The organism is Shewanella sp. T24-MNA-CIBAN-0130 (assembly GCF_040310185.1).
GTDB lineage: Bacteria > Pseudomonadota > Gammaproteobacteria > Enterobacterales > Shewanellaceae > Shewanella > Shewanella psychromarinicola.
Genome location: NZ_JBEOPP010000008.1, coordinates 1 through 57,671, shown reverse-complemented (window position 1 = coordinate 57,671; position 57,671 = coordinate 1). Strand labels below are relative to the sequence as shown.

Genomic DNA, 57,671 nt, shown 5'->3' with positions numbered 1-57,671 from the left:
ACGATCGGACATGATAACGGTGATCTGGTACTAAAATTTGTGGCCCAGCGTTTATTGAGTGTTATCCCCGAGAATGTTCTCATTGCACGTATTGCGGCCGATGAATTTGCCTTAGTTTTGCCAGGTAAAATGTCTACAGAGTCATTGATTAGCTTGTTTAATAATCTAACTGATGAACTGAAAAAACATTTTATTGTTGGTAGTCAAGATATGATGCTATCAATGAGTACTGGTCTCGCTCGATTTCCTTATGATGCAGATAATGTTGAACAAATATTAAATTGCGCTACTCAAGCCATGTATAATGCTAAAGCCCAAGGGCGTAATTGCCTGCAGTTTTTTAATCAGCAAATACAAAAAGATGCAGAACGAAATGCTGAACTTCACTTATACCTCAAAACGGCACTAAGCCAAGATGAATTCGAGCTATATTATCAACCGATTGTGAATCCATTTAGTGGTCAAATCATTAAAGCGGAAGTATTATTGCGTTGGGTACATGATGGTCAATTTATTTCGCCAGATGAATTTATTCCTATTGCTGAAGAGTCCGGCCTCATTGTTCAAATCGGTGAATGGGTTAGAATGCAAGCGCTTACCACTGTCGTGGCATTGCAAAAACGTCATCTTGCCATTCCACTATCCATTAATGTTTCTACCATAGAATTTTGGACCCCGGATTTACAGCAGCGGTTTTTAGCCTATTTTGATGTGATACAACAAAAGCTTGGTTTGGATGAGTTTCCTTACTCATTGATTACCCTTGAAATAACTGAATCATTAATGATGAAGCAGCAAGAGACTATTAATCAATTACTGACTGAGCTTAGACATCGGGGTATGCAAATTTCAGTCGACGACTTTGGTACGGGGTATTCCTCATTATCTTATTTGGCCAATTTCCCAGTGGATCAAATAAAAATTGATAAATCATTTATTCAAAAAATATCATCGGGTCCGCGTCATAAAGCACTCATTGAAGCGATTGTTAGCATGAGCCGGGCGTTAGACCTGGCGATTGTCGTCGAAGGGGTCGAAACCCAAGTTGAGCTTGATTATATTAAGCAACAAGATATTGAAGCGGTACAAGGTTATTACTTTTATAAACCTATGCCACAAGAAGCCTTTTTTGATTTGTTAGCCAAGTAATCTGAATTGATTCCAGCATCATAATCATCGGATAAAACCTCAACCGCCTTGAACAGAAGGGGGTGAAGTTATAGATTAAATCCATATTGATAAGGTTAGTCTTGGAGATAAAAAATGCCGCATTGGTTAATGCGGCATTTTTATTGAATTAAGTAAACTTAGTTAAGCATACTTTTTGGTTCAGTGAACTGAAGGTTTAATGCTTCAGCCACTTCTTTACAAACCAATTTACCGTGGATAACATTTAAGCCGTTTAATAAATGTTTGTCATTTAATAATGCTTGTTTGTAACCTTGGTTGGCTAACTTAATAATGTAAGGAAGGGTTGCGTTGTTCAATGCAAACGTAGAAGTACGTGCAACCGCGCCAGGCATGTTAGCCACGCAATAATGGACAACATCATCAACAATGTAAGTTGGATCTTGGTGAGTGGTTGCGTGTGATGTTTCTACACAGCCACCTTGGTCAATAGCGACGTCAACAATTGCACTACCAGGTTTCATACGCTTGACCATGTCTTTAGTGATTAATTTTGGCGCCGCAGCACCCGGTACTAATACACCACCAATTACAAGATCAGCTTCTAAAACATGACGTTCTATCGCATCAGCTGTTGAGTAAACCGCTTTAACCGCAGAACCAAACTGAATATTTAAACGACGTAAAGCATCGATGCTGCGATCTAATACCACCACATCAGCACCCATACCAACGGCCATTTGCGCAGCGTTAGTACCGACCATACCGCCGCCGATAATGACCACTTTTGCTGGTTCAACACCAGGCACACCGCCTAACAGCATGCCTCGGCCACCCAATGATTTCTCAAGCGCGCGAGCTCCAGCTTGAATTGACATACGACCAGCCACTTCTGACATTGGTGCGAGTAAAGGTAAGCCGCCACGATCATCGGTTACGGTTTCGTAAGCAATACAAACAGCACCGCTGGTCATTAGCTCTTCTGTTTGTGGTAAATCAGGTGCAAGGTGAAGGTAAGTAAACAAAATCTGGTCGTGACGTAGCATTGCACGTTCAACTGTTTGTGGCTCTTTTACTTTTACAATCATGTCTGATTTAGCAAACACTTCAGCTGCAGTAGCTAAAATCGAGGCGCCTGCATCAGTATAGTCTTGATCGGTAAATCCAATACCAACGCCCGCATCTGATTGAACAAAAACATCGTGACCTTTTATTGTTAATTCGCGTACGCTTGAAGGTACCATGCCTACACGGTATTCGTGGTTTTTGATTTCTGTTGGAACACCAATAATCATCTTTGAGCCTCGATTGACATAAAACCCACGTTAAGTGGGTTTAGTTGTTATTAATTGTGACCTGAACGTGCTTATTCCAGGGGACTCTAGTATAGTGCTGCTTAAGCAGATTATGCTGCTGAAGTTGCTCCTTTAATAGATATAAATATTGTTTTAAGGACAAAACAAGGTTAAATATATGGTAAATAGTAAAAGCTTTTCAGTGAATGATTTAGACCGTATTGATCGCAATATATTAAATGAACTTCAACTGGATGGTCGCATTTCAAATGTTGAGCTATCAAAACGAGTAGGGTTAAGTCCTACACCCTGTTTGGAAAGAGTTAAAAGGCTTGAAAAACAGGGGTTTATAAATGGGTATACCGCATTGGTGAATCCGCATTTTCTCGGTGCGTCTTTATTAGTGTTTGTTGAGATCACCCTTAATCGTGATACTCCAGATATTTTTGACCGTTTTAATCGTGCAGTACAATTACTTGATGATATTCAAGAGTGCCATTTAGTCTCTGGTGATTTTGACTACTTATTAAAGACTCGTGTGTCAGATATGTCTGCATATAGACGATTATTAGGTGAAACCTTATTGAAACTGCCATCAATATCAGATACTCGTACTTATGTCGTCATGGAAGAAGTGAAGCAAACCAATAAAGTTGCACTGTACAACTTAGGTTAAATAGTAGCGTTTCATTTGCAGCCAAATCTTTAGCGTCTCAGTGATAAATCTGTCGTCACTTATGGGGGGTGAACGTCACCCTTGATATTCAACCTACACATTTTCGAATATAAAATCATCAACTTGAGACTAAACCCCATCGCTTTTCAGTTTCAGGATTAATTCGGCATTACAATCGATTGAGCTTGATTCAATCAAGGTGCATAATCACTGCAAATACAGTGATATTCTGTTATCTTAACCCTTATTTTTCACTTTTTATGGAAGCTTTCGTTTGACTCAGGAAAATAGTCTAAAAACACTCAGCGGTCTTCAACGATTGCTCGAAGGTGGCCTTATTTTATGTTGCATGGTTGCAACATATATTCTATTGGCGTTATCCAGTTTCAATCCAAGTGACCCAGGCTGGAGCCAGTCGCATTTTCAAGGTGAAATTCATAACTGGACCGGCGCTGTCGGAGCTTGGACTGCGGACGTGTTGTTTTATTTTTTTGGGTTCATCGCCTTTTTAATTCCTATTATGATTGCCACCACAGGTTGGTTTATTTTTAATCGTGCCCATCGATTGTTCGAAATAGATTATTTTTCAGTTGGACTAAGAATTATCGGGTTTATTTTGATGCTGCTGGCTTTGGCTGCACTGGTCAGTATGAATGCCGACGATATGTTTGTGTTTTCCGCTGGTGGCGTTGCTGGTGATGTGATTGGTCAAGCCATGCTGCCGTACTTTAATAAGCTAGGTACCACATTGCTATTGATGTGTTTTATTGGTGCCGGTTTCACCTTAGCAACGGGGATTAGTTGGTTGACTATTATTGAGTTAACCGGATTAGGTTCTATTTGGTGCGCAAAGAAATTATGGACACTGCCTCGATTATTAAAACGTGAACGTGAGACCGAAGATACTAAAGGTTTTATGTCATTAGTTGATAAGTTTACCCAACGTCGCAATGAAATTGATCAACAAAATGATCCATCACAGGATCAACCAAAGAAGTCTATCCCAGCACCTATTCACGTTAAGCCAGCAGCAGTGAGTCCACCTGTTGTTGAAAAGAAACGCAGCTTTTTTAGTCGTAAGGCTAAACCCACTGAAGATATTACCGTGTCAGACATTGATGATGAAGATCTTGATATTGATGTTCGACAAGAACCGTCGATGCAAGTCGATAATGACGATACTCATTTTGCTCCTTGGGTAGCGACTAAAGATGATATTGACTTCAACATTGATGATGAAGTCAATAACCTGAATATGGAGGATGAGCCATCTAAGGAAGTCGCTAATAAGCCTCATTCGGCAGCGGCATTAGTCGCACAACAAAAACCGAAAAAAGAAGCTAAAATTGTTGATGGCGTCGTGATGATTGATGGTCAAGGGCCTCAGCAAACTCGTCAAAAAATGGATCCTTTACCGAGTATTACCTTACTCGACGTCCCTGATCGTAAGAAAAATCCAATCAGTGAAGCAGAATTACAACAAGTAGCACGATTGGTTGAAATAAAACTGGCCGATTTTAACATCATCGCTAATGTAGTGGGGGTTTATCCAGGCCCTGTGATCACTCGCTTTGAACTTGAATTAGCTCCAGGGGTTAAAGCGTCTAAAATTACCAATCTATCAAAAGATTTAGCCCGTTCACTATTATCGGAAAACGTGCGTGTTGTGGAAGTTATTCCAGGCAAAGCTTACGTAGGTTTAGAGTTACCTAATAAATTCCGTGAAACCGTATTTATGCGTGATGTACTTGATTCTGAGGTCTTTAAAAATAGCAAATCGACATTGTCTATGGTGTTAGGTCAAGACATTGCTGGCGAGCCGGTTGTGGTTGATTTAGGCAAGATGCCTCATCTATTGGTTGCAGGAACCACAGGTTCTGGTAAGTCAGTAGGTGTGAATGCGATGATCACCAGTTTATTGTATAAATCGGGCCCAGATGATGTCCGCTTTATTATGATTGATCCTAAAATGCTCGAATTGTCAGTATATGAAGGTATTCCGCATTTACTCTGTGAAGTGGTTACCGACATGAAGGAAGCGGCTAATGCATTGCGTTGGTGTGTGGGTGAAATGGAACGTCGTTACAAGTTAATGTCAGCATTAGGTGTGCGTAACCTTAAAGGTTACAACATCAAAATTAAAGATGCGGCGGCAAAAGGGGAGTACATTCCCGATCCATTATGGAAGTCATCTGGAAGTATGCAGGACGAGGCGCCACCGTTAGAAAAGCTGCCCTCTATTGTGGTGGTGGTCGATGAATTTGCTGACATGATCATGATTGTCGGTAAAAAAGTAGAAGAACTGATAGCGCGTATTGCGCAAAAGGCTCGTGCTGCAGGGATCCATTTAATTTTAGCGACACAGCGTCCATCAGTTGATGTGATCACCGGCTTGATTAAAGCTAACATTCCGACCCGTATAGCCTTCCAAGTATCATCACGTATTGACTCTCGTACCATTCTTGATCAACAGGGTGCAGAAACCCTCTTAGGCATGGGTGATATGTTATATTTACCGCCAGGAACGGGGTTGCCAAATCGGGTTCACGGTGCATTTATTGATGACCATGAAGTACATAAAGTGGTTGCCGACTGGTGTGCTCGTGGTAAGCCGCAATATATTGAAGAAATTCTTAATGGCGCCACTGATGGTGAGCAAGTATTGTTACCCGGTGAAACCTCAGATAGTGAAGAAGAGCTCGATGCATTATATGATGATGCGGTGGCATTTGTGACCGAAACACGCCGAGGTTCTATTTCGAGCGTACAACGTAAATTTAAAATTGGTTACAACCGCGCCGCCCGGATTATTGAAATGATGGAAGGACAAGGTATTGTGACGGCTCAAGGCCACAACGGTAATCGTGAAGTGTTGGCTCCGCCGCCACCAAGAACATAATAGGAATGATGATGAATAAACGTTTTATAGTATTAAGCCTATTATTGACAACGAGCTTAAGTTGCTTTGCCGCGATGGCAGATGACGCAACCCAATTACGCGAAAAGCTATCTAATATTGATAGCTTGCATGCGACATTTTCCCAGCAAGTGACCGACATTAACAATAAACCAATCCAAAGTGGAAGCGGCGTGTTTGCGCTTGCGTACCCTAATCAATTTTACTGGCATTTAACTGAGCCTGATGATTCACTGATTGTGGCCGATGGTGTTAACTTGTGGATTTATAATCCCTTTGCTGAAGAAGTCACAGTAATGGATGTTGCTCAAGCGGTTGATGCATCACCTATGGCCTTGTTGGTTCATCGAGATGAAGCCACATGGGCTAAATATTCAGTCACCAAGCGTGCCGTTAACGCTAAAGCAAGTTGTTTTGATATCCAACCTAAAAAACTCAACAGTAATGTTGTCGCCGTAAGTGTGTGTTTTGAAGCGAGTCAATTAGTTAAATTTAACTTAACTGACGAGCAAGGTAATCTAAGCCAATTTGCATTGACTCAGCAACGCACGGTGAAACCTGATGAAGCCAATATATTTGAGTTTGCCGTGCCCGATAACGTTGATATAGACGATCAACGTTTAAAGCAAACTAACTAAGTTATTTGATGGCTAATTTAGGTTTTGATTTTTCCCCAGACTTTCGCCCCTTGGCAGCTCGTATGCGTCCAAGGGAAATTAGCGAATATATTGGTCAGGCACATTTATTAGGTGAAGGTCAGCCTCTGCGTAGGGCGTTAGAGGCTAACCGAGCTCATTCGATGCTACTGTGGGGGCCGCCTGGTACAGGCAAAACCACCTTAGCAGAGTTAATTGCCCATTATGCCAACGCCCATGTTGAACGTATTTCTGCGGTGACATCGGGCGTAAAGGATATCCGGGCCGCCATAGAGCAAGCCAAGGCTATCGCCCAAAGCCGCGGTCAACGTACCTTATTGTTTGTCGATGAAGTCCACCGGTTTAATAAAAGCCAGCAAGATGCATTTTTACCTTTTATTGAAGACGGTACGGTCATTTTTATTGGCGCCACCACCGAAAACCCCTCATTTGAAATCAATAATGCCTTATTATCCCGGGCGCGGGTTTACCTGATTAATCGTCTCACACCAGACGAAATAAGTTTGATTGTTACCCAAGCATTAACCGATGAAGAACGGGGTTTGGGCAAACGCCAGTTAACATTACCTGCAGATGTGGCCAAGCAATTAGCCGACATTAGTGATGGCGATGCACGAAAAGCCCTTAATTTACTTGAGCTAATGAGTGATTTAGTCAGTGATGGTGGCGCATTTACCACCGACATGCTCACTCAAGTCGCGGGGCATCAAGCTGCGGGTTACGATAAAAATGGCGATCAATTTTACGATTTAATTTCTGCAGTGCATAAGTCGGTGCGAGGATCATCTCCCGATGCCGCTTTGTATTGGTATTGCCGCATTTTAGAAGGTGGCGGCGATGCCTTGTATGTTGCACGACGTTTATTAGCCATTGCCTCTGAAGACATTGGTAACGCCGATCCTGTCGCCATGACCGTTGCACTTAATGCATGGGATTGTTACCACCGTATTGGGCCCGCTGAAGGTGAGCGCGCCATTGCTCAGGCGGTGTTGTATTTAGCTAGTGCGCCTAAAAGTAATGCTGTTTATAGCGCATTTAACGCTGCGCGTGAGTTAGCTAAGCAAACTGGACACGAGCCTGTGCCGAACCACCTTCGCAATGCCCCGACCAAATTGATGAAAGAAATCGGCTTTGGCAAAGAATACCGTTATGCTCATAATGAACCGGGTGCTTATGCTGCTGGGGAGAATTACTTTCCTGAATCATTGCAACATAGCCAATTTTATCAGCCTACTAATAGAGGTTTTGAAAAACGCATTCAAGATAAATTAGCGCAGTTAAACCAACTTGATCAACAAAGCGAGGACAAACGCTATGACTAATGTGTTCTTGGTGGCACTAGGTGGGTCAATTGGTGCAGTTTTACGCTATCTTCTGTCAATTTTTATGATCCAGCTATTTGGAAGCAGTTTTCCTTTTGGTACACTGTTAGTCAATCTATTGGGATCGTTTTTAATGGGCGCCGTTTATGCGATGGGGCAATTAAGTCATATTAGCCCTGAAATTAAAGCGCTTATTGGCATTGGCCTATTGGGCGCGTTAACGACGTTTTCGACTTTCTCGAATGAAACCTTACTGCTGCTGCAAGAAGGCTTATGGCATAAAGCTATTTTAAATGTGTTGTTGAATGTCTCCTTATGTCTATTTATGGTGTATTTAGGTCAACAACTTATATTTTCTCGCGTTTAACTAAAAAGAACTGACAACATGCTAGATCCAAAATTTTTGCGTAATGAACTGGACATCACCGCCGAGCGTTTAGCCACTCGTGGCTTTATTCTTGAAGTCGATAATTTGACCAAGCTTGAAGAAAAGCGTAAATCGCTTCAAGTGGCTACCGAAGACTTACAAGCCTCGCGTAATGCGATATCGAAGTCGATTGGTCAAGCTAAAGCGCGCGGCGAAGACACCAGTTCCATTATGGCGCAAGTGGGTGATTTAGGTGCGCAGTTAGATGCAAAGAAGGCTGAGCTTGCTGAGTTGTTGCAACAGATCAATAGCATCGCCATGAGCATGCCAAATTTGCCAGACGAATCGGCTCCCGTGGGTGCTGATGAAAATGACAATGTAGAAGTACGCCGGTGGGGTACCCCAAAAGTATTCGATTTCGAAGTCAAAGATCATCTTGATTTAGGTGAAGCGTTAGGTGGATTAGATTTTAAAAGTGCGGTAAAAATTACCGGTTCACGTTTTATTATTATGCGTGGCCAAATTGCCCGTTTAAATCGTGCTTTAGGTCAGTTTATGCTAGACCTACACACCACTGAACACGGCTATACCGAAACATATGTACCGCTATTGGTTAATGAAGACAGTTTATTAGGTACAGGTCAGTTACCTAAATTTGGTGAAGATTTATTCCACACTAAACCGGCCACAGAAGAAGGCCAAGGTTTATCTCTTATCCCCACTGCAGAAGTGCCATTAACCAACTATGTGCGCGACATGATTGTGGATGAAAGTGAACTGCCGATGAAAATGACCGCATTAACCTCATGTTTCAGAAGTGAAGCTGGCTCTTACGGCCGTGATACCCGCGGATTAATCCGTCAGCATCAATTCGACAAAGTAGAATTAGTGCAAATTGTTCATCCAGATAATTCAATGCAAGCGCTTGACGAAATCACCGCAAATGCTGAAAAAGTATTACAGTTACTAGCATTACCGTACCGCACCATGGTGTTATGTACTGGTGATATGGGCTTTGGTTCAAGCAAAACCTTTGATATTGAAGTCTGGTTACCGGCGCAAAATACTTACCGTGAAATTTCATCTTGCTCGAACATGAAAGATTTCCAAGCCCGTAGAATGCAAGCCAGGTACCGTAGCAAAGTCGATAACAAACCGGCTTTATTGCACACCTTAAATGGCTCAGGTTTGGCGGTTGGTCGTACGTTAGTGGCCGTGCTTGAAAACTATCAAAATCAAGATGGCACCATCACAATACCTGAAGTATTACGTCCATACATGGGTGGCTTAAGCGTGATTGGTTAATATCACTTTTCCCTAGCCGTACTCAATCTTAGGCGCGGCTAGGATTTTAATCATTAGTCTTGTACAAGATAGAGCTTAGACATTCATCTTCTAAAAAGACCTGTATGTTTTTGCGCGTTGAGTGACCCCGCAATCCGTAAACCGAGTTAACGGCGTTACTGTATCGCAGCACATATTTTACTCCTACATTGTATTGGAAATTGTGTCACTCAGTTTGAGTTGGTCACATATTTATAAGGGTTGGTACAACCAGCAATGGGTTCAAGTCGGCGTGATAATCGTAGGCTTATCTATTTATCAGTTATCTTCTTTTTTATTTTGTTGGTAATTGTTGAACTAGCTCAAGCAGTATTTATAGTGATAGAAAATATATTTCCAAAATAACCTCAGTTAAGGTTAGCCATTTAAAAAGCCCGCTTAAGATGACTTAAGCGGGCTTTTTTGTAAGCCTTTTCTGCTATAAACATTTTGCCGGTTTTGGCAAACCGGCAATTTTTGTTGCTTGTTTTGCGGGACCAATCGGGAACAAGGTATACAAATATTTAGAGTTACCTTTATCCGCGCCTAAACGTTGGCCAATAGCTTTAACTAATACTCGAATGGCTGGACTGGTTTTGTACTCAAGATAAAAATCACGTACAAAACGGATCACTTCCCAGTGTTGTTCGGTCAACTCAATATTCTCAGTGGCAGCAATAACAACAGCCATGGATTCTTGCCAGTCATTGATGTTGTTTAAATAGCCTTGATGATCGGTTTCAATTTGCTGACCATTAAATTCAAAAAAATTTACCACGTGATGACCTTATCGTGTAACAAAGATTGTTCAACAAATTGTGAATAATCAATAATATCAAAAGAGCTTGCAGTCTTATTCGCTAACATCATCAAGCGTTCAAATAAGCCTCTTGCTACAAGATCATCTTGCAGCACAAACAGCTTAATGTTTGCTAAACGTTGTTGCCACTGGGTTTGTAACAAACAATTCACCGCATCGCTAGACAATAAAATACTGTCAGTAGGGTGAATATACCGCAAGCAAGTATTTAAGGCATCGTCACTCATTGTTGATGTTTGGATATGATGTAATATCAAAATACTAACACCTCATCAGCCGCTTGCAGGGTTTTGGTGATCACCTCTGGAGTTGCCACTGTGGCCGCAATACTAAAGTCATTGGGGTGTACTCCTAATGTGGTCATTGATTCAGCACAAACCAATACGGTATCAATATCGTAAAGAGAAAGCGCTTTAAACGCCGACACATAATCTTTAGAGCCTGCTTGTTCGGGGGTTTGGCCTGCCAGTAAATGTAATACCGCTTCATTGGTAAATACCAGACTCACTTGTTGCTCAAAGCTTGCGCTGAGCATGGCAAAATCTAACCCTTCACGGGTACTTGTGGTGCCAAAAGGGGCATGCCTAAAAATAATCACCAGTGATTTCATTGTCTATTCCACTAATACCTTAAAAACTAATTAATCTATCTGCTTGCTCAATACCCACCACTAATTCACCTAAACCGCCCATGGTAAATGCGTCGCTGCTATTCCATTGTGGTTTACCATTTTCCGTCGCATCTTGTTGCGATAATACGCCACGCCGCAGAGCTGCAGAGACACAATTGGTCAGCGGTATCGTATGTTTTAATGACAATGATTGCCAATTGGAATGCATATCAATTTCGTCAGAAGCAGGACAGGTGAGGGCATTACTGTTAGTTACGCCATCTTGATAGAAAAAGACATTAATGATTTGATGGCCATTGGCTAATGCGCTTTGGCAAAATGCTAATGCACGAAAGCTGGCCGTAGAGCCATAAACGCTTCCATTTACTTGAATGATGAATTTGCTCATGATAAAAAAAAATGACCCTAATGTAGGGTCATTTTAACGTAATTTGCTAGTGAACTCTATCGACGATTAGTCGTCGCTGCCAATACCCATTAAATGTAGTAGGCTTATGAACAAGTTCAAAAAATCTAAGTACAATGAAATAGTCGCCCGAACGTAGTTTGTTTCGCCGCCATTCACGATACGACTGGTGTCATAAAGAATGAAACCGGTCATTAGCAACGCAATACCTGCGTTCATTGCCATAAATAATATTGAGCTACCGACGAATATATTAATGACCATCGCACCGATCATCACTAATAAACCCGCAAATAAGAAGCCGCGCATAAATGAAAAGTCTTTCTTCGTGGTTAACGCATATGCCGAAAGCGACACGAAAATGATAGAGGTTAAGCCTAGTGCCTGCATAATTAAGCCAGGACCATTTGCCATTCCGGCATAATGATTAAGAATGTAACCTAGTGAAGCACCTTGCATACCCGTAAAAGCAAACACCCAAAAAATACCTGCAGAACTGTCAGCTTTTTTGAGTGTTACAAATAACAATACCAAGCTACCAAGCGATAAGCCTATTGACATCATTGGGCCAAGGTTTATCGCCATGGCAAAACCAGCAGTGACAGCAGAGAATGCTAATGTCATCGCCAGAAGCATGTAGGTGTTTTTTAACAGTTTATTGACATCAGTAGTCGATAGACTGGGTGATATAACTGATTGTTGATTCATTATCGTCTCCAGGTGTTAACTCAATGATTCGCTCTACGAGAAAAAATATTTCTCACTCTGAAGCTAAATCTATTTGTATAGCGTAAGCAATGTATATTAAACCAAAATTAATTCATAACTAACATCATCTTAATAGTTGCTAATTTAACATATACGGTTTGATAAGTAATGCTATTACAAAAAACATATTTGGCGTAACAGGATTAACTAAGCCATTCTTTTTTTAGTTTTTCGGTATCACCTAGGTGATCTAATACCCACTGCATTGCTGGGCTCATGTTGGCATTATTCCAGGCTAAACAGCAGGCTGTGTCTTGCTTTGGTGTGGCGAGTTGTTTTTCTATGAGCGCGCCGGCTTTAATAAAGATATCGGCCAAATGGTATGGCATATATCCCACGCCTAAGCCTTCTCTAAAACAATTAATCGCTCTGATCCAATCAGGTACCACAATTCTGCGCTGATTATTCAGCAACCAATTAGGTCGATGGGCAATATTATGGGCGGTATCTTGCAGGCAAATTGACGGATATTGCAATAACTCTTCATCGGTTAATGCATGCTCTGCGATAGCTAAAGGGTGGTTTTTACCGACTAAAAAAGACCACTCAATCATCCCCATATGGCGGGACTTAAATGTACCACCAACAGGAATGCTTGACGTTGCACCAATGGCGATATCGCTTTTGCCGCTGGACAAAGCCTCCCACACTCCATTATAGACTTCTAAGCGGATAATCAATTCTATGTCGGTAAAGTGGCGATAAAAATCAGCAATTAAGCCACTGATTTTGTCAGCACGCACCATATTGTCAATCGCAATAGATAACGAAGGGCGCCAGCCATTAGCCACTTTTTGTGTATCACGTTTAATATTATTAAGCTTGGTCATAATGTCACGCGACTGGGCCACAAAATGTTCACCAGCGGGCGTCAAACTGACACTGCGATGGTGACGCTCAAACAATATTACCCCTAAGTCATCTTCAATTTGTTTAATTGCATAACTCACCGCAGACGGCACTTTATTCAATTTATTGGCTGCGGCGGTAAAACTACCCACACGGGCCACGATATCTATCATCTCGAATGCTTGTTCTGAAAGCATCTCGCTATCCTTGGCATTGGCAAAATTACTAGCAGTAAAGGTAAACATTAACCCTAATCAAATCAAGCAAAGTTGCCGTTATCGGCTGTTTAATCATGTTTTCGCTTAGCCCATTGTTATATTCGCAGCTTAATAGCCGATAGCGCAGTCGCGTGCTTTTGGTGTTGAGTGAGTCAATACCATTGAGTAATATTAGCTGCGCAATACATTTTGAATCACCGAACAGCAGATGATAAGTTAATTTGTGTGTTTAATAGACACTTAACGGGTTATTTGCAATTTACCCTTTACACCAAAGGGTCATTATCATATTATTCGCCCGCTCGGAGGGATGGCAGAGTGGTCGAATGCACCGGTCTTGAAAACCGGCAACGGTTTATCCCGTTCTAGGGTTCAAATCCCTATCCCTCCGCCACATTCAAATAAAAAGGCTCGCTATTTATAGCGGGCCTTTTTATTGGGCGAAAGATAGGACTTTGAACCCACGGGTTCCTCTTTATTACAAGCAAGCTATCCCTCCACAAAATCCAAGACAAAAGTAAAATCGACAAAGATAAGGCGCTGCAAAATGCCAGCATTGGCTGTGCGCTTAAGCATTAATTCCTCAAAAACCACAATTCTCCTTATCCTTGATTGATATCGTGATTTTCTGCTGTGCTGAATTGCGTAGATGACTGATAAATCGATCATATAACGCTAATGTTTTAGCCATGTTGATTGAGAATTAACATAGCCATCCACTTCAACTGGCCAAATAGCAAACACTTAACTACGCTTTATTTACCCTTTGAAAATGGTAATTAAAGATGGCCAGACCAAGGCAGACAATCATTAGCCTAGAAGATACGCCTTACTATCACTGCTGTTCACGAGTGGTGCGTAAGGCATTTTTATGTGGGGTTGATAACTCAACGGGTGAGAATTTCGAGCATCGACGTGAGTGGGTCGATTCACGTATCCTTGAGTTAGCGACCATCTTTGCCATTGATATCTGTGCTTATGCCGTGATGAGTAATCATTTACATGTGGTGTTAAAGGTTGATGCAGACAAAGCGAAATGCTGGTCAGATAAAGAAGTGTTAATTCAGTGGCACAAAGGCTTTAAGGGCACGTTGCTCACGCACAAATACCTTAAAGAGGAAGACCTTAACCAATTTGAACTTCAAACGGTTAATGAATGCATTACCGAATACCGTAGGCGCTTAATTGATATCAGTTGGTTTATGCGTTCACTGAGTGAGCCAATCGCCAGAATGGCCAACAAAGAAGATAAGTGCTCAGGCCGCTTCTGGGAAGGACGCTTTAAGTCTCAAGCGCTACTTGATGAAACCGCAGCACTAGCCTGTATGGCCTATGTTGATTTGAATCCAATTCGTGCCATGATGGCCGCAACCCCAGAAACCTCAGATTACACCAGTATTCAACGTCGAATAAATTCAGCAATGAATGGCGAGCAACCAACAGAACTAATACCGTTTGTGGGTAATGAAAGACTCAATATGCCTAACGGGCTCATGTTCAGCGTCAAAGACTACATTGTACTGGTTGAAGATACCGGTCGGATAATTCGAGAAGATAAGCGGGGCGCCATTAGCTCAAGCAGCCAGAACATACTGAATAGATTAAACATTCCCGCAGAGAATTGGCTTAAAATCACAACTGAATTTGGTGTATTATTTAAAGGTGCTGTTGGAGCATTACCCGCCTTAACCGAATACTGTGAACATTTAGACCGAAAACGACGACAAGGCGCTGCAACTGTCAGCGCTGGCTGTGCGCTTAAGTAATAATACCCCCTCAAATAACAATTCACCTTACACTTGACTACTATCAATTTTTTCTGCTGTGCCGAATTCTGCAAATGATGAATAAACCACTAATTTAACGCTAATGTTTTAGCCATGTTGATTGAAATTGATGAGTTGAGTACATCGAGCGTAACCCTCGCCAAAGCCATAAAAACGAGTTATGTTATTTGTTCAAAAAATGGGTGGCATAGTTTCATTTAGAATAGTTTCATTTCTAGTTTTTGCCCTAATTTAAAGTTGATTGATTCAATATAACTAACCTGATAACGTACTAAAAATATTAATAATTAAAGCTGTATAGCGATGATAGTTCTGAAAAATACATAAGGGTATTTAGCGGAATTTTTAATAATACGCGTTATGTTCTTGGAGGCACTGTGCTAGAAGCTTTTACTGGTTTACTTGGCCTTTTTGTTGGCTTAGTTCTTGGGCATCGATTATCTCTAGGTCGAGATAAACGCAAAGAGTTTAATCATGCAATTTCTCCGGTTAGAGAAGTTCTAATAGTTCAGTTGGATAAGCTTGAAGCTGGCATTTTTGAGCATGGAATAACGGATAGAGATGTAACTCGTCTTAGAGCATCTTTAGGGGAGCTGGCATCAAAGGAAATTGTATTTGCCTACGCTAAATATGGCGAAGCAAGAAAAGGCTCTGGCAGTCATGATAAATACGGCAGCTTTACAAAAAATGAAGATGGCTTTAGTAAATTTACTGCTGCTTCAAAAATTCTCCTATCGAAGCTCAGAGTTAAATGAGACTACAACAGGTTGAATGATTGATGCTCAATCGACTTTACTTTTAAATATCTCATTGTATCAATGCCATGTATTAATTTAGTTAGGCATCGGCTAAGTTCAACAAACTCTGCAATTAACATGGTCATATATGGTGTCGATATTGGACACTGATTGATAGAGCGAATATTGGCTATTACAGATAATGTGCCACTGGGATAGCGACTTGCTTTTTGTTTCCCACCTACTTAGGGGGCGTTTACATCTTAGAGTGTTTTTTTATGCACTACTGAGAATAAGTAGGGGTATAAAGCGGGGTATCTTGATTTTACAGGTTAATTATAACATTAAGTATCAATATCTTGTCCTTCATATGGGCGGAATGATGTCACCATCATCTGATTATTTCATAGAAACTCATAATGTTTCATTAAGCCCGTAGGGTTACGCTTTACGGGCATTTTTTATTAAAAAAACAGCACATTGAATAAATCTCAATCATCCATTATTGATTTGTTGCAGCCGGTTTTTTGTCCAATATAAAGATACCGATGAATTTAGACCAATAAGTTATAAAGAAGGGTTGGACATATATCCACGGTAAGAGAATAATCCGCGCTTCATTTCATACCAACTCAAAAAATCCGCAGTGTATGAATGCCTACTTTTCATTTCTTCTGGATTATCACCATGGATAAAAAACAAGCTTCATTTGGTATTGTCATCGCCATCGCTTCTCTTCTTTTAGGAGCCGTCTTCCTTGACAGTTCATCACTATTTTTGCGTTTATTGTTCGGTTTGAGCCTTGGTTTTGTCTTAACAAAGGGGTCTATAGGTTTTGCCGGTAGTGTTAACCGTGCGTATCGCCGTGGTTCGACGCAATTGCTGCAGACATTAATGTTTATGTTCGTTATTACCGCCATTATTAATGCGGGTTTACTGCTGAATGCCAACCCCGGCAGCTATAATTTATGGGTTAATCCTATCAACCTGGGCTTAGTGTTGGGGGGAGTCATGTTTGGTGCTGGAATGAGCCTTTCAAGCTGCTGTGCGACGGGCGTGATGGTTGAATTGGTGAGCGATATTCCGCGTGCTTTGACGACCTTATTCTTTTTTGGTGCCGGGGTGTTTTTTGGTTTTCCATTGCAGGCGACACAAACATGGATCACAACCACATCATTCTCTTCCAGTAGTTTTGCTGGCAAAGGGGTATACCTGCCGGATCTGTTTACCTGGGGGCCTTTGAACGGCTATTTTATTTCAATTCTAGTGAGCATCGCTTTTGCTTTGATCGTGGTTATTTTCGCTAAAAAATATCAAAATTACCGTCATGCGAAAGGGTCATTCTTAGGTGTTGACGCTGAAACTGTACGTCAAGAAATGCACCCAAAACACACTCAGCAGCACTTTACTTTATTCAGTGTTGAAACCTACCATAGATGGATTGGTAATCTATGGGAAATGAAAACGGCGGCGCTAGTGATATCCTTGATCTTCGGTATTATGATGGTCTCAACGGGTGCAGGATGGGGGGCATCAACACCCTTCGGTATTTGGTTTGGTAAAGTGTTAATGGTGTTTGGCATGAGCGCAAATGATATTGCTGACTTTACTTCTCGACCAGCCGGTTTGTTTACTACCCCGTTTTTCGAGCATAGTATTTCAGTGCAGAATTTTGCTCTTATAGTGGGGACATTAATCGCGGTGCTGCTGATGGGTAAATTTTCATTCTCATTTAAAATCAATCATTCTGCGAAACAATTTGCTCTTTTTGCTTTAGGGGGGTTACTGATGGGCTTCGGTACTCGTTTTGCTAACGGCTGTAATGTCGGCGCCTTATTCACACCTATTGCCAATCTTTCACTATCCGGTTGGATTTACCTGGTATTTTTACTTTCAGGGGGGGTTTTAGGTAATAAACTTCATCATTCCCTAATCAAATAACATCGATTGCTGTACAGCGCGGATTTCCAATTTTAAGCCGATAGGGGTTGTTTGATAGTTAATAAACGATCTTTTTTTAATGCCTTTGTATAAAACGAGAATATTAGCAAGTAGCACAGAACGGTTGCTCTGTGCTTTTAGGCTTGATTGATATCAAGCTTTTCTGCTGTGTTAAATCGACCATATTACTGATGGATTGGCCAATTGAGTGCTCATTGGTTAAATCAGCCTGTTGAATTTGCTCGTTGAGAAAATGATAAAAGGTGATCGCAACTCCAATAGAAAGGGGTTATGTTGCTACTTCAAAAAATGGCTGGCTATGTATTCTGGGACTTTAAACCCAAGAGTTCCTCTTTATAAAAGCAAGCTATCCTTCCTCAAGATTAATATCCAATAAAAATTAACCATGAGTGTCATCGTTAGCGTTATCACTTGTATACCGAATAAAATGGGCGAATAAAAAGGGGGGGCATTTTTATTCCCACAAGTACTTGGGTTATGTTGACTTGTGTTTTAACCTAAACCAAAGGTTAATAGTAACAGGCTAAATCGGCTATTTACTGCAGACTGCTAAATTAACGATCAAAGGACCCGCAATGAACTTCAGCGATAAACCAGACCGCACATCGTCAAAAGCCCATAAATGGGAAAAATACAAAGGTACCGATATACTGCCTATGTGGATTGCTGATACTGAGTTTCGCTGTGCTGAGCCTATTTTATCTGCTTTACATCAGCGCATTGATGACGGCTTATTTGGTTATACCTTATCGGCTCACGATACCGATGCCAGTGAGGCTGTTGTGGCGTGGTGTCAACGTCAGTATAACTGGAAGATTGATCCTAGTTGGCTAGTGTGGACTCCGGGTGTGGTGCCCGCATTTAATGTGGCTATTCAAGCATATTGCCAAGCAGGGGATACGATTATCGTACAAACACCCAATTATCCTCCGATATTGGCAGCACCTGCAATTAATCATCTCAACCGAACTTGTATCGGCTCGATAGAAGTGGAAGGTCGCTGGACACTCGATTTTAATGCCTTAGAAGCGGCTGCCGCGGATCCTAAAGCCAGCTTATTTATTATGTGTAATCCGATGAATCCGCTCGGCTCAGTTTTAAACCAAGACGAGTTAGACACAATTGCAGCAATATGCAGAAAACATGGCGTTATGCTGTGCTCGGATGAAATACACTGCGATTTAATTTTAGATGACGTGCCACATCTACCGGCCAGTGCGCACCCAGAGTTGGCTGAGTCTTCAGTGACATTAATGGCCGCCAGTAAAACCTTCAATATTGCTGGATTAGGTACGTCTTTCGCTATTATTCCAAACGAAAAATTAAGAGCAGACTTCAACCATGCTGCCCGCGGCAGATTACCATCGGTAACCGTTACAGGCCTTACCGCTACTAATGCAGCTTTCAGGCATTGCGATGAGTGGCATCAACAACAAGTGGCGTATTTAACTGAAAATCGCGATTATTTGGTGACTGAAATCAACAAAATTGAAGGTTTAAAAGCAATCTCACCCGCGGCTACTTTTTTGCTGTGGGTTGATGCCAGCGGTTTGCAAGTCACCGATACGCAAGCCTGGTGTGAAGCCAAAGGTGTTGGTCCATCAGCGGGCAGAGATTTTGGTGATAAAGACTGTTTTCGCTTGAACTTCGGTTGCTCACGAGATTATTTAGTCGAAGCCATTAAAAAACTGCAGGGCTGAGACGTTTAACCACCGGCAAAACTTCTGTTTTTTTACGGGTAATATTAATATAAAGTAAAAAAGTTGAGCCTTTATCCAGTAGTAAATCGTATGACTATAGAATAAAAATCAAAGGAACGTGTTTCAGGATGACCTTACCTATACAAAACGCACAAGAAATGGCTAAACGATCCGCAACGTTTGTTGACTCTGGATCATTGCGCCGAATTCCTACACTGAACAGCGGCACCGTGGATGATAAGCGCAAAGAAATAGCGCTTTACTTCACTAATACCTTCGATACCTATACGCAACTGTTCGATTGTTTGCGCGATGATGCTGTTTTCTATCAAAAACCTATACCCTTGCGCCACCCGCTTATTTTCTATCTTGGGCATACGGCCACTTTTTTCATCAACAAGCTACTATTGGCAAAACTGATACCCGATCGGATTAATCCTCATATGGAATCAATTTTTGCGGTGGGTGTTGATGAAATGAGCTGGGATGATCTGTCTGAAGACAATTATGACTGGCCCAGTGTTTCTGCGGTAAAAGACTACCGCGCTAAAGTGCGTGCCACAGTATTAACATTAATTGATACCTTGCACCTTGTCCTACCCATTGATTGGGAAAATACCTGGTGGCCCATCGTCATGGGTATTGAGCACGAGCGTATTCACCTTGAGACGTCGTCTGTTCTCATTCGCCAACATGAACTTGCCAAAGTCCAGCCATTACCTCAATGGCCAGCTTGCAAAGATACTGGCCAAGCGCCAAAAAACAAACTGATAAGCGTTACTGCCGGCTCAGTTAATCTTGGAAAATCTTTTGATAGTGCCTTCTATGGATGGGACAACGAATATGGCCAACATCAGGCAGAGGTAGCCGAATTTAAAGCCAGCCAATATTTAGTCAGCAATCAAGAGTTCCTCGAGTTTGTTGAGGACGGTGGTTATGAGCAAAATCGTTTTTGGAGCGATGAAGGCCTGGCTTGGCGGCAGTTTACTGAGGCGAAACACCCGGTATTTTGGCGTTGGCACAATGGTTGGCGTTTGCGCCTGATGACACAAGAAATTGATATGGCTTGGGACTGGCCTGCTGAAGTTAACTACCATGAAGCGAAAGCGTTTTGTGAATGGAAAACCGTAGAAACTGGGCAACAAATTCGGATGCCAACGGAAGACGAATGGCATCGTCTATGCTCACTAGCGGGCGTTGAAGAGCTGAGTAATAGCGCGGCCGATGCAAACTTGCATCTTGACCATTTTGCATCATGCTGCCCGGTAACGCGCTATCAACATGGCAGTTGGTTTGATGTGGTGGGCAATGTGTGGCAATGGACTGAAACGCCTATTTATCCCTTCGATAACTTTAAAGTACACCCACTGTATGACGATTTCACCACGCCAACTTTTGATGGTAAACACAATATAATCAAAGGTGGTTCATGGATTTCAAGTGGTAACGAAGCGCGCCTTAGTGCACGTTATGCGTTTAGACGTCACTTTTCGCAGCACGCCGGATTTCGCTATATTGCCTCCGAAGTTGAGGCAATGTCTCCTAAGGCTTACTATGAAAGTGATCAGCTTCTGTCAGAATATGCAGAGTTTCACTTTGGTGACACCTGGTATGGCGTAGACAATTTTCCTAAAGCCTTAGCTGATATTGCACTTGAGGCAATGAAGGGCAAAACCACCGGTAAAGCACTTGACTTAGGCTGTGCGTGTGGTCGAGCAAGTTTTGAGTTGGCCCGTCAGTTCGATGAAGTAGACGGTATTGATTTCTCAGCAAACTTTACCCGCCTAGCGGCTAAAATGGCGCAGCAAGGCGCAGTGCGTTACGCCCGTGCCGAAGAAGGCGAATTAGTTAGCTACCATACTCGTACCCTGCAAGAACTAGGGTTGGAAGCTTATGCAAACCGTGTTGCATTTCATCAAGGCGACGCCTGTAATCTCAAACCCCAATTCACTGCTTATGATTTAGTTTTAGCTGCTAATTTGATTGATAGGCTTTACCAGCCGAGCCGTTTTCTGGCGGATATGGCACAGCGCATCAATGATGGCGGCTTGCTTATTATTGCATCGCCCTATACGTGGCTGGAAGAACATACACCCAAGGAAGAATGGATTGGGGGTTTCAAAAAAGATGGCGAAAACTACAGCACATTAGATGGCTTGAAAGAGCAACTATCAAGCCACTTTATGTTAGTGGGTGAGCCGCGCAAAGTCCCGTTTGTGATCCGTGAAACTCAGCACAAGTTTCAGCATACCTTGTCTGAACTTACGGTTTGGGAGCGCTTGCCACGCTGATAAGCGCCTCAATTTCCTGAGCAATCAATTTGTGGTCTACCAGTTGTTCAAACCAGCTGGTGGCCACAATATCGCTTTGCAATCCAAGCAAGGTTCCCAGCACTATGCCGCGATGTACGTTGTCACCGCCTAAGTTAGTATTGATTCGCAGTGCTTGCCAAGGGTCATTTTGGTATTTACAGGCTAGATACAAGACGACAGGCCAAGAATCTGAAATATAACATGCCCTTGAAAATATCTGGCCGACGACCTGATTGTCGGGCACGTTACGTTTTAACAGACCGGCTAAATTAGTACTGGTTAAGCCTTTACTTGCTTCAAGTAAAAGTGCCTTAACGCCTGCCTCATCAGGCCCATCCATCAGACCACACAAGAGTTGCACGTAGCGATCACACACCTGCATTAAGGATTCATCAGGATGGGTTAAGGCCAGATGTGCTCGGCAGGCAATCTTTATCTCGGCTTCGCTTATGCCCTTAAGTCGTTCTGAAAAAACCAAAGGCGCTATTGTCACCAATGCACCGATGGATGCCGTGTCGTGAGTTATCATTCCACAGTTTTCAGGCTTGCGTCCCTGCGCCAAGTTAGCAAAAAATCCTCGATGGTAGGATTCTGCATAAGTATCGGGATGAGCGGCGGGAGTCATTGTCATAAAGTCAATGTAGGCATTAACAAATGCTTGTCGGTCATAGGGTTGTGGCGAACTCGCCAGGGTGCGCATCAGTACACGAGCGCAATGGGCGTTGAGGGTGTTTTCGCCCGCCTGCATGCCTTGATGATAATGCACATTCGGTTTGTCCCAAAACTGCGCCTTATCTTTTAAAATAATATCGCCTACCACTTGCGGCGACGGATCGTTAGCTGAATGCCCTTTAGACGATCGATCATTGGACTGTCGCCCCCCTTTATGTTTGGAGTGCAAGGACATAATAGATGAAGGGTGAAACTCAGGGGCGGCCTCAAAGCGCTGAATACCACCAGTAAAAGCACGCTCTATTTCCATTGGTTGATAATACCAATGCACTGGCATGGCCAAAGCATCAGCAATAAAGCTTGTTTTAAGTGCCCAGGTAACGCGAAGTGGCTGAGAAGGGTTGTGATTCATGATAATGCCTCTTTCACATGGTAAAAAATTTGTATCTGCATTAGATACCGCAACAATAGGTTGTGAATCGATAACGAATGGATAATTTTTACCATGTGAATATTGATTAAAAACGTATGTGGTCATACTAGGTACGTCATTTATACAAAAGTAGACGTTTTTTTTAAGGCAATAGGCTAAATTTATTTCGCAACCATAATTTTCAACCCGACAAGCGCAACAGCTTTTTTGAGTATGTGGAGGATGTAGAGGATGTAACCCATTGTGCCTGTAAATGAGCTTGTAAATGAGCTTATAAATGAGCTTATAAATAATTATGTGCAGCACTCTGTGATGATATATCTTTCGAGTTGGCCTTTGCTTGGTAGCTAAACCATTGCTTATAAAAGACGAAAGGTTTATTTTTTTTCATATCCTGCTTGTTTATAGTTTACCCAATTATCTGTACTGATATACTCAACTTCATCCCAATTGTTACCATACTGTGTGCCAATGCCTGTAATCACTCCTAACTTACCCCGTAGCCCTGGTTTTTTGCAGTCTCTTATCTGTTTTAGCGTGATTATCATCACCATTGCAGGAGGACTTTTTGGTTTAGGGATCAGTCTGCATACACTGATGTTTCTGTGTCTTTTGTGGATAGGACTCAACGCTTTTAGTCTTGGCTACGGCTATATACACATACGCGAGTTGATGACTAGCGCCCTCACCAGAGCCATGCCTGCCATTTATATATTTATATTGATCGGCATGGTGATTGCTAGTTTTATGCACAGTGGCACCATCGCCACGCTTATTTATTATGGCCTTAGCTGGCTGAGTCCAAGTTTGTTTTTGGCCGTCGGTTTATTACTGTGCGCCTTGATGTCGGTAGCAACCGGAACATCTTGGGGTACCGTCGGCACCTTAGGCGTGGTTTTTATTGGCATCGGCTCTGCCATGAATATTCCCCTGCCTTTAGTCGCAGGTATGATTGTCTGCGGTGCAACCTTCGGTGATAAAATGTCGCCGATTTCAGATACCACAAACCTCGCCGCTATGAGTGCTGGCACCGATATTTATCGACACATTTACTCCATGCTGTTTACCACAACGCCCACCTTTATCCTCACCTTCTTAATATTTTTAGTGATCGGATTGAACTATGGCGAGCAAAATATAGACTTAACAGAAGTCACCTCAATTCAAATGGCACTAGCCAACAATTATAGCCTTACGCCGCTGATCACCTTATTACCACTGATTTTACTCGCTGTACTGAGCATTAGAAAAGTGCCTGCAGAAGTGACTATGTCATGCAGTATTATACTCGCCGTGCTAATCGCGATTGTTTATCAGCAAGAAAGTGCTATCTCCGTGCTTAATGCGCTGTGGGAAAATACGCCCGAATCAACGGGTATCCCCAGTTTAGATGCTTTGCTTGGTCGCGGCGGCATTAGCAGCATGAGCTGGACCTTGCTGCTGGCTTTAATGGCTATCGCGCTAGGCGGAATTTTGCACGGCGCGGGATTTCTCACTGCACTATTAGCCGGTATCATAAAAAGAGTGCAACGCACTGCCACCCTTATTGCCACAACTATTATGTCCGGCTTCTTAGGTAACATTGCTATGGGAGAGGCTTATATTTCGATTATTCTAAGTTGCCAACTGTTTAAGCCCAAATATGAGCAACAAAATTTAGAGGCTGCCATTCTTTCGCGCTCAGTTGAAGAAGGTGCCACTATGACCACAGGCCTTATTCCGTGGACCACGGCCGGTGCCTTTTATACCGCCACTCTAGGGGTAGACGTACTTGACTACGCGCCCTATGCTTTTTTCAACTACCTCAATGCCATCATTGCAGTGGCAATGGCCGCCTTTGGCATTGGTCTTCTCAAACCGAAAACCAAACCAGCTTTGGCCGTTTTTACTTCAAGGGAGCTATAGTCACACCGCTGGCGATGGTAAATGTTCCGAGATTTTAGTAGCAGGTTTTCTTGACGGGATTGCACAAACCTTGGATGATAAATTAACATCCAATTCTACTGCAAATAAGAATAAATAGGTGCGCCATGCTTTGGGATACGTTAGGTACCGCGCGAGATATTGGTCGACTTAATGAGCTTGCATCGGTCTTAATCCGTTATGGTTTCGGCGATGTGCTGCGAAGACTTGGCCTAGCGAATGTGGTTAATGGCGCAGGTAAGGCACTGCATTGGAAGTATGCTTCGGAAATAACCAATGTAGATTCACCAGTCAGGTTTTGTCATGCCCTGGCTGAAATGGGGCCAACCTTTATTAAACTAGGACAGATCCTTGCGACACGCTCAGATCTGTTTTCTCCAGAGTGGATTGTTGAATTTGAAAAATTACAGGATCAAGCTCCTCCGGTATCATTTGAATTAATCTGTAAACAGTTACACGAAGACCTAGGATGTAGCCCGCAACAGGCTTTTGCCGAATTTGATCCTAAACCTCTCGCTGCCGCCTCCATTGCGCAAGTTCATCGAGCTCGATTACAAGATGGCACTGAGGTCATTATTAAGGTCCGCAGGCCGGGTATCCGACCGATAATGGAGGCCGATTTACGTTTACTTGCCCGCATTGCTGAAGTTATGGAGTCCGAGTCAACATCTTTACGGCGTTTTAGACCTCGTGAGGTGGTACGTCAATTTACCCACTCTTTGCGGCGGGAATTGGATTTGTTGGCCGAGTGTCGTAATGCTGAAAGGATCGCCAAAAATTTCAATAATGATCCAAAAATCGTTATTCCTAAAGTTTATTGGCCGTGGTGCCGTGAACGTGTCAATGTTCAAGAATTTATTGATGGTATTTCTGGGCGAAATATCGAAGCTGTGGAGAAAACAGGGTTAGATAGAAAATTGTTAGCCAAGCATGGCGGTCAAGCGGCGTTAAAAATGATGTTGATTGATGGTTTTTATCATGGAGATCCCCATCAAGGTAATATTTTTTATCTGCCGGAAAATAGAATTGCATTTATTGATTTTGGTATGGTTGGACGACTGTCTTTCGAGCGCCGACATCAATTGGTACAGCTTTTACATAGCATGGTTGAGTTGGATGCGCCTAGAGTTGTTGAAGTATTACTGACTTGGGCTGGAGATCCGCCATTAAATTGTGAAAATCTTACTTTTGAAGTAGAAGAGTTTGTTGATAAATATCATGGCGTTTCATTAAAGAACTTCAATTTGGGCATGATGCTTACTGAGCTGATGTCATTACTTAGAGAATATAGCCTTAACTTACCCCCTGATTTAATTATATTGATTAAAGCATTGATAACGCTTGAAGGCGTTGCCCTGCAGTTAGATCCTGACTTTGATATGGTTTTTGAAGCAGAGCCATTATTACACCAGCTAATGTTAGACCGATATGCACCAGATGCAATGGCCAAAAGAGGTTGGCAAGCTATTGTCGGTACCGCCGAACTGTTAACCGGATTACCGCATGATTTACAGCAACTTTTTCGCTCAGCGCGTAGCGGGAGATTTCAGCTACATGTTGATGTAACGAGGTTAAAAGCCTTTGGCAATCAACTTGACCGTGCTGCTAGCCGAGTGGCAATAGGTAATGTTGTAGCGGCCATGATTATTGGCTCTTCTATTGTGATGACGGTTGATGGTGGCCCGACCTTGTTTGGTTTGCCGTTATTTGGCGTACTTGGATTTCTGAGTGCTGTCGTTGGTGGAATATGGTTAGTGTTCTCTATCTGGTCAAGCGGACGGGGGAGATGAGTCGCTTTTTTCCCATTCAATAGATAAACATGGCCGTAACCGTTGGCGCTACATTGCAGGGTCATCGCATTAACATTACGGGGCGATAATTGATAACCACTTAATCAGGCATTTTTGTTTTGCGCAACATTGATGACAGTTCTATTGTGTGGAAAAATAATTATGCCACTTAAAAATAAACAGAATACAGTGAGCATTTAGCGCTAAAACGGCGACAAGGTGCAACAATCTGCCAATGCCTAGTGGTGTGCTTAAGGTTTAAGGCTTAACGTTTAACATCAATTATCCCATTTCATCCTTGATTAATATCAAACCGCTTGTGATGTTTGAATCTGCCATAATGCTCATCGATTTTCATCTAAAGCTCAATTTTTCGCTAATTCCCGTTCAATTTATACATTTAAATAGTGATAAATACTATCGCAATCAAAGTTGAACAACATTCTGTTAATTCATCATTAAAATGGGTCGCTTGGGTTTTCTTCTTTTTTGCGAAAAGGTAACGCATCATTTATATCTACAAGAGCGTTAATAAATGTTGAATGAGAAGAATACAGAAACTGTCTATGCGGATGTCATCAATTGGGTCTGCTCTACGTAGTAACAATTTTTAGTTGGCACATTTAAATTTTTGGCATGCAAAAAAGCCTCAAAATCGAGAGGCTTTTTTATTTATAGAACAAATAAAATCTATTTACTATCTAGTTATTTACCGCTGCAACATCTTGGTAAACTTTAAGATCTGTGTGTATTTCGTCTTTAAGAGGACTCAGTTTAAATTTACGGATTTTAGCAAACTGGTAAACAAATACGCCGAGATTAAATGCAATACTGATAATACTAATTAACCACATTGCATCAGTATTATGCGAAGATTTAACCGCATATGCGCTAGTATCTACGAATGAAGGGAACGTCATTACAAACATCATCCAGAAACCTAGTGTTGATGCTCTGTGCTGTAACCATGCACCTTTTTTGATAAAGAAGGCCGGAATAGTACAAGAAAGAAGTAGACACATACCGGCATAGAATGAATGATCTGGTACACAGTTGTACACGTAAGCAAAGTTCCATAGGTCATACGCGATGATCCAGAACCAAAGCATATCTGGCCACATCATATCTTGAGATTTATTTTTACTGATGTAGATACCAGCCCAACCACAGATTGTAACGATGTTTAAGATACCCGCAATAGCGTTAAGGATGTTCCACTGGCCGCCAATAATAAGCATACCATCGTGCATACCATTGAAACCAGAAGTCTGGAATTCACGCATAACAGCTTCAAAAATATTGAAACCTAAAATAAAGGCAGGAAAAAACAACAAATATTTATTATTAACTGCACCTTTAATATAACGGATAGCCATAAAACCAATGACACCAGCAAGACAAGAGTAAACTTTAACCCAAGCAAACCAACTGCCTACAGTAGTACCTTCGGCAGCTGTTGTTGGCCATACGAAGATGGTTAAAATAATCGGTAAGACAATGAAACAGCATATTGCAGCCCATTTACTGCGTCTAGATATTTCATTGAGCACAATTAGCGCGAGTGTGACTGCCACACCAACAAGCGCAGATTGCCAAGGGATTGTTTCAAAAAACATATATATATTCCTTTATTTTGTGTAGCTAAAGTAAAGCTTCCTTTGTGGATAAAAACGACCATTACAATTCACAGTTGGTAGTGTGAAATCTTTGCTTATTGTTGGTAATTTAATGAGTGAAAATGATTAATTAGTCGTTAATCAAATAGCTCAATATCCCCAAACCATAAAACGTGATTAAACGTCACGTTTTTATGATCTCGAGTTCTCGACTAAATGTCAAAATATAAATTCTACTTCTGTTTATTTTGTGTTCTAGATCTCTAATTAATACTTGTAAGATCACTTTTACTCAAATGCCGCAACATAATTACCAAGCTGAATCTGATTTTTTAATATGCTATATTGAGCCAATTATTTATTCTATATTATGAGCAAGAGCTTAATCAGATGAATTTAAAACAAGCCACCAACCGAAAAAATCCTAGTCAAAATCGTAGTAAAGAACGAGTGGCAATAATCCTTGAAGCCGTGAAGGGGTTAATTGAAGAAAGAAATATCGGTAACCTTAAAATTACCGATATAGCTAAACGTGCGAATACATCCCCAGCTTCGATTTATCGATATTTTTCAGATAAAGAAGCAATCATTCTTTCTTTAGCTGAACATTTTATGGAAAAAATCCAGCTTATCGTGGATAAACATGTTATTGCTCTGAAAACACTTGAAGACCTAGAGATGGTGCTAAATAATAATTTTGATGATATTTATTTATTACATAAAAATGAGTCGGCACTACGTCAAATTTGGTTTGAGTCGATTGATACCGATCTTGTTAATCTTGCGACCTTAGAAAGTAATGTCAAAGCCGACAAAATATTTCAAAGCGTACTCAAAGTCGCCCGTCCTAAGGATGAGATACAGTTAAAACAATTTATTTTATTGATGAGTCTTCTATTTAGCTCCGTCATACGCCTGTGTTTTTCTAGTGATGCGAGTACACCGGAACAGCTAAAGAAGATATATGTTGATACGGTTATGTCTGGTATGGCTAATTATATAGAATAAGAGAGAGGCGCGCCTGATTACCAATGTCGGAATACATGGGCACCCATTCCAACGGCTAATCTGCATGGGTGTCCCACGTTTATAGGGCCACTGCTACGGATTTCAGTAGAGGCGTAGCTGGACTGTCAACGCCTATGTTTATAAATATCAAGGCAGTACAACCGCTTGTTGCGGTACATGAGTCGCATCAAAGCAATGACAAGAGTGAACTGTAGAATAGATACCTAAGGCCATCGGTGAACACATTATTGCCTTGACCCACCGATGGGGTTGCATATGTGGCATAAATTTTTAGACAATGATGAACCGGCTCGGTTAGATAACCTGTTAGCTCGTATTTTTGGAACAATGTGAATAAACACCAATATGACGCAATACCCCGCTAAAATATCTTTATTTGATTACTGAGTTATCAAATAAAGATATCGTCTAGTTTTAATGATCGAATCGCTACAAAAAAGCCCTTCAAGAATTAAATTCATGAAGGGCTCTGAGTCTTTGTTATAAAGAGTTTAATTAAGTATTTTCTTTAATAACTAGTTTATAGTCTTTTGAATCTGTGAATATTTCATCTTTTAAAGGATTCAGTTTGTGTTTACGGATCTTATTAAACTGGTATACCACAAGGGCAACATTTGCCAGTAGTGCGACCAAACTTACAATGAAGAATGCTTTTGGATCATGCGTTGTTGGAACTGGTGCAATTTTATCTGCGAACTGAGGAACAGACATGACAAACATGATCCACAAGGCTAATGTTGAAGCGCGATGCTGTAGCCAAGCACCTTTCTTGATGAAGAATGCAGGGATAGTACAAGATAGTAACAGTACAACACCCGCGTAGAAAGAGTGATCCGAGATACAATTATAAGTGTAAGCGAAATTCCAGAAATCATAAGCAATGATCCAAGGCCAGATCATATCAGGCCAGATCATATCTTTTGACTTATCTTTTGAAATAATAATTCCAGCCCAACCACAAATAGCAACAATGTTAAGTAGACCTGCAATACCATTCATGATGTTCCATGAACCTGACATCATCCAAAGTTGGTTAATGATTTCGCCATCCCATGCACCATAGCTATAGACTTGGAAATCACGAATACAGGCTTCGAAGATATTAAGAGCAAGAATAGCCGCGGGGAAAATTAACACATACTTATTTTTAGAAAGACCAGGAATGAAGCGAATGGCCATAAAACCAATTGCACCAGCAAGACAAGAGTAGGTTTTTACCCAGTTAAACCAGTTGCCTGTACCGTACTCATTACCAGGTGCTGCAGTGGTTGGCCAAATGAAGATGGTCAAGATGATAGGAAGCACTATAAACATAGAGATCCCACCCCAACGGGTAGTACGAGCAAATTCATTGAAAGCCATTAAGGTAAAGAGAACCGCAATCGCGATCCCCCAACCTTCAATATTTGGCATATTATATAAAAAACCCATAGTATTTCACTTCCTTATAATTTAAAAATAATCAGAGTTGTTTTCTACTTAACGTCATTCGGTTTATTAACTGGAAATTTAATTGGCCTTAACATTAGCAAGCTAAATATCTCTCTTATTAAATCGATACTATCTGCAGTTGCATAAAATCGCTTAACTCGAATAACGTCGAGCAGTATTTATAGCAAAAAGCAATGGTACATTTTTTTGAGATGGTGAAAAATTACTAATCTCAAGTATCAACAATAACCATCAAGTGGCGAGTAACTTACTCCTATAATCAACGATTTTCAATAATCTAAATCACAAATTAGTGTATTTACTCTAAAAATATATGTAAACCACTATATCTTTCTGTTTTTAAAGGTTTTAATATTATTATTTAAATTGAATTATAGAGTGGAAATCGATGTCGTGGCTAGACTATTATCAATTTTTTACGATAAAATAAACGTAAAAAGAACTAATATTTCTATGGAGTGGTTTATATAATAAATCACTAATAAAACATCGAGGTTTAATTTTTTGGAGTGAGTTGTACTCGAACACTTTATATTACCGATTACTAAAAAAGCACTTCAAGAAGTAAAATAAAAAAGGGTTCAGGATGTTTATAATCTAAAGTTTAATTAAATTTCTCTTTAATAAAATTTTATAAACTGCTGTGGTTGTAAATATTTCATTTTTGATGGATTAGGTTTGTGTCTACGGCTTTTTTTAACGGGTAGACTAAAAGTGCAAGATTTTTCTTTGCCGTATTCATTGCTAGTAACCGCTTTCGTTGGTCAGAACAATAAAGTAAGTATAATTGGAAGTACAATTAGAGAGAGTGATAATGCCTCATTTTTTAGAACTACCCAATGGATTGAAAGCCATTAAAGAAAAGAGCACTATTTATGTCGAGAAGCAGGCAAATTCAAAGCCAGCGGACCATTTTTTGCACGCAGTTGCTGGTGTTAACCTAATTGTCGTTCAGTGGAAACATATCTCGAGGTCGCGGCATTAGTATGACCAGTCTGCCTGAAGATGTTGTACTGACCCAATCTAAGATCAGTCAATGGGTCATCAACTAATCGAGGACAACGCTGCAGAGCATTGCAGATTATTTTTTATGGTGCGTTAAGACCCAATTAAACCAACCCATGCATTGACGGACGCCGCCAAAGTAGATCAGAACTTGAAAGGCGCGACACAACTGGTGCAACAGTTTTATGGTCATAGCAAAAAACACAACAATCGCTCGAAACAAAATTAACAATGTTCTCTGTGATCTTGACCATTACATTCAGGTGAGGGGGCGGGTTCACAATTTGAAGAATATCGATGTTGATCTTGTTGTTGCTCAAGGTTTACCTGCGAAAGTAGCAAGGTCGAAGACCCGCCGAAGGGCTCCCTTCTTGATACTGTAGCGCAAGTGGTCAGCCTATGGCTGAAGGTCAAGTCTTTGTGTTCGCCTTTTTTTGATCATGAGCATCTTTTTTAAGTCGCAAAGCGGGGTGATTGTGGCTTAAAAATACTGAGCATTAAACGCTAAATGAGTGAGCCATTAATGCTAGCCATTAACGCTAGCCATTACAATGATCCGTTCATCAGGCCTTGCTCATTTTAATCATGCCGAATAACAATTTTCATATTTACTTTTTAGTTTAATAGCTTAATAAATTGCACCGTGATGACCAAATAAAATACGATTCCTCGTTCTGCGCGAAGGTAAGCCACCGTATGCGATCTATTTTCGGTTGAGTTACAAAGGCGCTGAGCTTGTTAACTTCACCACTTTAATAGATTGGCGTGTGCAGAGGGTACAGTCAACGTCATAACGGCTAGAGGAGATTAAACCGCGACTTATACGAGTCTTGCAGTGTTTTAGAACGATCTTTATAATCAATCATGTCACCAATATTGATGATGATTTTTAAATCTTTAGTATTATTTTTCACCGACTCACCCAAGACTTCATTGGCATTGGTTTTTATAAATACTGGTAATATCGGCAATCTATTTTTCATCGCGATGATTTGAGCGCCTTCTTTAAACTCAGTCAATGTTTCATCACTCTTGTTACGCGTACCTTCAGCGAACACACTAATAGAGTAACCTTTGGAAACCTTGTTTTTAATGTCCGTGAAAAACGAACTCATTTTACTTGATTCTCTATCTAGCAATACTGTGCCAGCATTTCTGGTAAACATACCAAAGAAAAACGAATTATAAAGTTCTTTCTTCGCAATCCATAAACTGTTAATTCCCTTATGCTTTAGAGCAATCTCGACAATTAATGGATCGATAATACTTCGATGATTCGACACGATAAGATATTGACCACCTTGATTAACCTTCTCAATGCCTTCAACCTCTACACTAATATTCAAGCGAGATAATAGCGTTTCTGCATACTCCAACCGAATTCTCGTCATGTCATCGGGTGTGTGATCACCTTTTAGCTTAATACCGAACTTATTGGTTAAATAAAGGGCGTATATTGCTTGTTTAATTTGATTCAGTGTCAAGGGCGCTCCAGAAAATGACTGCCATAAAAGTTGCTGCATCATAACAGTTTCGTCAGGGGCGGGTCTTTACTTTCTACTGTCAATGAGTTTGACTCGGTTGAAGACCTACTTGCTAAGACGTTTAGCCATGTTAACGTCTTATGTGATAGTCAGTCGTTAAGACAAAGGTATAATAACAGCTGCTAAAGACCTACTTGCCAAGAGACTATGAGCTATTGATCTTTTGAGATGAATTTTGGAGTATTTTGCTGCAATGTGTGGCCATTTTGTCTAAGGCAGAGCTTATGAAGTATGGTTTTCTACATCAGCAATCTATAACGCAGCACCAATCCAATACATAATTTACAGGCCCATTCCGCCCGAAAAATGCAGCTAAATGGTTGTACATATTTATAAGCAAGGGGGAATTATTACAAGCTAATAGCTTAAAATGACTCGGTGTCACCCTTGAAACACGATTAGCCTTGGTTTATTTTAACAACATGTGAGCCCCAAAGATAAACACTCCCTAGTTGTTTCACCACTCACCGCTTCTTTAAGCCATTTATAAATGTTTATTAAAACGCTTGGCCGCTAGCAACACCCCAATACAGGTAAAGCCGAGTAACCACAGTGCATCCTGGCCTAGTGACATGACTTCGGCTTCTCTAAGCACAATGCCTCGCACCATACGAATAAAATGGGTTGCAGGCAGAGCTTCCGCTACCCATTGGGCTCCAATGGGCATAGCTTCATAAGGGAACATAAATCCAGATAACAAAATTGATGGCATCAGCACAAAAATGGTTAACTGCATCGCTTGAAGCTGGGTTTTCGCAATGGTACTAATGACCAAGCCCAATGCTAAACTGGCGCAGATAAACAAGAAAGAAGCGAGTAGTAACGAATCTAAGCCGCCGCGGACCGGTACTGAAAATATCCAGTGTCCAGCACTGAGAATAATCGCCACTTGGATGAGTCCAACCAAGATATACGGAATGATTTTACCCAGCATAAGTTCCAGTGGGCGAACCGGCGTTACAATTAAAAACTCCATATTTCCCAGCTCTTGCTCACGAACAATCGCCGCTGAGGTGAACATAATCATCGTCATTGTTAAGATCACCGCCAGTAAACCGGGAACAATATTGACCACTGATCGCTGCTCTGGATTAAAGTATTCAACCACTTCAAATGTCGGTACACTCATTGTGATTGAGCGGTTAGCCACTTCATCCAGTGGTAGTTTTCTTAGCGATCGGATTGTTGCGGCAACCATGGTATCGGAACCGTCCAAGAGCCATTGTCCAACGGGTCGAGTAATTTGCGATGAGCCCTGTTTTGGATCAAATGCAGGGTGAATTAACAGTCGTTGAGGCAAATCGACGGGTAAATAAAGCACGGCTTTGACTTCGCCATTAGTAATGGCTTTTTCAGCTTGATCGATAGAGTAATATTGATGTTTAAAGTCAACTGCTTGCGTAGCAATTACTGTCTGTTTGATTGCCCGGCTATAGGTGGTTTGACTCATGTCGATAATGCCAGCGGGCACATGGCGAATATCGGTATTGATGGCATAACCAAATAACATTAATTGCAGTAATGGGATCATCACAATCATGCCAAATGTCATCCGATCTCGAGACAGCTGTTTCATTTCTTTGAAGACAATGGCAACTAATCTACCCCACATGTCGACCTCCGGTACTGGTGACAAATACATCTTCAAGACTCGGACGAACGATTTCAAGCTGATGTTGATCACAAACAGTGCTCAGAAACTGTAAAGGCTCCGTTATAGACTCATTGACCAGTACTCTTAAGCGAGTACCAGATTGGGATGCTGAAATAACCGCGTCCACAGCAGTTAGTTTTTGTTTTAACTCCCTTATATTATCGCCACTGACTTCGATAACCGTGGCCCCCATTGATTGCATTAACTCACGCGGGGTTCCATTTGCCCGTTTGATGCCATTTTCTAAAATGGCCAATTGATGACAGCGCTCTGCCTCATCCATATAGTGCGTCGACACCAAAATCGTTGTGCCACTGTCACTAAGATCAAACAGGTGCTCCCAAAAGTCCCGTCGATTTTGCGGGTCGACAGCAGAAGTAGGTTCATCAAGAAACAGCAGTTCAGGGCGGTGCATGGTGGCGCACGCCAGCGCCAAGCGTTGTTTTTGTCCACCGCTCATGGTGCCGGCTAACTGCTTTTGTTGCGGCTCGAGGCCATATTGTTCCAATAAGCTTGCCACGCGGGTTTTATCTTTAACACTATAGATGGCCGCAACGAAGCGCATATTTTCCAATACCGTTAAATTGTCATACAAGGAAAATTTCTGCGTCATATAGCCAATTCGGCTTTTGAGCGACTCTTCATTACCTTGCAGTGGTAAGCCTAAAATAGTGGCCTTGCCTGCACTGGGTGTTAATAACCCAGTTAACATCCGTATGAGTGTTGACTTACCACAGCCATTGGGACCAAGAAAACCATAAATACTGCCTTTCGTAACCTGTAAATCCAGTTGATCTACCGCGACTAAATCACCAAATCGACGGGTTAATCCTTGTGTTTCGATCACATATGCGGGTTGTTTCATGGTAATCGAACCTCGACACCAATCCCTATGGGTAAGTTTTGATCGCTCGGTAAGTCAATCTCAGTTAAATACATTAACCGGGCACGATCTCGCTCGTTCAGTGCGAAGTAGGGCGTAAAAGCTGGAGTACTTCGAATGTTACGCACGGTTCCCATGACAGGTTGTTCTTGACCATCAATCCATACCGCTACTGTGTCTCCTTGGCTAATTTTACCCAAAGCAGTGGCAGGCAAATACACCCGCGCATAAAGTCGGTCACTGGCCAGCAGTGTCACTAATTGAATGTTGGCCGCGACGCGGTCGCCAAGCTTCCAAGGTAAAACATCTACCACTCCCGCTTTGGGTGCTCGTATGCTTAACTCGGCTAAAGATTGTTGTGCATCGGCTAATGAAGCTTGTGCTACGTCAGCTTGCGCTTGCGCCTGCGCCACTTCTTCACTGCGGGTGCCATTTTTAAGCTCAAGCCATTGCTGCTTAGCTTGAGTCAATTGCGCTGCCGTTTGATCTCTTATTGCTTTGGCAGAATCAAAATCGGCTTTTGCCACTATTTTTTTAAACCAAAGATCTTTCATTCGCAGATAGCTTTTTTCTGCATCTTGCGCTTGTGCTTGCACTGCAAGCATCGCGGCATAGGCCGCAGCAAGCTGCTCTAAACGAGTGCCCGTTTGCAGTTGATTTAGCTTTGCTTGTGCTTGGACTAGGGTTGCTTGTCGCTGGTCAATCAGCCATTGCGCATGCCGGGGATCAAGTTGAAGCAACAAGTCTCCAGCGTTCACTTTTTGTCCCTCTTCAACCAAAACCGAGCGGATCTGTTCCGCAACAGGTGCAGAAAGCATCATTCGGTCTCGTTCAACTAACCCCATTGCGCGATTACCTTCTTCCCCAGAACAACCCGCGAATAGAAGCATAATAGGTAACCAAAATAGCAGACGTTTCATCATTAAACTCCTGATCCTGAAACTCGTATCGATGACTCTTGGAATAATCCTTGATTCATCACCAGCATATTGTGTGCAAGCAGTTGGTCTAACATGGACTCGCTAAGGGGTAAATCCAATTCTTTGAGTAATACTTTGGGCGCAATCAGTGGAAAGACCATTAAGCTGATAAAACTTAAACGTACCCATTTGGGATCAAGCTGTGGATTGAGTTTTTGTTGATCGGATAATCCCTTAATCCAGTCTCCGGCATAACCGATCATCTCATGAATTACATTCGATACAATGGTGAACGCTTCATCACTATCCTGTTGATTCAATGATTGGAAAATTAATCTAGGCAGTGCAGGGGTTCTTTCCATCATTCGATAATAAGCCCGCATTAGTGCTTCTGGAGAGTCTTTTTGATTTTTTACATCATGTTTAAACACAATGGCCACGGGGGCAATCGTTTCTCTCACCATGGTTTCAAATAAACCTGCTTTGGAATCAAAGTAGTAACGGATCATCGCGGCATCGACACCAGCACGCCGAGCCAGTTCGCGAATAGACACTCGATCATAGCTGTTGTGAAGAAAACATCCTTGTGCCGCGTCGATGAGTGCAGCGCGAGTTTGGGTCTCTCCTTTGGGTCTTCCCGGTTTATCTGCCATCTCAAACTCCATTAATTCATCTGTTGATGAATAATAGCAAAAATGGGCAAAGAAAATAGAACATTAATTCCACAATGTATGTTCCCGTGCGGAATTACATCAAGGAACGGTGTCTTATCAACATTAATAAATAGTCGACAATGAGGTGAAAAAATCATTTTATGACCAAAGCCACTGGAGGGGAGCACAAAAAAGGGGGCCGCGATAATTATTGTTGGTATTTGTGGCGATCTTCGTCGGGGTTAAATCAGACAATATATTGTTGTTTATAAAGCGATGAATCGTTAATAAACGGATTGAGTAGTTGAAGGCATAAAACGCTAGCCCCCGATCAGATAAAATCTAATATCCTACCTGCAGAATATTCACCATCACAGCTGTGGATGAATATAAGCCTGTGGCGACTCTAATTTGACTCCCTTTATTAACTTATAACGATGCGATGGAGATCTGTTTATAGATTGTTTTTTATTTAGTTTGCTGTTGCCGTGTTTGTCCACACAGTGAAGACTAAAAACTAATTTGCTAAATCGATACCAACGGCTTTAATTAACAATGTACGGACTCTCTTTAATTAACAATGTACGGACTCTCTTTGATTGAATGTTTGCACTTGTAATATGGCACATAGTGCCATTTGGTCAGGGGAGTCCATAACATTGGTTAGCTAACAAATAACACAGGGGACTAAATGAATCTAAACCTGTTTGACTCCTTTCCTATCGCTGGCGGCTATGTTGGTGTCTCGATACTCATGTTGGTTTTCAACGAAGTGGGCTATCAGTTCGGGGCACATGCGCGAACGAGTCAAGACAAGGAGGCTCCGAGCTCGTTAGGCTCAATGGTGGGGGGTTGTTAGCCATGCTCGCTTTTGTCCTCGCCTTCACATTTTCTATCGCTTCTCATCAGCACGATCTCAGAAAACAGAGCGTTCTCGAAGAAGCGAATTCAATTGGCACGGCATACCTGCGAGCTGACTTGCTTGATAAGCAATACGCAATAAAAGTGAAACACCTGTTGCGAGAATATGTCGACATTCGCCTAAAGGCCGCAAGTGGCAGCACACTAGACACGGCCATGGCAGGATCCGTTGAGATCCATGACCACCTGTGGGCACTGGTGTCTGCAGCAGCGAAAGATCGCCCAATACAAACACCTCACTAATGATCCAATCCATCAATGACATAATCGATATGCACCAAAAACGAGTGACCGCTGGGCTGCGCAATCGAATCCCCAGCAGTGTCTGGATGGCGCTCATAGGCATCATCGCACTCGCAATGATAGCTATGGGTGCTGAGGTTGGGCTTACTGGCAAGCGAAGATTGGTGGCAATGATCCCTTTGGTACTGGCTTTTGCAGTGCTTGTGGCGCTCGTTGTGGATCTTAATCGCCCTCAAAGCGGGTTAATAACAGTAGGGCAGCAGTCGATGGTCGATCTGCAGCGCAGCATGAGTCGATAATATAAATAGCCAATGACGTTGGGCATGCCGCTATAGCTAACAATTTGCACAGCGAACACGTCACTTTATTGAAACCGTGGCATCGAAAAAGTGCAGACGCTGTAAAAGTGACCAAGAGTATTTAGCAAGCCGTGTTTCTGTTTGTTAAGAGGTGTCAGTTAATTAACGACGGCGAATAAAATCCGTTTCAGAATGTCAGCGTGGGCCAAAGCAAAGGCGTTATGCTGAAATGAAAGACTCATACACTTTATTGAATTTAAAATTTTAAATGATGACTTTAAGTGGGTATAGCTATACTTACATAGGTTTGGTGCGCTGGCTTCATTATTGTTGATTTAACCTAATGCTGACAAGTTACTCATAATGGATACCGCGGTGATATTACCAATGCCTTTAATGCTTTGAAGGATATTTTTATTAGCCAGACATTCAGGGTTAAAACTCTGGCTGGCGTTGTTTGCTGTCGACGCAATGGGTGAATATGAGCGATTGGTTAATTTTATTTGGCTCCCTTTCTTCACTTATAATGATAAGAAATATAGATGCCTGTTTATTTTTTATTTTGAAATAAGCCTGAAATTAGCGCCTGATTTTGTTAACATCCTTCCACAATATTCAATCGACTGTTAAATCGACTGTTAAATTAACAGGGCAAGGCCGCTCTAATCGAGGATTTATGAAGATAAATAAGGACAAATACAGTATAGATAATACCGATTATACTGTCGGGCAAGATAACATTCAAAAATGGGGTTTTGATATACATAACCCTGTATTTGGAACGAGTGCAGGCTTAATCGCGGCTTTTTTAATTGCTATTTTAATTATCGACCCGGCAACATCAAAAGAATTTTTAGATGGTATAAAATGGCAGATTATAGGTGCATTTGACGGCCTCTTTATGTGGTCTATGAATATTTTTGTGATCTTCTGTCTGGCATTAATTGTCTCACCTTTTGGTAAAATTCGCCTAGGTGGTGACGGCGCAAAAGCCGACCATTCAAGACTTTCCTGGATAGCGATGCTTTTTGCTGCAGGTATGGGCATTGGTTTGATGTTTTGGGGCGTAGCTGAGCCCGTAGCGTATTACACTGGCTGGTATGAAACGCCACTCAATGTCGTCGCCAATACCCCGGCAGCAGCAGAACTTGCACTGGGTGCAACTATGTTCCATTGGGGATTACACCCTTGGGCGGTTTATGGCGTAGTTGCCTTATCGTTATCTTTCTTTGCTTACAACAAAGGCTTACCACTTTCCATACGGTCTGCTTTTTATCCGATATTAGGCGACCGCACTTGGGGTTGGCCGGGACATATCATTGATATTGTAGCTGTGATAGCCACATTATTTGGTCTGGCAACATCCTTAGGTTTAGGTGCCCAACAAGCTGCGGGTGGTTTCCAGCACGTGTTTGGCATTGAAGGAGACCTCTCCTTGCAAATCATTATTATTGTGGTAGTGACTATGCTGGCGATTGTCTCTGTGGTACGCGGCCTTGAAGGTGGTGTTAAAGTAATTAGTAATATCAATATGTTACTTGCTGCTGTTTTAGTTATTTTTGTTGCACTTGTGACCGCTGCTGTTTCTATGGGTACTATTCCCACCACCATAATGGGTTATGTTAAGAATATTATCCCCTTGAGTAATCCAATTGGCCGTGAAGATGAAGCTTGGATGCACGGCTGGACCGTCTTCTATTGGGCATGGTGGATTTCATGGTCTCCATTTGTGGGTATGTTTATTGCTCGTATTTCGCGCGGCCGTACGGTACGTGAATTTCTTACCGCAGTATTGATTATACCAACATCAGTGACTATCTTATGGATGTCTGTCTTTGGTGGTGTCGCTATTGACCAAGTTGTCAATGAAGTCGGCATATTAGGTAGTGAAGGGTTAACGGACGTTCCGCTTGCGATGTTCCAGATGTTTGATGCGCTGCCATTAGGTAATATTTTATCAATGATAGCTGTACTACTGGTACTGGTTTTCTTTATTACCTCTTCCGATTCAGGGTCGTTGGTCATAGACAGTATTACTGCCGGTGGTAAAATTGATGCGCCGGTTCCGCAACGTATTTTTTGGGCATCAATCGAGGGCGCTATTGCCGCTGTGCTACTGTGGGTTGGTGGTACTGAGGCGATTGAGGCACTCCAAGCAGGTGCCATTTCGACGGCGCTACCCTTTACCATTATTTTATTGGTAATGTGTGTCAGTTTGTTGATGGGTATGCGTACCGAAAAGCATAATAAAAGCTAGTTTCTACTTGCTACAAAAAAGCCGATGATTGAATCATCGGCTTTTTTTTGTCTAGTATTTATTGTGCTCTCATCACAGAGACGTTATAACCACAATTTTTTAATCGCAGTGTCGGGACTAAAATGATATTTAATTTGAGCCTGCAGTAATTCTGCGGTGGCAATTGCATCGGTTAAAGCATCGTGAGGCGCGTAAGCGGGTAAGTTGTAGCGATCACGACTATTAGCAAGACGAATGGACTCTGGGCGTTTTCTTTTAAAGAAATTAAGCAAGCCCGACGTATTAACCCGTTGCAAATTAGCCTCAATCTGCATGGTATCTATAACCGGAAAGATAATACCTTCATTAATCAACAAGCGTAAAGTGTGATCAAGAAAATCACGCTCAATATGCCGGTAATGTACCACCACCACTTTTCCTGCCAGTTCAGCTAAAAGCTGCTCTAAAATACGCAACAGATCAGGTGCATCTTGTAAATCCGAGTGGGTGATACCATGAATAATAATTGAGTTTTCTTGTAATTTATCCTGTGGATTGAGATACCATTCTTTTGCTTTGCGGCAAAAAATACGCTGTAAATTAAAGGGTACCAAACCAATGCTAATGATGCCGTTTTGCTGTGAATCTAAGCCTGTCGTTTCAAAATCAAGCGCGACAAAATCAATATCATTTAACGGCGTTTCATTGCTATAGGTACCGGTATTATAAAAATCAACCAAGCGTGGATCTTTACTGTTTTTAGCTTTTAATTTTAGCAAGGCTGCCCAGTTTAAAATCTCCTGGTTACTGAAATTGTTCATGAGTTAACCTTTAAAGTTTGTTTGAAGTATAGCGATATTTTAAAAAGTTTTGTGCATTGCTTAATACTAAAAAAGCATCTTTAAGATTGCGTCTTTCAAAATCAGACATACTTTCCGGTTCAATATTATTATCAGGCTCAATCCCAGACTCTATATCGGATGACTGATGACGCAATCGTACCAAAGAGATAAGCTCCATTGCATGTTGTAAATCTTCGCCCTTTGATTTAGGCAAAATACCTGCTTCGATAATATCATCTAAGCGTTGAAATGAGTTTTGCGATTGTGAGCCGATCGCCAAGGCATGCACTCGGATCAGATCCGCCAATGGTGCAGTACCACGACGTTTTAAATTAATAGCGTTATTATGGCGGCCATCTTTTTCCATCACAAAATCTTTAAAAAATCCCAGAGGGGGTTTACGATTAAGGGCATTGTGCGCCAAACAGGCTAAAAATCGGTTGTTTTTCTTGGTCTTGCGAAGGATAAATGCATTTAATTGCTCAGCCCATTTTACTCGGCCATAGACACCCGTAAGATCAAAGAAAATAGAGCAGTTTAATAAAGCTTGAGGGTTTGGATTATCTATCCAATCACCGAAACAATCTTCCCACTGAGATCGTGTTTTGCGAAACTCAGGGTTGCTTGCCATAATATCACCAGTGCAGTAACTGTAACCGCAGGCAGCCAAACCATCACAAACAAAATTGGCTAGCTTTTCAAAATAGGCACCATGCAACGCGACTTGATAGCTATTATCAAGGATTATGGCATTATCTTGATCGGTTACCATCAGTTGCTCATCACGAGCCATAGAGCCCAATGCTAAAAAGCAGTAGGGAACCGGCGGGGGGCCGAACATCTCTTCGGCAAGTTCTAATAAACGCTGTTTAAAGTTGCGACCGATTTCAGACATTGCCCGCCCGACCATATGTGAATTGGCATCTTCGTTAACCATGCGCACAAAACAGTTTTTTAACTGTGCAGAAAGCAGCACTAAATCCTCACTACTTTTCTGCTGAAAAATACTGCTTACAAATAACAAACTATTTTGCGATTCGTAACGGATAATATCTGCAACTTCAATCAGACCAATGGGCTTTTTATTTTTTAGAATAGGTAGATGATGAATGTTATAACGCAGCATGAGTAGCATTGCTTCAAAAATATAAGCGTTATGATCCAGTGAAATCAAATTGGTCGACATGACTTGTGAAATAGGATTATCAACATTTACCCCAGCTGCAATGACGTTAGCGCAGAGATCATGTTCAGTAATAATACCAACGAAACTGCTATCCTGCGGGTCTTCTATATCAGGATCATTTATTAATGCAGCAGAAACATTTTCTTCGGCCATTATCTTAGCTGCCGCTTGAATAGTGCTATTACAGGAAATAACGACTGCTTCTCTCGTCAATAATGTTTTCACTTTGGAAGTGGTCAGCGCATTAGCATCATCGCTTTTACCTTTTACCGCCTGTTTTAAACGGGTAGTATCTTCCACTTCAACAAAATCAGCAAAATCGTCATAAAGCTCGCATAAGTTAGTGAATACCGATTCTGGAATACAGTATACCAAGGTATCTTTTACCGCTTTGGCTGGGAAACGCACTTTATTATTGGTGAGTAAGCCCATTTGGCCAAATAACTGTCCCTGATCTAGACGATTGTACAGTTCACCTTTACGGCGATATAACTCTACTACCCCGCTGCGGATCATATACAGTTCACTGATTTTGTCATTAAAGTTAATAATCATGCTATCGGTACGGTAATAAGAAATCTCAACACTTTGCGCAATGTCGATTATGACTTGTTCTGGAAGCTGATCAAAAGGGGCGTACTGAGCGATAAAGCTTTTAATTTCGTGTAGTTCGGCTGACATTAATAGGCCTGCTAGTTGGTGATGACTGGAGCTTTTGTTTATATCGATTTAGATATTATACGAGTAAAGCTAAAATATGAGCAGCCATAATTTTTGCTGAATATTTAACTGTTGGTCTCGTCTTTAGTTACCTTGATTTGCTTGTCAGTAACAAATAATCGTTAGACCAAGATAAACAATCGTCAGTTTAAATGACACACCATACTATCACTGTGTTGGCGTATTGTACTTAAGCATTTCTGGGGGGCTGATAATATGACAGGAGAATTACACCTATATATTAACTATGAACATCGCCAAAAATGGATAAATTTTTTACTGGCAACCATCTTGGTGAATGAACGCTATGTTTATGCGGTGATAAGTAAATTGTTCATATATGACATGATAATCTTGATAGATCTCCCATTTATGTAAACTAACCTACTGTGATGATAACCCGATAATGCGGAGGTATTGGAGAACCGTAAACACGATTGTTCACAAAAATTTACCTACACGTTAATCTACACGTTAATTGAGACAAACAATATCAGTGTATTTGTACGGTATCAGAAACTGAACAGCAGGGTTTTAAGATGGAGTTCTACCGTAAAAAGGATAGCGAACAAGTGCTGCAACGGATTTTGTGCACCGTAGTGGTCTTTGAAAGATAGGCAAAATATGCACCAGCAAACTTTACTGCTGAGAAAGACGTTAATTCAAAGATACAAGATAATAGCAATCGATTCCAAAGAATTAACAAGAATATTGTCTATAATTAAGTGACTCGATTGTCTTATTTTTAATAAGACAATCTATTAATGATGAACTTAATGATGAACTTAATGGGAGATAAATCATGAGCAGTTGGATTTTAGTCGCAGATAGCGCTCATGCACGTCTATTTAACGCCGAAACAGCAAAATCTGCATTAAATGAGATTAAGAGCATGATCCACCCCGAATCAAGACAACATGAACAGAAGCTAACCTCTGATCTACCAGGACGTCAGGCTGGTGGTGCAACGTTTAGTCACCATGCTGTGGGAGGTAAAACAGAGCCCAAAGAGTATGAGGCGGTAGAATTTGCTAGAGATATATGTAGATACCTTGAGGCTGAATATAATGCGCAAAAATTTAGCCAATTGATCGTGGTTGCTGAACCTCAGTTCCTTGGTAACTTACGCAAGGTAATGAGCGACAACGTCGCTAAGCTTATTACCCTAGAAATAGACAAAGACATAGTTAAGCAGGACATTGCCACGATTCGAGGTCATCTGCCCACTATTCTTCCACATTTAACGTCATAATGCGGCCTAAGCATATTTTATTAATCCATATACAGTGGAGGCAACAAAATTTAACAAGACCCAGTAGACTATTCGAGGGTAATGCTTACAGTCCTTTGTCGCGTTTGTTGTTGGTATCGGTTTGTTTGTAGAGTTGCCTGCACTGAATCGAACGACGACAAAAAAAGCTTTAGTTGCAGCTAAAGCCTGGGTCTCATATTTCCCGAAAGGAGAATTATTTGTTATTAGATGGGGGTATCCATACCAGTTGCTATAGTAGACATAAAAAAGATGCACATAAGCAATGCATGATACCTAAAATGGACGCTTCAAGCATGGAGTACATCTACTAAATAAGTCCACAAAAACAACATAAAGCCTCTGTTCATTTCGTTGAAAAAAGCAGCGATCATCAACCAGTCTATTCATGACGCAAGGTTTCTATCGAGTCTAGTTGCGCGGCCTTACGGGCAGGGAAGTAACCAAAGATGACGCCGACTGCAGCACAAAACACATCACACCCAATTCAACGCCAAATTCACTCAGCCATACAAGGTGAACAGCCAAAGGTATGACTGCCGTTTGTCGGTAATTAACGCCTGAACATGGCTAACGGCTTAATATTCCTTGAGCCTTTTGCTCAGCGCTTGCAATGCGGGATCGTTGGGCGTTTTTATCTGCAGTTTATTCACTTCGCTAAGTGCTTCATCGACTTTCCCGCTTGCTTCTAATCCCAAAATATACACAAAGGCAAATCTCAGGTTGGCAGGTTCGATTTGTGTTGCTCGTTGCAACGCATCCAGCGCCTGCGGCCATTGTTTTTCGATAACAAAGATTAGCCCTAAATTATGTAATGCCATGGCATGGTTTTCTTCAAACGCTAAAATTTGCTGTAACAAGGCTTTGGCTTTTTCAAGCTGGTTTGTCTCACGGTAGATACTGGCCAGATTCAATTTGGCGGGCAGAAAACTCGGTTGTAATGTAAGCGCATTAAGGTACTGGATTTGTGCTTGCTGCAGCTCGCCAATTTTGTAAGCTAGATCTGCTAGGGCTAGTTGTGCAGATAACAGATCCGGCTGCTGCTGGTAAGTGACTACCGCTTCCATCAGGGCCTCTTGCAGCTGTTTTTGCGCCTTTTCCGGTACACTCTGTCTCAAAGCCGGGGCTAATAATCTAATCGCCTGTAAACGGACATTTTTGTGTTCATCATATAACAGACCAAAACCGATCTGCAGCTGCATCGGGTAGGGAGCAGATTCAAGTGCACGGATCACGCCGAGTTTAACCAGACTCTGCCGGTCGTTTGCCGCATTATTCAATACCTCTAGGTTAGCGGTTTGCTGCAGATCCAGATAACCTAACAGGACAGCACGGCGCATGGCTGGCTGATTTTCATCTGCCACCAGCTTAGCGATTAATGCTTGTCCTTTGTGCGGATCCTGCTGATTAAGCAAAATTGCGGGGCCGATATCTGAAAAATCTGCAAAAATCTGACCTTTTTTATCCTGTAGCTGTGCTTGAGACCAGTGCGGATCCTTATCCTGATGACAACCTAGGCAAACATCCGGGGTGCCTAATATTTCGTTCACCCAAGGATTTGGTACGCGATAGGCGTGGTCACGTCTGTCATCTACGCCCATATATCGTTTGGTAGGCATATGGCAGTCTATGCAGAGCGAGCCCTTGGAATCCTGAGCATGTAACGTATGCTCGGGTGTCGCAAAAGCGGCGGGTAAATGGCACTGTAAACAGAGCGTGTTATCTTGGCTTAATATTTTTCCGCTATGGGCTTCATGACAATTACTGCAGACAACACCGGCACTGGCCATTTTACTTTGACTAAATGAACCATAGACATAGACCTCATCGAGAATTTGCCCATCGACATGATAAAGATCGGTTACGGCAAGGCGCGGAATATAGTGTTGGCTGAAATTCCCGACCCCTGCACCATCGGTTAATGCTACCCGCCGACTGTGACAGGCCGCACATTGATCCATTTGACCGTGGTCTAAGGAAATGTCGGTTTTTTGCAAGCGTACCGCTGTGGTTTTACCGTCGGCAAAGACCCAGTCATTGTGTTTCTGCAGTGGCTTTTCAAACCCCGAATTGACGGCATTTTTTTTAGATTTTTTTAACGCAAGATGTTGTGAAGCTGGGCCATGACAAGCTTCACAGCTGACATTGATTTCGCTCCAAGTCGTATTGTAACTGTCGGTGTTAACGTCATAGCCCCGTGTTAAGTCCGTGGAATGACACTCGGCGCAGCGCGTATTCCAATTATTAAACTGGCCTTGCCAATCAAATGGCGTATCCGGAATATGTGTGTCACTGTAAAGGTTATACCAGCGCTGCCCGCCGTCTGCCAATGAACGCGAATCCCAAGTGACGGTATAAGCCTGAAGTTTACCTGAGCCTATGTCGACTAATATCTGTTGCAGTGGATAAAAACCAAATACATAAGGCACGGCATAACGTTTACCGTCTTCACCTTTATTACCTGTTTGTATATAAAATCCTTGCTCATCTCGGTTAAAAACAGTCCAAGCATTTTCTGATTCAAACTTTACATTATTAAAGTTACCTAATACCGTTTCATCCGTTGCGGCTAACATTGCCTTTGCATGGTGGGATTGTTGCCAGTTGGACACTTCAGTTTGATGGCAATCGATACAACTTTTATTGCCGATATATTGCTCTGCGGCAACGAGCTGGGGTGTAAACAGAAAAAGCAGTCCAAGGAGTGTTATTCTTAAAACCATTTTTGCCTCATTTTAATATTATTAGCATAATACTTTCAATAATATTAGCAGTAACTGTATGATCATAAATAAAAAAAGCGGCAATTTGTTTAATCAATCGTGAAGTAAATCGACTTTGTGCCGAAAATAGTATAAATTTCATCGTATTAGGGTCTGGATCCGGTAATGTAGTGAGTCAGATATTAGCTTAGGCGTGGGTGAAAAAGAGGGTGCTGAGGCACCCTCGATGAGGATTTACTGACTACTCCCGGCTCCCTGTTGAAGTTTTTCCATTACCTGATCTAAGCTGAAACTCGCGGCTTTTTGACGAGGCGGAAAATCTTTAAAAGTGGCAAGATATTCACCGACATAAGCCTGTGCAGGGACAAACATATAAACATGATCTAACACCCAGTCATAGTAGGTATTAGAAGTCAGATCTGCAGTTTCATAGGGATCCATACGTAAATTGAATAATTTTGGCACACGCAATTCAACAAAAGGTTCTGCCCAAATCTGCAGTGTCCCGGTAGCTCTTTGCTCCAAAAATACGGCTTTCCAATTGTTGTAACGCAGCGCGGCTAAAGCACCATCATCGGTGAAATAGAAGATCTCTTTACGGCGGCCTTTGTCTTCTTCACCCAGCAGGTAAGGCAAGAAGTTATAACCATCAAGATGATTTTTGAATGTTTTACCGTTAGCTTTATAGCCTTTGAGTAATTTTTCTTTCACCTTGTCTTCGCCAGCAATCGCTGCGAAGGTCGGCAACCAATCCATGTGGTGCATAATCTGGTTCGAAACTGAACTTGCTTCGATCTTACCAGGCCATCTCACCATGGCTGGAACACGGTAGGCGCCTTCCCAGTTGGTGTTTTTCTCACTTCTAAAAGGTGTTAAACCGGCATCCGGCCAGGTATTCATGTGCGGGCCATTATCGGTAGAGTAAAAAACAATGGTGTTATCTTTGATACCCAGGTCATCGACTTTTTTCAATAGCTGGCCGACGTGTTTATCATGTTCAATCATTCCGTCGGCATAATTACTTACATTCGAGCTACCTTGTAATTCAGGTTTAATATGAGTTCGAAAATGCATACGGGTACCATTCCACCAGACAAAGAATGGTTTTTCGGTTTTTACAGTACGTTCCATAAAGTCCATCGCCGCGGCCACGGTTTCATCATCTATGGTTTCCATCCTTTTTTTCGTTAGCGGGCCGGTATCTTCGATTTTTCCATCAGCAAAGGATTTAATGACACCACGAGGGCCAAATTTTTTACGGAATGCCGGATCTTTAGGGTAATCAATATTTTCAGGCTCTTCTTCGGCATTTAAATGGTATAAGTTACCTAAAAATTCATCAAAACCATGTGCGGTGGGTAAAAATTCATCTTTATCACCCAAATGATTTTTACCAAACTGACCCGTTGCATAACCCATAGGTTTGAGGATCTCAGCAATAGTGGCATCTTCAGCTTGTAATCCAAGATCGGCTCCGGGTAATCCTACTTTACTTAACCCAGTACGCAGTACACTTTGCCCGGTAATAAATGTTGAACGTCCGGCGGTGCATGATTGTTCAGCATAATAATCGGTAAACATCATGCCTTCTTTGGCGATGCTGTCGATATTCGGGGTTTTGTATCCCATTAACCCAAAGGTATAGGCACTGATATTAGATTGGCCAATATCATCCCCCCAAATAACTAAAATATTAGGTTTTTCGGCTGCGCTCAAGTTTACTGCAGCGCACCCCAACGAAGCGGCGAGGATTAGACCCAACCTTTTAATTTTGTTGTTGCGTGAATGGATCATCCCAACCTCCAACCGATTGTTATTTATTCGGTTTTAAACTTCCAATGTTAGTTAATAATGTTGATTAACCATGTGTTTTCAAAATAAAACAATTCAAGTTTAGGTTATGTTTTTTTATTTGCAGATATTTTTTATCAAAAATCTTTATTTTTGATAAATTTTTATGTTGTATTTACACCGGCAGTTAAGGAGGCATTTAATACCAATTCGCATCAATAAATGGCCTAAAGTTGCACAAAATAATAAGTGACAGCTTGGTATTTTATTAACTAATAGCTGGCTATTACGAATGAAAACAAGGACGTTATCGTTTATGTTAACCCTCTAGATTGCTCAAATAGATATGCGCATTGGTATCACTGCTCCTAAGCCGATACGCCTAGCGCTGGAAGGGTACAATAATGATGAGGCTTGGTGACTGTTTAACACCTTGTAATTCATTGCAATGCGTTAGAATGCTATTGTTATCATTCCAGCCTCTTAATACCAATTAATCAGCAACGTCGGCATAGTGGGTTGTGCAAGCCCCTTGTGTCAGGATTGTTTAAGCAGATGTTATTGTATTATTCGTTTCTTGCGAGGAATTTGAAAAATAAAAGCAATGTAAAAAATCGACAATATAGGGCGTTCTATTATCGGGCTTAGACTAAAAACCAAGCTAGTGTTAACTCGCCTTGTTTAGTTGATTAACAAGACAGGTGATTTTTCCATATCTGTTTTTACCTTATAATATTTAGTAGCGAAGATAACCTGAACCCTTTACCTGATCCGACTAGACTGACAGATCTCAGTTCCTTAAGCTTATCTTTACTTACTCGCTTGATATCTTTAACCGTGATGACAAAAAGGGTGGCATTAATTGCTGTAACTGCATTGTTTGCCGTTTTCTTTACTGAATAAGCTTGATATTGAAGGTGAGCGCCTAGACTATTAATGCCAAGGGCGGCGGTAATTTATTATTAATATAATTAGTTGTATATGATCTTTAATATGCAATATCTTTTCAGTTAACAGTTATTTTTGTCATCACTTGATGCTTATTAGCTAAACTAGAGATATTGTAATAGAGTTGATCAAGATCAAGCGTGTTCTTTCTCTCTGGGCCTAAACTTATTAATGTTGATTAGTTCCAAGCCGTCTGATGATCCGTTGCAAACTTGTTTTTTGTTAGGGGATAAAATGAATTTTAAAGACTATTACACTGTATTAGGGGTAGAACCTGATGCGGATGATAAAGTAATAAAAAAAACGTATAAAAAACTCGCGGTGCAGTACCATCCTGATGTGAGCAAACATCCTGAAGCAGAAGCAAAATTCAAAGAAATTAGTGAAGCCTATGAGGTATTACACAATACTAAAAAGCGTGCCGAATATGACGAGTTGCGCCATCATCACCTAAATAGAACCCAACATCGCTATGCTAATCAAGGTGGTGCAAATGGTGCAGGTCAAGATTGGGGCCAACAGCAAAGTGATCCACAAACTGATCAAGAATTTGCGGACTTTTTTAATTCAATGTTTGGTGGAAGGCATTCAGGCTTTGAGCATAGCGGGCAACAAAGAAGTCACCAAGCTCAGCAGCCAAAAGGCCAAGATATCGAAATTGAGTTCCCGATGTTCCTTGAAGAAACCTTGGTCGACACTCTTAAGCCTGTAGCGTTTACCTTACAGCAACGTGATCCCCAAGGTCATGTTGTTGATCAGCCCAAATCTCTAAAAGTTAAAATTCCTGCCGGGGTTATTAATGGCGAACGTATTCGCCTTAAAGGGCAAGGTGGACCGGGACCGACCAAAGCCGATAATGGCGATTTGTATTTACAAATTCGTTTTGCGCCGCATCCTTTATTTGATGTTGATGGTCGAAACTTGAGTATTGTTGTGCCTATTGCACCTTGGGAAGCCGTGTTGGGTACCAAGCTTAAATTGCCCACGTTAACGGGTAATATTCAACTCAGTATCCCCGCCAATAGTCAGTCAGGACAGCGATTACGCATAAAAGGCAAAGGTTTACTCAGTAAAAAAGTGCAGGGCGATTTATTTGCGGTGCTTAAAATTGTGGTTCCGACATCACCAGATGAGACAAGCAAGCCATTGTGGACTGAGCTAGCCGAAAAAAATACATTCGACCCTCGTGCCAGTTGGAGTAAATAACCATGCTGCAGATTAATATAAACGAACAAGATTGTTGGTTGAGTAGCGATGAACTGTGTGAATGCAGCGATATTAGCTCGACATTATTACTTGAGCTCGTAGAGCATAGTATAGCCATTCCACTGCAAGGCGAGGTGATAGAACAATGGCAATTTAGCGTGGAAAATTTACATCAAGTTAAAAAAGCCACTCGAATTCAACGTGATCTTGCACTGGATTGGGGGGGCATTGGCTTAATTTTGCAATTACTCGATGAAAGAGAACAATTGGAGCATGAAGTCTATAGGCTCAAACAGCAACTTAGTCGATTTAAATCATAGGTACAAGTCGATTATCTGTCGGTGTGTTAACAAAAAACACAAGTCGATCCTCAGTGCTATTCGTATTTTCGGATCTTTCTGTAAGGATTGAGTCACGCAATAAATGCTGAAAGAGGCTATGATATTGATTAAAAAATGGATGGCATGGTTGCTGGCTAGTGTTGCTGACTATGGTTGCTGTCTTTCGCTCATCATCCTAATATTTTAGATAAAGCGACTCTTAATCCGGAGGTTGCAGCAAGGTAACAAGTACATATCTAGGTTAGTAATTAATTAAAACGGGTTAATACGTATAAACCTTCCGCCAATCAATAACCTAATTTGACTGCGATTACGTTGATTAGCATCAGCGTTTTATATTCAACCCCAGAGTCACGTTAACAGGGTAAATTGCGGCTTACTCCCCATCCCACATAAGCTCGCTATTGTTAAGACACACAACCATTGTGTGTTATTGGCGTATTAACCTTAATGACCGGCATTTAATACTCGCAAGATGGCTTTAGGTATGTACTCGAGTAGATCACTGGCAAGCACCCCATATTGGCTTAATTCATTTGCGGCTAACTCTCCTGCTAAACCATGCAAATATACCCCTAGGCACGCAGCGTTAAGTGGGCTGACGCCTTGGGCGCAAAATCCTGCAATCATACCGGTCAAGACATCTCCAGTACCGGCTTTGGCTAGCGCGCTGTTGCCAGTAGGATTAATGAAAATGTGCTCCCCATCGCTTATGACGGTGTGCTTACCTTTAAGCACCACGATCGTATTTAATTGTTTAGCCGCTAAGCTAGCAAAATGAACCCGTTGCGCTTGAATCATGTTGACATCTACATTTAATAACCGTGAGAGCTCTTTTGGATGTGGGGTAATAATGCTATTTTTGGTGAAACTAATCGGTTTTTGCGCGGTGCTTGTAGGATGGTGAAGTAAATGACTCATAAAGTTCAGTGCATCCGCATCGAATATCACCGGATGAGTATTCGCTTGGATTTCTGTTAGCAGGGCATAAAAAAATTCACTATTACCATCAGGGACTATTAAGCCATTTATAGGGTTAGGGTAACGGTTCAATTGATCTGTACTTTGGCTAATGCTCAATCCACTGCCTATTGAAATTACACTGGCTTGTGCGAGTTTATCCCGAAGTTGTAAAACAGCTTGGGGGGCTATGGATTGTGTATTTATATGTTTTATGTCAATAGCTTGCTGTGCTTGACGAGGTGGTAGCGGCAAGGTAACTACATTTGGGGTTTGCGCGCTCACACTGTCACAGACCGATGGGCTACTGGCTAATGTGACGTAACCTGCACCAACCCGCAGCGCTGATAAACTAGAAAGATATGCCGCCCCTCGATAATGTATCGAACCGGCAATATTCAGCACCTGGCCAAAGGTCATCTTATGACTGTCATCTGGCCTTGGCGGCAATATACTATTGATATATTCGAGCGTTAGTGTATTCATTGGTCTTCGCTGTTTAATATTAAATATTCATACAATAAAGTAGCACAAACAGAAAATGCTTAATGGCACCTAATGCAGAAATATTATGATATTTTTTACTCTGTGATTAACCCGTTAAGCTTGAATGTACCGTGGGCAATATTGTATCGATTATACCGCATGGGTTTAGGCATAATGTTAAGGGAAATGAATGACGAGAGTTGATAGGGCACAGGGATCATCTTTATGTATTTTACTGGTGATGACCAACGCTTTCTCGACTTAGCGGTCTGCCGTAGATCAATGGCATTGATAACTAAACTAATGATAATAACGCATCATTTACCGTTAACGGGATTATGATTAAGTCTATCGCAACAATATGAGACTCATGTATGACACAGCGGCAAGCGAGTGAGCAAGATGACCCTCTGGCTCCCAATAAAAAGGATATTAGACAAGATCCTTTAATCGCTAAGTTACTCGGGAGGTTACCAGCACAACTGGTTCAATCTTATACTGATGAACAACTCGAGGGTATTAAAGGCGCGTTAGGTCCAAATACATGGGGCAGCCACTTTATTGATAATCGGGGAACATTTAAATTTCCGTTTATAAAGTGGCGTTTTTATTATGTATTTCTACTGGGACGAAATAAACGTGCTTACACACGTCGTGAAAAAAATGCCTCGTTAGCGATCATGGTAATGTTAGTTTTTACAGTTATATTTGCCTCGATGCTACTTGGTTTACTGGTGCTTTATATTATCAAGTCAGCATTAGGTATCGATTTATTTTCTGACACGTCATTAGGTATTTGGGACCAGTTTAAGCAATGGTTAGGCTAACCACGTTTATTGATTGCTGTTAGCTAGGGTTTGTCTGATTGTCGGAATCAATATTTTATTGAGATAGTAAGTTGGGCTGTTTTCCCCTGTAAACGCTAACAGGCCGTCGTCATCATCTTCTGCAAAGTTTAGGTAAGTGTTCTCCATCTTTTGGGTTAATAACCCTACTTTTTACAAATACCGCTCACGCGACAACTGATGGTGTGCATTTGATTGACTATATCATTATGGGTAGGCGCTTTAATGTGCGTAATTTGGGTGTTACCTAGCTTATCTCCGCTCCGCGCACCTTCTAAAACAGCATGTGAAACTGAATGTTCAAATCTAGCGTACTGCCAACACGTTTAATAAGTGTTACTGCACCGGTTTTGGCTTAACCCATTAATGAAGCACTGTGTTTTAGAAAAATTAGCCATTTAATAGACTACAATATGTATTCATAACATTGTTTATTAGTAATTTTTCAATCATTAAAACATCACAAGTCATTGATTGATATACACACCTAAATATCACCGACGTTTGTGTTACGTCCGCACCAGCATCATATATTTAATTAAAATAATTAGGATGTTTATGCAAGGTAATCTATTTAATACGACCAAAGGCCGATTGTTTTCCTTTGGTATGATGTATATTTCTGAGGGTATCCCATTTGGATTTACCAGTATTGCACTCGTCTCTATTATGCGTCAGTCTGGTTTAGGTCTAGACGTAATTGGGATTTTCACCGCTGCACTCTTTCTTCCTTGGACCTTTAAATGGGCGGTTGCCCCATTTGTCGATATTATCAAGTTCACCCATTATGGCGGTAGAAAAGCATGGATTGTTGCCTGTACCATAATGATGTTGATCACGTTATTGATCTCAGGGTTACTGGATGTTGTTGAAAATTTCGATGCACTAGTGAGTCTATTTATTCTACACAACATCTTTGCCGCCACACAGGATGTGGCTATTGATGCATTAGCAATAAGTAATTTGAAACCTGATGAGCGGGGCCGAGCCAGTGGTATTATGTTCAGTGGCCAGTATTTAGGTATTGCGATTGGTGGTAGTGGTGCGATTTTCATCTATGGCTATTGGGGTTTTGATGTTGCTCTTATGGTCATTAGCGTACTATTATTTCTGAATTTATTGTTTATTTTGTTTTTTGTAAAAGATCTACATATACAAAAAGCAAAAATAGTCACAGAAAAATCAGTTCTTCATGAATTATACGTTAGTTTTATCTACTTCATTAAAGCCGTCTTCGATAGTTTTTGGCTTTCGGGTAGAATACCGATCCTAGCCTTATTGTTTGCTTTTCTTCCTACTGGCACCATGGCTTTGGCTTATGCTTCCTTGCAGACTATTCAAGTCGATCTAGGCCTTAGCAATAATGAAATTTCTCAGGTAACATTACTCAATACCATTTTTGCGGGCATTGGGTGTGTCATCGGCGGATATTTGGCTGATATCTTTGGCTTGCGAAAGATGTTGTTTACTTTCTATTTCCTACTGATATTTCCCGGACTATATTTAGGTACAAGAATATATATGGCTGGCTTAGAAGATATTCATACTTATGAGTTTTACACCATTGCTACAGCGCATGGATTTATCTTTGGTATGGGCTTTGCCGTATCGATAGCTTATTTTATGGGTGCAACCAATCCTATGGTAGCGGCAACCCAATTTACAGTTTATATGGCCTTTGGAAACCTAGCCATTATGGTATCTAACTATTGGCAGGGGATTGTCTCAGAACATATGGGCTATGCTAATATGTTCTTTATAGAATCAGTAATTGTTATATTACCTTTAATACTCATACCGTTTTTAAGAACTAGAGAAGAGATGAAAGCTGAACAGACGTTGATTCGTTAACTTTATGGCGCTGGTGTTTCATCTTTTTTGTTATTGGCAGTGCCATTCAAACACTTTTTAATTAGTAAACCAAGGGGGGTAGTGGCAACAGTGGCTTGAGCGAATAAGCTGCCATTGGTACAATTTATTATCTTTGGTCGTGCTATTAGTGATATTACGCTGCGCCTTAAAGTATATGGCGCCATAGGAAAGTCACCATATCGAAAACCTGTCATTGAGTGTGTTCTATTTGTTTTATTTTTCGCAGGCATGAGTTTGTTACAAGTGACGTTATTTGGCGCGCATTAACCACCCATCTACATCGATATTTAAGCTGCCTGTTAGTGAGCTCATTATTGAATTATGCTTACTATTATTCACCGGATTTAAGCCCTTATTTGTCGTTAACTGCCCGTTAGCAATTATGGTGGTTGGTGTGTGTTTTAGTGTCATGGAGTGGATTATTAACCCCGACAGGTTACGTCAATGCCCATATAATCCGCACTCCGACGTGGTTACATCTAACCAATGAATTGATCTATTCATTTTATATTTAGCATCAGCTTTAGCCTTATATATTGTCTGTGCATTGCTGTGTTATTGGCTTATTAAACCTTTAGGCGACAACTGTCTTGAAACCCCCGTTATAGCTTAAAAATGAGTAAGTATGCCTCTTTAGGCAAAATAGACTAAAGCTTTAGTGATGTTCGGTGACATAGGTGGTTTGGGTTGATTTATCTTCAGAGGCTTGTGAGCATACCGCGATTTGTAAAGGTAATGCTGCAGCGTAAGGATGCAATGTATACACTGAATTTAGTCGCAGTTTGTGGTGCACAATTTACCCAATAGCCATTTTCTTGCCAAACATTTTGCCCAGGTACATCGTGAGCATTGGTAGTTTCACACTGATGGTAAAGCGCACTTCGTGATTGATGAGCTTGAAGTACGAGAGCGTTTAAACCCCATAGTTCAATTAACTGCGACAGGTAAAGCCTGCAACGTTTACTGGCTAGCCTTCGTGGGCTAAATATTGAATAATTTGTTCCATGTTTAGGTTAAAATCATCGGCGCGAACACATTTTACGATTAAGTCGTCAGTCACTGTTGCCAAATCAATCTTTTGCCCGACTTCGAAATGATCCGGTTTTAAATGATAAAACGGTTTCACAAGCGGGCGGATTGGGTCTTTAGGATTATGACTTTCAACAATAGCAAGTCTATTCGACTCAAGTTGAACCACTGAGCCGACAGGGTAAACCCCCATACAACGTATAAATTGATCGACTAGGTCTTTATCTAACATGCCTATGCAGTTGGCTCAGTAAGAATGTATTGGCGTGTGAATGATTGCCAAATTTAACAATCTGTTAGGTATT

General features: G+C 41.4%; 43 protein-coding genes, 1 tRNA gene and 2 pseudogenes (1 of these 46 running past the window's edge). 24 read left to right on the top strand and 22 right to left on the bottom strand.

Translation table 11 applies throughout. The features are described 5' to 3' along the window. Positions 1–1,149: the 3' portion of a bifunctional diguanylate cyclase/phosphodiesterase gene (locus AAEZ02_RS05120; protein ID WP_124011627.1), read on the top strand. 1,095 nt of this gene lie to the left of the window's left edge; only the last 1,149 of its 2,244 coding nucleotides appear in the window; the start codon falls outside the window, past its left edge; the stop codon is at positions 1,147–1,149. 158 nt (positions 1,150–1,307) lie between these two features. Here the strand turns inward: AAEZ02_RS05120 and ald are convergent, their stop codons facing one another. Continuing rightward, a complete protein-coding gene (ald, locus tag AAEZ02_RS05115; protein WP_101031887.1) occupies positions 1,308–2,423 on the bottom strand; it encodes an alanine dehydrogenase in 1,116 nt (371 codons plus the stop codon). Positions 2,424–2,601: 178 nt separating this feature from the next. Between ald and lrp the strand changes: the two genes are divergently transcribed. From lrp to serS, 6 genes are all read left to right on the top strand, one after another. Beyond that, complete coding sequence (gene lrp / locus AAEZ02_RS05110; RefSeq protein WP_101031886.1) at positions 2,602–3,099, top strand: leucine-responsive transcriptional regulator Lrp; 498 nt, start codon at positions 2,602–2,604, stop codon at positions 3,097–3,099. 274 nt (positions 3,100–3,373) lie between these two features. Then, a complete protein-coding gene (locus AAEZ02_RS05105) occupies positions 3,374–5,998 on the top strand; it encodes a DNA translocase FtsK (RefSeq protein WP_124011626.1) in 2,625 nt (874 codons plus the stop codon). Between the two features lie 11 nt (positions 5,999–6,009). Further along, the gene (gene lolA, locus AAEZ02_RS05100; protein WP_124011625.1) at positions 6,010–6,654 is read left to right on the top strand and encodes an outer membrane lipoprotein periplasmic chaperone LolA; all 645 of its coding nucleotides are present in this window, start codon (positions 6,010–6,012) and stop codon (positions 6,652–6,654) included. Positions 6,655–6,662: 8 nt separating this feature from the next. Next, a complete protein-coding gene (locus AAEZ02_RS05095; protein WP_351076243.1) occupies positions 6,663–7,994 on the top strand; it encodes a replication-associated recombination protein A in 1,332 nt (443 codons plus the stop codon). Next, complete coding sequence (crcB, locus tag AAEZ02_RS05090) at positions 7,987–8,361, top strand: fluoride efflux transporter CrcB (protein WP_101031882.1); 375 nt, start codon at positions 7,987–7,989, stop codon at positions 8,359–8,361. The genes AAEZ02_RS05095 and crcB overlap by 8 nt, the downstream gene beginning before the upstream one ends. Before the next feature lie 18 nt (positions 8,362–8,379). Further along, a complete protein-coding gene (gene serS, locus AAEZ02_RS05085; protein ID WP_124011623.1) occupies positions 8,380–9,666 on the top strand; it encodes a serine--tRNA ligase in 1,287 nt (428 codons plus the stop codon). Between the two features lie 457 nt (positions 9,667–10,123). On the opposite strand, the gene AAEZ02_RS05080 is transcribed toward serS, so the two are convergent. The 6 genes from AAEZ02_RS05080 to punR form a co-directional block, all read right to left on the bottom strand. Continuing rightward, positions 10,124–10,462, bottom strand: coding sequence for a TusE/DsrC/DsvC family sulfur relay protein (locus AAEZ02_RS05080; RefSeq protein WP_124011622.1), 339 nt, complete (start codon positions 10,460–10,462; stop codon positions 10,124–10,126). After that, positions 10,456–10,761, bottom strand: coding sequence for a sulfurtransferase complex subunit TusB (tusB, locus tag AAEZ02_RS05075; protein WP_124011621.1), 306 nt, complete (start codon positions 10,759–10,761; stop codon positions 10,456–10,458). Before tusB ends, AAEZ02_RS05080 begins: the two co-directional genes overlap by 7 nt. Then, entirely contained in the window at positions 10,758–11,114 is a 357-nt protein-coding gene (tusC, locus tag AAEZ02_RS05070; RefSeq protein WP_124011620.1) for a sulfurtransferase complex subunit TusC, read from the bottom strand. Before tusC ends, tusB begins: the two co-directional genes overlap by 4 nt. 19 nt (positions 11,115–11,133) lie before the next feature. Next, positions 11,134–11,523 (bottom strand): sulfurtransferase complex subunit TusD, encoded by a 390-nt coding sequence (tusD, locus tag AAEZ02_RS05065; protein ID WP_124011619.1) that lies wholly within the window; start codon positions 11,521–11,523, stop codon positions 11,134–11,136. Positions 11,524–11,589: 66 nt separating this feature from the next. Continuing rightward, complete coding sequence (locus AAEZ02_RS05060; RefSeq protein WP_124011618.1) at positions 11,590–12,249, bottom strand: Bax inhibitor-1/YccA family protein; 660 nt, start codon at positions 12,247–12,249, stop codon at positions 11,590–11,592. Positions 12,250–12,452: 203 nt separating this feature from the next. Further along, the gene (punR, locus tag AAEZ02_RS05055) at positions 12,453–13,355 is read right to left on the bottom strand and encodes a DNA-binding transcriptional activator PunR (RefSeq protein WP_101031875.1); all 903 of its coding nucleotides are present in this window, start codon (positions 13,353–13,355) and stop codon (positions 12,453–12,455) included. 325 nt (positions 13,356–13,680) lie between these two features. Between punR and AAEZ02_RS05050 the strand changes: the two genes are divergently transcribed. The 6 genes and pseudogenes from AAEZ02_RS05050 (at position 13,681) to ovoA (ending at position 21,853) form a co-directional block, all read left to right on the top strand. Further along, positions 13,681–13,770, top strand: a tRNA-Ser gene (locus AAEZ02_RS05050). Between the two features lie 391 nt (positions 13,771–14,161). Further along, a pseudogene (locus tag AAEZ02_RS05045) lies at positions 14,162–15,138 on the top strand (transposase). Positions 15,139–15,540: 402 nt separating this feature from the next. Beyond that, positions 15,541–15,918 carry a hypothetical protein gene (locus AAEZ02_RS05040; protein ID WP_124011609.1) on the top strand — a complete coding sequence of 126 codons (378 nt, stop codon included), beginning with the start codon at positions 15,541–15,543 and terminating at the stop codon, positions 15,916–15,918. 669 nt (positions 15,919–16,587) lie between these two features. After that, positions 16,588–17,841, top strand: a complete 1,254-nt coding sequence (locus AAEZ02_RS05035) for a YeeE/YedE family protein (RefSeq protein ID WP_124011608.1) — start codon at positions 16,588–16,590, stop codon at positions 17,839–17,841. 596 nt (positions 17,842–18,437) lie between these two features. Then, positions 18,438–19,562, top strand: coding sequence for a MalY/PatB family protein (locus AAEZ02_RS05030; RefSeq protein ID WP_124011607.1), 1,125 nt, complete (start codon positions 18,438–18,440; stop codon positions 19,560–19,562). Between the two features lie 128 nt (positions 19,563–19,690). Continuing rightward, positions 19,691–21,853 (top strand): 5-histidylcysteine sulfoxide synthase, encoded by a 2,163-nt coding sequence (gene ovoA, locus AAEZ02_RS05025; protein ID WP_124011606.1) that lies wholly within the window; start codon positions 19,691–19,693, stop codon positions 21,851–21,853. Here the strand turns inward: ovoA and AAEZ02_RS05020 are convergent. Next, a complete protein-coding gene (locus tag AAEZ02_RS05020; RefSeq protein WP_124012121.1) occupies positions 21,825–22,958 on the bottom strand; it encodes an ADP-ribosylglycohydrolase family protein in 1,134 nt (377 codons plus the stop codon). The genes ovoA and AAEZ02_RS05020 overlap by 29 nt on opposite strands. Before the next feature lie 492 nt (positions 22,959–23,450). Here AAEZ02_RS05020 and nhaC point away from each other — a divergent pair, with 492 nt between their 5' ends. Continuing rightward, entirely contained in the window at positions 23,451–24,884 is a 1,434-nt protein-coding gene (gene nhaC, locus AAEZ02_RS05015) for a Na+/H+ antiporter NhaC (protein WP_206191812.1), read from the top strand. 125 nt (positions 24,885–25,009) lie between these two features. After that, positions 25,010–26,692, top strand: a complete 1,683-nt coding sequence (locus tag AAEZ02_RS05010; RefSeq protein WP_124011605.1) for an ABC1 kinase family protein — start codon at positions 25,010–25,012, stop codon at positions 26,690–26,692. 701 nt (positions 26,693–27,393) lie between these two features. Here the strand turns inward: AAEZ02_RS05010 and AAEZ02_RS05005 are convergent. Next, complete coding sequence (locus AAEZ02_RS05005; RefSeq protein WP_351076225.1) at positions 27,394–28,308, bottom strand: DUF5692 family protein; 915 nt, start codon at positions 28,306–28,308, stop codon at positions 27,394–27,396. Between the two features lie 390 nt (positions 28,309–28,698). On the opposite strand from AAEZ02_RS05005, the gene AAEZ02_RS05000 reads away from it, so the two are divergent. Then, complete coding sequence (locus AAEZ02_RS05000) at positions 28,699–29,316, top strand: TetR/AcrR family transcriptional regulator (RefSeq protein ID WP_101031869.1); 618 nt, start codon at positions 28,699–28,701, stop codon at positions 29,314–29,316. A gap of 516 nt (positions 29,317–29,832) precedes the next feature. On the opposite strand, the gene AAEZ02_RS04995 is transcribed toward AAEZ02_RS05000, so the two are convergent. The 6 genes from AAEZ02_RS04995 to AAEZ02_RS04970 all read right to left on the bottom strand — a co-directional run bounded on the left by AAEZ02_RS04995 (position 29,833) and on the right by AAEZ02_RS04970 (position 37,448). Continuing rightward, positions 29,833–30,768: a DUF5692 family protein gene (locus tag AAEZ02_RS04995; RefSeq protein ID WP_124011603.1), complete on the bottom strand. Its 936-nt coding sequence runs from the start codon at positions 30,766–30,768 to the stop codon at positions 29,833–29,835. A 1,823-nt stretch (positions 30,769–32,591) separates the two neighbouring features. After that, positions 32,592–33,320 (bottom strand): lysophospholipid acyltransferase family protein, encoded by a 729-nt coding sequence (locus tag AAEZ02_RS04990; RefSeq protein ID WP_233768540.1) that lies wholly within the window; start codon positions 33,318–33,320, stop codon positions 32,592–32,594. A 502-nt stretch (positions 33,321–33,822) separates the two neighbouring features. Then, positions 33,823–34,950 (bottom strand): ABC transporter permease, encoded by a 1,128-nt coding sequence (locus AAEZ02_RS04985; RefSeq protein WP_124011602.1) that lies wholly within the window; start codon positions 34,948–34,950, stop codon positions 33,823–33,825. Next, entirely contained in the window at positions 34,940–35,857 is a 918-nt protein-coding gene (locus tag AAEZ02_RS04980; protein WP_124011601.1) for an ABC transporter ATP-binding protein, read from the bottom strand. The genes AAEZ02_RS04985 and AAEZ02_RS04980 overlap by 11 nt, the downstream gene beginning before the upstream one ends. Beyond that, positions 35,854–36,798, bottom strand: coding sequence for an HlyD family secretion protein (locus AAEZ02_RS04975; protein ID WP_124011600.1), 945 nt, complete (start codon positions 36,796–36,798; stop codon positions 35,854–35,856). Before AAEZ02_RS04975 ends, AAEZ02_RS04980 begins: the two co-directional genes overlap by 4 nt. Then, on the bottom strand, positions 36,798–37,448 hold the full coding sequence (locus AAEZ02_RS04970) for a TetR/AcrR family transcriptional regulator (protein ID WP_351122156.1): 651 nt from the start codon (positions 37,446–37,448) through the stop codon (positions 36,798–36,800). The genes AAEZ02_RS04975 and AAEZ02_RS04970 overlap by 1 nt, the downstream gene beginning before the upstream one ends. A gap of 852 nt (positions 37,449–38,300) precedes the next feature. On the opposite strand from AAEZ02_RS04970, the gene AAEZ02_RS04965 reads away from it, so the two are divergent. The 3 genes from AAEZ02_RS04965 to AAEZ02_RS04955 all read left to right on the top strand — a co-directional run bounded on the left by AAEZ02_RS04965 (position 38,301) and on the right by AAEZ02_RS04955 (position 41,168). Next, positions 38,301–38,612: a hypothetical protein gene (locus AAEZ02_RS04965; protein WP_351122153.1), complete on the top strand. Its 312-nt coding sequence runs from the start codon at positions 38,301–38,303 to the stop codon at positions 38,610–38,612. Further along, on the top strand, positions 38,612–38,911 hold the full coding sequence (locus AAEZ02_RS04960) for a bestrophin-like domain (RefSeq protein WP_124011597.1): 300 nt from the start codon (positions 38,612–38,614) through the stop codon (positions 38,909–38,911). The genes AAEZ02_RS04965 and AAEZ02_RS04960 overlap by 1 nt, the downstream gene beginning before the upstream one ends. Before the next feature lie 676 nt (positions 38,912–39,587). Continuing rightward, positions 39,588–41,168 (top strand): BCCT family transporter, encoded by a 1,581-nt coding sequence (locus AAEZ02_RS04955; protein WP_124011595.1) that lies wholly within the window; start codon positions 39,588–39,590, stop codon positions 41,166–41,168. 83 nt (positions 41,169–41,251) lie between these two features. Here AAEZ02_RS04955 and AAEZ02_RS04950 read toward each other — a convergent pair whose 3' ends face one another. Together AAEZ02_RS04950 and AAEZ02_RS04945 are read right to left on the bottom strand one after the other, a co-directional pair. Continuing rightward, positions 41,252–41,968, bottom strand: a complete 717-nt coding sequence (locus tag AAEZ02_RS04950; protein WP_124011594.1) for a 3'-5' exonuclease — start codon at positions 41,966–41,968, stop codon at positions 41,252–41,254. Positions 41,969–41,978: 10 nt separating this feature from the next. Further along, the gene (locus AAEZ02_RS04945; RefSeq protein ID WP_124011593.1) at positions 41,979–43,856 is read right to left on the bottom strand and encodes a DUF294 nucleotidyltransferase-like domain-containing protein; all 1,878 of its coding nucleotides are present in this window, start codon (positions 43,854–43,856) and stop codon (positions 41,979–41,981) included. 841 nt (positions 43,857–44,697) lie between these two features. Here AAEZ02_RS04945 and AAEZ02_RS04940 point away from each other — a divergent pair. After that, positions 44,698–45,147, top strand: a complete 450-nt coding sequence (locus AAEZ02_RS04940; protein WP_124011592.1) for a host attachment protein — start codon at positions 44,698–44,700, stop codon at positions 45,145–45,147. A gap of 596 nt (positions 45,148–45,743) precedes the next feature. Here the strand turns inward: AAEZ02_RS04940 and AAEZ02_RS04935 are convergent. Beyond that, positions 45,744–47,888, bottom strand: coding sequence for a tetratricopeptide repeat protein (locus AAEZ02_RS04935; RefSeq protein ID WP_124011591.1), 2,145 nt, complete (start codon positions 47,886–47,888; stop codon positions 45,744–45,746). Positions 47,889–48,122: 234 nt separating this feature from the next. Further along, the gene (locus tag AAEZ02_RS04930) at positions 48,123–49,682 is read right to left on the bottom strand and encodes an arylsulfatase (RefSeq protein ID WP_124011590.1); all 1,560 of its coding nucleotides are present in this window, start codon (positions 49,680–49,682) and stop codon (positions 48,123–48,125) included. Between the two features lie 1,179 nt (positions 49,683–50,861). On the opposite strand from AAEZ02_RS04930, the gene AAEZ02_RS04925 reads away from it, so the two are divergent. Continuing rightward, a complete protein-coding gene (locus AAEZ02_RS04925; protein ID WP_124011589.1) occupies positions 50,862–51,833 on the top strand; it encodes a DnaJ C-terminal domain-containing protein in 972 nt (323 codons plus the stop codon). 2 nt (positions 51,834–51,835) lie between these two features. Continuing rightward, positions 51,836–52,153, top strand: coding sequence for a chaperone modulator CbpM (locus AAEZ02_RS04920; protein ID WP_101031846.1), 318 nt, complete (start codon positions 51,836–51,838; stop codon positions 52,151–52,153). A gap of 468 nt (positions 52,154–52,621) precedes the next feature. Here AAEZ02_RS04920 and AAEZ02_RS04915 read toward each other — a convergent pair whose 3' ends face one another. After that, positions 52,622–53,620: an NAD(P)H-hydrate dehydratase gene (locus tag AAEZ02_RS04915; RefSeq protein ID WP_124011588.1), complete on the bottom strand. Its 999-nt coding sequence runs from the start codon at positions 53,618–53,620 to the stop codon at positions 52,622–52,624. Between the two features lie 374 nt (positions 53,621–53,994). Between AAEZ02_RS04915 and AAEZ02_RS04910 the strand changes: the two genes are divergently transcribed. Further along, on the top strand, positions 53,995–54,447 hold the full coding sequence (locus AAEZ02_RS04910) for a hypothetical protein (RefSeq protein ID WP_351122150.1): 453 nt from the start codon (positions 53,995–53,997) through the stop codon (positions 54,445–54,447). 576 nt (positions 54,448–55,023) lie between these two features. Further along, the gene (locus tag AAEZ02_RS04905) at positions 55,024–56,316 is read left to right on the top strand and encodes an MFS transporter (protein ID WP_351122147.1); all 1,293 of its coding nucleotides are present in this window, start codon (positions 55,024–55,026) and stop codon (positions 56,314–56,316) included. Between the two features lie 676 nt (positions 56,317–56,992). Here the strand turns inward: AAEZ02_RS04905 and AAEZ02_RS04900 are convergent. Both AAEZ02_RS04900 and AAEZ02_RS04895 read right to left on the bottom strand, forming a co-directional pair. Next, positions 56,993–57,130, bottom strand: a complete 138-nt coding sequence (locus AAEZ02_RS04900; RefSeq protein WP_164839490.1) for a hypothetical protein — start codon at positions 57,128–57,130, stop codon at positions 56,993–56,995. Between the two features lie 174 nt (positions 57,131–57,304). Then, positions 57,305–57,595: pseudogene (locus tag AAEZ02_RS04895) on the bottom strand (HD-GYP domain-containing protein); the annotation flags it as partial. Between the last annotated feature and the right edge of the window lie 76 nt (positions 57,596–57,671).

What these genes read in the sequence shown, in the direction of transcription:
- ald (WP_101031887.1), bottom strand. Translation starts at nt 2,423, where the DNA reads ATGATTATTGGTGTTCCAACAGAAATCAAAAACCACGAATACCGTGTA.
- lrp (WP_101031886.1), top strand. Translation starts at nt 2,602, where the DNA reads ATGGTAAATAGTAAAAGCTTTTCAGTGAATGATTTAGACCGTATTGAT.
- lolA (WP_124011625.1), top strand. Translation starts at nt 6,010, where the DNA reads ATGAATAAACGTTTTATAGTATTAAGCCTATTATTGACAACGAGCTTA.
- AAEZ02_RS05095 (WP_351076243.1), top strand. Translation starts at nt 6,663, where the DNA reads ATGGCTAATTTAGGTTTTGATTTTTCCCCAGACTTTCGCCCCTTGGCA.
- crcB (WP_101031882.1), top strand. Translation starts at nt 7,987, where the DNA reads ATGACTAATGTGTTCTTGGTGGCACTAGGTGGGTCAATTGGTGCAGTT.
- serS (WP_124011623.1), top strand. Translation starts at nt 8,380, where the DNA reads ATGCTAGATCCAAAATTTTTGCGTAATGAACTGGACATCACCGCCGAG.
- tusC (WP_124011620.1), bottom strand. Translation starts at nt 11,114, where the DNA reads ATGAAATCACTGGTGATTATTTTTAGGCATGCCCCTTTTGGCACCACA.
- tusD (WP_124011619.1), bottom strand. Translation starts at nt 11,523, where the DNA reads ATGAGCAAATTCATCATTCAAGTAAATGGAAGCGTTTATGGCTCTACG.
- AAEZ02_RS05060 (WP_124011618.1), bottom strand. Translation starts at nt 12,249, where the DNA reads ATGAATCAACAATCAGTTATATCACCCAGTCTATCGACTACTGATGTC.
- punR (WP_101031875.1), bottom strand. Translation starts at nt 13,355, where the DNA reads ATGCTTTCAGAACAAGCATTCGAGATGATAGATATCGTGGCCCGTGTG.
- AAEZ02_RS05035 (WP_124011608.1), top strand. Translation starts at nt 16,588, where the DNA reads ATGGATAAAAAACAAGCTTCATTTGGTATTGTCATCGCCATCGCTTCT.
- AAEZ02_RS05030 (WP_124011607.1), top strand. Translation starts at nt 18,438, where the DNA reads ATGAACTTCAGCGATAAACCAGACCGCACATCGTCAAAAGCCCATAAA.
- ovoA (WP_124011606.1), top strand. Translation starts at nt 19,691, where the DNA reads ATGACCTTACCTATACAAAACGCACAAGAAATGGCTAAACGATCCGCA.
- AAEZ02_RS05020 (WP_124012121.1), bottom strand. Translation starts at nt 22,958, where the DNA reads ATGAATCACAACCCTTCTCAGCCACTTCGCGTTACCTGGGCACTTAAA.
- nhaC (WP_206191812.1), top strand. Translation starts at nt 23,451, where the DNA reads ATGCCTGTAATCACTCCTAACTTACCCCGTAGCCCTGGTTTTTTGCAG.
- AAEZ02_RS05010 (WP_124011605.1), top strand. Translation starts at nt 25,010, where the DNA reads ATGCTTTGGGATACGTTAGGTACCGCGCGAGATATTGGTCGACTTAAT.
- AAEZ02_RS05005 (WP_351076225.1), bottom strand. Translation starts at nt 28,308, where the DNA reads ATGTTTTTTGAAACAATCCCTTGGCAATCTGCGCTTGTTGGTGTGGCA.
- AAEZ02_RS05000 (WP_101031869.1), top strand. Translation starts at nt 28,699, where the DNA reads ATGAATTTAAAACAAGCCACCAACCGAAAAAATCCTAGTCAAAATCGT.
- AAEZ02_RS04995 (WP_124011603.1), bottom strand. Translation starts at nt 30,768, where the DNA reads ATGGGTTTTTTATATAATATGCCAAATATTGAAGGTTGGGGGATCGCG.
- AAEZ02_RS04990 (WP_233768540.1), bottom strand. Translation starts at nt 33,320, where the DNA reads ATGATGCAGCAACTTTTATGGCAGTCATTTTCTGGAGCGCCCTTGACA.
- AAEZ02_RS04985 (WP_124011602.1), bottom strand. Translation starts at nt 34,950, where the DNA reads ATGTGGGGTAGATTAGTTGCCATTGTCTTCAAAGAAATGAAACAGCTG.
- AAEZ02_RS04980 (WP_124011601.1), bottom strand. Translation starts at nt 35,857, where the DNA reads ATGAAACAACCCGCATATGTGATCGAAACACAAGGATTAACCCGTCGA.
- AAEZ02_RS04975 (WP_124011600.1), bottom strand. Translation starts at nt 36,798, where the DNA reads ATGATGAAACGTCTGCTATTTTGGTTACCTATTATGCTTCTATTCGCG.
- AAEZ02_RS04970 (WP_351122156.1), bottom strand. Translation starts at nt 37,448, where the DNA reads ATGGCAGATAAACCGGGAAGACCCAAAGGAGAGACCCAAACTCGCGCT.
- AAEZ02_RS04960 (WP_124011597.1), top strand. Translation starts at nt 38,612, where the DNA reads ATGATCCAATCCATCAATGACATAATCGATATGCACCAAAAACGAGTG.
- AAEZ02_RS04955 (WP_124011595.1), top strand. Translation starts at nt 39,588, where the DNA reads ATGAAGATAAATAAGGACAAATACAGTATAGATAATACCGATTATACT.
- AAEZ02_RS04950 (WP_124011594.1), bottom strand. Translation starts at nt 41,968, where the DNA reads ATGAACAATTTCAGTAACCAGGAGATTTTAAACTGGGCAGCCTTGCTA.
- AAEZ02_RS04945 (WP_124011593.1), bottom strand. Translation starts at nt 43,856, where the DNA reads ATGTCAGCCGAACTACACGAAATTAAAAGCTTTATCGCTCAGTACGCC.
- AAEZ02_RS04940 (WP_124011592.1), top strand. Translation starts at nt 44,698, where the DNA reads ATGAGCAGTTGGATTTTAGTCGCAGATAGCGCTCATGCACGTCTATTT.
- AAEZ02_RS04935 (WP_124011591.1), bottom strand. Translation starts at nt 47,888, where the DNA reads ATGGTTTTAAGAATAACACTCCTTGGACTGCTTTTTCTGTTTACACCC.
- AAEZ02_RS04930 (WP_124011590.1), bottom strand. Translation starts at nt 49,682, where the DNA reads ATGATCCATTCACGCAACAACAAAATTAAAAGGTTGGGTCTAATCCTC.
- AAEZ02_RS04925 (WP_124011589.1), top strand. Translation starts at nt 50,862, where the DNA reads ATGAATTTTAAAGACTATTACACTGTATTAGGGGTAGAACCTGATGCG.
- AAEZ02_RS04920 (WP_101031846.1), top strand. Translation starts at nt 51,836, where the DNA reads ATGCTGCAGATTAATATAAACGAACAAGATTGTTGGTTGAGTAGCGAT.
- AAEZ02_RS04915 (WP_124011588.1), bottom strand. Translation starts at nt 53,620, where the DNA reads ATGAATACACTAACGCTCGAATATATCAATAGTATATTGCCGCCAAGG.
- AAEZ02_RS04910 (WP_351122150.1), top strand. Translation starts at nt 53,995, where the DNA reads ATGACACAGCGGCAAGCGAGTGAGCAAGATGACCCTCTGGCTCCCAAT.
- AAEZ02_RS04905 (WP_351122147.1), top strand. Translation starts at nt 55,024, where the DNA reads ATGCAAGGTAATCTATTTAATACGACCAAAGGCCGATTGTTTTCCTTT.